Genomic DNA, 57,671 nt, shown 5'->3' with positions numbered 1-57,671 from the left:
CGCGGCCATCGGAAGACGCCGTAATATCGTAGAACACCAGTTCGTCCGCACCTTCTTGCGCATAGCGCTGCGCCAGAGGAACGATATCACCGATAATTTCATGGTTGCGGAATTGAACGCCTTTGACCACCTGCCCGTCACGAACGTCGAGACAGGAAATTATCCGTTTTGCCAGCATGCAATGGCCTCCGCTACGTTAAATTTTCCTTCCAGCAGGGCGCGACCCACGATGACGCCTTGCACACCGCTGCCGCGCAACGAGTCGATATCCGCCAGCGAACCGATGCCGCCGGAGGCTTGAAACGCCNCCTGCGGGTATTGCTGGCAGATCTCTCGATAAAGATCCACGTTAGATCCTTGCAGCGTGCCGTCGCGGGAAATATCGGTGCATAACACGTGACGCAGACCAAACGGCAGATAGCGCTCGACGGTCTGTTCCAGCGTGATCCCAGAATTTTCCTGCCAGCCGCTGATCGCCACATTTTTGACGCCGTCGGCATCAATACGCACGTCCAGCGCCAGCACCAAAGCCTCGGCGCCGTAGCGCGAGAACCACGATTGCACCAACGCAGGATCTTTGACGGCGGTGGAGCCGATGACGACGCGGCGGGCGCCGGCTTCCAACAGGGCTTCTACGTCCTGCTCGGTGCGGATGCCGCCGCCGACCTGTACCGGCACGGAGACGCCTGCCAATAGCGTTTTCAGCAGGGGAATCTGGCGAGCGGCGGGATCTTTCGCGCCGGTCAAATCAACCAGATGTAACACCTGCGCGCCTTGCTGCTGATAATCCTGCAGGCGAGGAAGCGGATCGCTGCCGTATTGGCGCTGCTGTCCATAATCGCCCTGATGCAAACGGACGACCTGCCCGTCGATCAAGTCTAAAGCGGGAATAATCATGATCGTTTACATCTCCAGAAAGTTTTTCAGCAACTGAGCGCCGGCGGCGCCGGAACGTTCCGGGTGGAACTGCACGCCATAGAAGTTCTCTTTTTGCACGGCTGCCGTAAAGGCGTCGCCGTATTGAGCCTGAGCGATGGTATCGGCGCAGACCGGCATTGCGTAGCTGTGCACGAAGTAGAAGTAAGCGTCTTCAGGGATATCGCGGAACAGGCGGTGGCCCGCCTGTGAGGTCAGTTGATTCCATCCCATGTGCGGCAGAGGCAGGCCTTTGTCTTCCATTTTCAGCACGGGCGCATCCACGATGCCCAGCGTGTCGATGCCACCGTTCTCATCGCTGGCGCTGCCAAGAAGCTGCATACCTAAACAGATGCCCAAAACGGGCTGGGTGCAGGCCTTAATCAGGTCGATCAGATCGCGTTCTTTCAACTGATTCATCGCGGCCTGTGCCGTACCGACGCCCGGCAGAAACAGCTTATCGGCATGCAGTACCACGTCCGACTCGCGGCTAATGACCGGATCATAGCCCAAACGTTTCACCGCATAGGCCACGGAGGACAAATTGGCACAGCCGGTATCCAGAATCACCACGTCCATTACAGTACTCCTTTCGAACTCGGCAGCGTATCGCCTTCGACACGAATAGCCTGACGCAGCGCGCGGCCGAAGGCTTTAAACAAGCTTTCGACGCGGTGGTGGTCATTGCGGCCTTTGGTCTTGAGGTGCAACGTGCAAGCCATCGCATAAGAAAGCGAACGGAAGAAGTGTTCGACCATTTCCGTGCTCAGATCGCCCACGCGCTGATAGTTGAATTCCGCTTTATATTCGAGGTGCGGGCGACCGGAGATATCCAGCGCACAGCGAGCCAGGCATTCGTCCATCGGCAGCACGAAACCGAAGCGGCCAATACCGCGTTTATCGCCAAGCGCCTTATTCAACGCTTCGCCCAGCGCCAACGCGGTGTCTTCTACCGTGTGGTGGTCGTCGATGTACAGATCGCCTTTGACTTCAACCTGCATGCGGAATCCGCCGTGAGTGGCAATTTGGTCCAGCATATGGTCGAAGAAGCCGACGCCAGTGCTGATTTTGCTCTCTCCCTCACGGTCAAGCCAGACGTTGACGTCGATGGCCGTTTCGCGCGTCACCCGGCTGACGTGCGCGTGACGGTCGCGGCGGGTCAATTGGGTGACGATATCAGCCCAGTTCAGCCCGTCTCGCTGATAGCGCAGACCGGTGATCCCCATGTTTTTCGCCAGTTCGATATCCGTTTCCCGATCGCCGATGACATAGCTGTTGCCGCTGTCCATCACGTTGTCTTTCAGGAAAGCGTCAACCAGCGCCGTTTTCGGTTTGCGGCAGTCACAGTTGTCGGACGGCAGGTGCGGGCAAATCAATACACGTTCGAAGGCAATCCCCTGAGAGGAGAAGATCTGCATCATCAGGTTATGCGGCGGATCGAAGTCTTCCTGCGGGAAGCTGGCGGTGCCCAAGCCATCCTGATTCGTGATCATCACCAGTTTAAAGCCAGCCTTTTGCAGCGCCAGCAGCGAGGGAATGACATTCGGCTCCAGCGCCAGTTTGTCCAGCCGGTCGACCTGATAATCCTCAGGGGGCTCGGCGATCAGTGTGCCGTCACGGTCGATAAAAAGGTATTTCAATCCCACAATCGTTCCTCAAGATTAAGCGGTGGTGATGCCGGAAAGCGCCTGCAGGGCCGCGATAACGCGTTCGCATTCGTAGCGGGTGCCGACGGTAATACGCAGGCAGCCGGCCAGCCCGGGCTGTTTATTTTGGTCGCGCAGAATAATGCCTTGATCCCACAGAGATTTAAACACCTGGGTCGTCGGGTCGAACTTCACCAGCAGGTAGTTGCTTTCGCTGGGAAAAACCGATTCCACGCAGTCGAGCGGCCGCAGCGCGTCGGCCAGCCAGCGACGGTTTTCCAGTATCCCGGCGACGTTTTTCTTCATTTTGGCGATACCCGCGTCGCTCAACGCCTGAGCGGCGATGTCCGCGACCGGCAAAGAGAGCGGGTAGGGGGCAATCACCTTCAACAGCAGCTGAATAACGTCTTCGTTCGCCAGTGTGAAGCCGCAGCGCAGCCCTGCCAGCGCGAATGCTTTGGACAACGTGCGCAGGATCACCAGATGAGGATAGTCTGCCAGCCAACTGACGGTAGACGCCTCCGGGCAGAATTCGATGTAGGCTTCATCGATAACGACCAGCGCCTTGTCCTGCGCCAGTGCCAGCAGGCGGCGCAGATCTTCCGGGTTGACCAGGTTGCCCGTTGGGTTGTTCGGGCTGCAAACGTAGATCACCTTGACGTTGTCGAGCTGACGTTCGATCGAGTCCATATCCAGCTGCCAGTCCGCGGTGCTCTGCGCCATGCGGCGTTCGACACCAAACGTTTCGGCGCTGACCGCGTACATGCCATAGGTCGGCGGGCAGAATAGAATGGCGTCTTTACCGGGTTCGCAGAAGGCGCGGATCAGCAGTTCGATGCCTTCATCCGCCCCGCGGCTAGCCAGCACTTGCTCCGGTCGGACGCCTGCATAGCCCGCGTAGCGTTCGATAACCTGCTTCGGCTGGCATTCCGGATAACGGTTCAGCGTCGGCAGCGTGAGCTGGTATTCCGGCTCCTGAGGATATTCGTTGGCGTTTAGCCAGACGTCGCCGCTGCCGCCCAGTCGGCGGGCCGACAGGTAGGGCGTCAACTGACGGACGTTTTCACGTGCCAGATTGTCGATGCTCATGCTTGCTCCTTTAGGGCGGCGACGCGCAGGGAGACGGCGTTTTTGTGGGCGGTCAGCTGTTCTGCCTGCGCCATCACCTCAATCGCGGGCGCCAGCGCGAGCAGGCCCTGCGGCGTTAATTGCTGAACGGTCATCCGTTTCTGGAAGTCCGCCAGTCCCAAACTGGAGTAAGTGGCGGTATAACCATAGGTCGGCAACACGTGGTTGGTGCCTGAGGCATAGTCGCCCGCCGATTCCGGCGACCAGTCGCCAAGGAAGACGGAACCGGCGCTGATGACATCGTCGACCAGATCGCGCGCATTGCGGGTCTGGATAATCAAGTGCTCCGGGCCGTACTGGTTGCTGATCTCAACGCACTGAGCCAGGTCGCGGGCGATGATCACGCGGCTGCTCGCCAGCGCCTGAGCGGCGATCTCGCGGCGCGGAAGCTGACTCAGCTGTTGTTCCACCGCCACGGTGACGGCCTGAGCCAGGTCGCGATCCGGCGTCAGTAGAATCACCTGCGAGTCCGGACCGTGCTCGGCCTGAGAGAGCAGGTCGGAAGCGATAAAGTCCGGCGTTGCGCCGCTGTCGGCGATCACCAGCACTTCGGAAGGACCGGCGGGCATATCAATTGCCGCGCCGTCCAGACGCTGACTGACCTGACGTTTGGCTTCGGTCACGTAGGCGTTGCCGGGGCCAAAGATCTTATCCATCTTCGGAATGCTTTCGGTGCCGAACGCCATGGCAGCGATGGCCTGCGCGCCGCCCAGTTGGAAGACTTCCTGCACGCCGCACAGCTGCGCCGCATACAGAATTTCATCGGCAATCGGCGGCGGCGAGCACAGGATGACGCGGTTGCAGCCCGCCAGCGTCGCCGGGGTCGCCAGCATCAGTACGGTAGACAGCAAGGGCGCCGAGCCGCCGGGGATATAAAGCCCCACGTTGGCGATAGGGCGGGTGAGTTGCTGACAGCGAACGCCTGGCTGAGTTTCGACGTCCACTGGCGGCAGCTGCTGCGCTTCGTGGAACGTTTTGATATTGCGTACGGCAATCGCCATCGCCTGCTTAATGTCATCGCCCAGACGATCGGCCGCTGCGTCAACGTCCTGCTGACTGATGCGCAGGTTGTCCACCTGCGTTTTGTCAAATCGGGCGCTAAAGTCGCGCAAAGCGCTGTCGCCTTCGACTTTCACGCGATCCAGAATGTCGCTGACGATGGCGGTGATCTGGCCGGAGGCGGAAATAGCCGGGCGTGTCAGCAGCTGTTGCCGCTCTGGTTCTGAACAGGTCTGCCAATCAATGAGTGTTTCGAAGCTGTTCGCCATGGTGATTACTCCATCATTTTCTCAATCGGCAGCACCAGAATAGAGCTGGCGCCCAGCGCTTTCAGATTTTCCATTGTTTCCCAGAACAGGGTTTCGCTGCTCACCATGTGCATGGCGACGCGGCTTTTCTCTCCGGCCAGCGGCAAAATGGTGGGACGTTCGGCGCCCGGCAGCAGCGAGATGATTTCGTCCAGACGTTCGCTGGGCGCGTGCAGCATGATGTATTTGGATTCGCGAGCCTGAATCACCCCTTGCATACGGGTCAGGAGTTTGTCGATCAACTCCTGTTTCTCTGCGGGCATTTCGCCATCGCGCTGGATCAGGCAGGCTTTGGAGCGGTAAATCACTTCGACTTCACGCAGACCGTTGGCTTCCAGCGTGGCCCCGGTCGAAACCAGGTCGCAGATGGCGTCGGCCAGTCCCGCGCGGGGCGCGACTTCAACGGAGCCATTCAGCAGGCAGGATTTGAAATTAATGTTTTGTTTATCGAGGTATTGCTTAAGGATGTGGGGGTATGAGGTGGCGATGCGTTTGTTTTGCAGGCATTGAGGACCGGTGTACTCCTCATCCAGCGGCATTGCCAGCGACAGGCGGCAACCGCCGAAATCCAACCGGCGCAGCGTAAAGTAACGCGGGTCTTCGCCCTGAGCGCGACGGTCGAGTAACTCTTCCTCCAGCACGTTTTCGCCGATGATGCCCAGATCGACGACGCCGTCCATGACCAGCCCCGGGATATCGTCATCGCGAACGCGCAGGATATCGATGGGCATATTTTCAGCGAAAGCGATGAGACGCTGCTGCTGCAAATTGATTTTAATACCGCAGCGGGCCAGTAACTCGCGAGATTCGTCGCTCAAACGGCCTGATTTCTGCATCGCGATGCGTAAACGTGTTTTATCCAGCATATAAACCTCAATTTTCCTGTCTGATGTGCCTGTTGATGCAGGCTTCTTTTTTAAAAACGGGGGCCATAAAAAAACCCTCGGAAGATGATCTTCCGAGGGCTCTCTTTAACGTTCTGCGCCACTGGAAGATCTAACCGTCTTCCAGCACCAATCGCCTGAAAGACTAGTCAGGGTGATGGTGATGATGGTGGTTGAACAGAACGCTTAACATAATATAGTCCACTAATGTCGATGATTTAATTCTCGTGTTGGACTTAACCTAAACCAAGTCGTATCGATTGTGCAACCGTTTTTTACCTCTCCGTGGGCATTTGGTGTTGCTATGGTTAATTGAGCGTGGATAGTAGGTGGAAACAAGCCGGTCAGGGCGGGAGCGTGAAATGAAAAAAGTGTCGATTATCGGGTTAGGGTGGCTGGGCATGCCGCTGGCATTGGCGTTAATGGGGCGCGGCTATCAGGTGGCCGGAAGCAAAACCACGGATGACGGGGTAGAGGCGGCACGCAACGTAGGGATTGAATGTTATCGCCTGCGTCTGACGCCGGCGCCTGAGTGCGAAGCCCGTGAACTGGAAGCGCTGCTGAAAACGGATGCGCTGATTGTGACGTTGCCGCCGAGTAAAGTGTCCCAAGAGGGGGCTGGCTATCTGGAGGCGGTTCAGGCGGTCGTCAACAGCGCGCTGGCCCACGGCGTTCCCCGTATTGTGTTTACCAGTACGACGTCGGTCTACGGACGGACGCAAGGCATCGTCAAGGAGAGCAGCCCGCTGCAGCCTGATACCGCGACGGCGCTAAGCATCGTTGAGCTGGAAAAGTGGTTGCACGCGCTGCCGAATACGGAGGTGGATATTGTGCGCCTCGCCGGGCTGGTGGGCGCGGAACGCCATCCGGGACGTTTTCTGGCCGGGCGACACGACGTGCCGAATGGCAGTCACGGCGTCAATCTGGTTCATCAGGAGGATGTGGTCGCGGCCATTCTCCTGCTGTTGCAGCTGCCGCACGGCGGACATCTCTACAACCTGTGCGCGCCGCTGCATCCCTCCCGGGACGTTTTCTATACCGCACAGGCGCAGCGCCTGCATCTGGACCCGCCCCGATTTTTGGCGGGCGATCCGGCGGCGGCACGCCTCGTCGATGGGCAGCTTATCTGTCGCGAACTGGGATTCGAGTACTTGCATCCAGACCCGATGACGATCCCGCTCAACTGACAGACCCTCTCTAGCCGTTATTTTTGCGGTACAGGCGTCGGGGATGACCGATTTTGCCGTACAGCATCTGCACATCGAGAAAATGATTCTCCAGACTGTGCTCCAGATAACGGCGGGCGGTGGTCTTACTCAGTCCCGTTCGGGCGACCACCTCGTCGACTGAAAACAGCGTGTCCGGGGCGTCATGGAAGATCTGCTGGATCAAATTCAGGGTGTTTTCCTCGATGCCTTTCACTGTCGATCCGGTGGGGGCGGCGCTTGACTGGAGCTGATACAGGACGTCGACATTCCGCTGATCGACGTATTTGTAGGTGTACTGTGCCTTCACGAACTGGATAAAGCGCTCCAGCGATGATCGCAGCCGCGGGTAGGAAACCGGCTTGATGATGTAATCGAACGCGCCGCAGCGGATCGCCTGTGCGCAGGTGTCCATATCGCTCGCGGCTGTGATGAAAATGACCGAGCAGTTCATTCCTTTCATGAGTTCGCTTTCAATCAACGAGATGCCTTCGCCATCCGGCAAATAGTTATCCAGCAGCATTAAACGGGGACGATGCTGCTGGAGTAATCGCCGCGCTTCCTGCAGCGTAGAGGCGATACCGACGATGCGTAGGTTGAAATTCTTTTCAATAAACTCGGCATGGATGTCGGCCAGTCGTTTTTCATCTTCGACGATGAGGACCTCGAAGTTTTCGACCGATTTGTCCGTCGACGACGTGGGTTTCTCAATTGACATGATGCTCTGTGTTCCTGTTGGTCTCTGTCTGGTGAGTCTCGGTAAGATGCCGGGGAATAAAAACGGAAAAAATAGTGCCCTGCGGCGAGTTGGCGGAAACCTCAATCACCCCCTGGGCCTGATTGACATAGTTTGCGACCAGATGAAGCCCCAGCCCGTGATCGCCTGCGGTCTTGCTGGTGACGCCCATGTCAAAAATGCGGTCGGCTATCTCCGGGGCGATGCCGGTGCCTTTGTCGGCGATTTCAATCACCAGCTCCCGCTCATTATCATGAATATAGACTTCAATCGGTTCGTGCGGCCGCGGGCTGGCCAGCGTGGCTTCCATCGCGTTATCCAGCAGATTGCCGATGATCGACATTAGCTCCGTCTCACGCAGCGCGTCGGGGATAGCCTTCAGCTGACAGCGAGGGTCGAAGAGCATCTGCAGGCCTTTCTCGCGCGCGCTGGCGTATTTTCCCAGCAGTAATCCACACAGGGCGGGAGCGCTGAACCGCACGGAGATAAAGTCCAGCGTGGCCTGCGCGCCCTGCGATTGGGCTTCGATATAGCGAATCGCCTCATCGTAGCGCTCCAGGTGCAGCAGCCCGGCCAGCGTCGCCGTCCAGTTCAACTGCTCATGGCGTAATATCCGCAGGCTGTTGGCGTAGCGTTTTACCTGGCTGAGCTGCAGGCTCAGCGTGTGGAGGTCGTTTTTATCGCGAAAGCTGATGACCCAACCCTGTAGCTCATCTTCCAGCATGATCCGCACGCGGCTGGCGATAACGGTCACATGATTAAAGCGGCAAATTTCGTCGTGGGTATCGCTGGTCCACATCTCATCGCTGGAAAAGAAGGGGACGGACTTGATGACTTCGTCTATCGGTCTGCCACGTAGCGTCACGGCGGGATCGTTCAGCTCCAGCAGCGTTTTCGCCGAATGGTTGATGGCGGCGATATGCGACTGTTTGTCGATGGCGATGACGCCTTCGTCGATGGACTCGAGCAACGCCTGCTGCTGGCGGACCAGCAGTTTGATCTCCTGCGGCTCCAGCCCAAACATCTGTTTTTTGAGATTGCGAGAGAACCCCCATGAAAACAGGAACAGCGCGAAGAAAATCGCCACGATCCCCAGCAGAACGTGGCTGACATTACTGAGCGAAAGGCTGTCGATATGCGTTTTCAGATAGCCGACGGAAACGATGCCCACCACTTCGTCGCCATCCATAATCGGCGCTTTGCTTCGCAGGGAAATGCCGGTTCCGCCGTGGCGTAGGGTGATCGTCGTCTTACCCGCAAGCACCTCCGCATTATCCCCGCCCACCATCTGGCTGCCGACCAGCTGAGCGTCCGAGGAGTGAAAAAGATGCACGGCGCTGCGGTCGCCAATCACGATAAAGCTGGCGTCGCTGTTTTGTATCAACTTCTGTCCGAGAAGGTCAATGGCGGGGATATCGCGTTGCTTGACGCTGGTGATAAGCGTGGGGATCACGGCGATCTCTTTTGCCTGCACCTGCGCCCGACCGCCCAGTTCATTGTAGAGGCGTTGAGATGTCGCGCGGTAATAATAAAGGCTGCCCATGGCTAATAGCAGGGAGAAAAAAATCATCAGATAAATGAAGAGTCTGAGATGAAATGAAAGCCGAAATGCCATGTTGCGCTAACGCCGCCAAGTTTGTTTTGTCTGAAAGTTCAATCTAGCATGAAAGAAGTGAAAGGGGATAAGCAGTGCCCATTCTTGTGAGCGCCGACAGGTAAGTTATCCGCAGGATTAATATAGACAGGCAAATATGTAGACATTTGTGGGCAAATAAATTTGTTGTTGAACATTTTAATTACCTTTTTATAACATAATCAGGGGATATTTCCGTCAGTCATATCGAGATGAAAATTAACGGCATGATTATGAAAATTGTTTAATAATGTTAATTTGTTAACCTTTTGTTTTTTATCAAATTAATAATTAAAACTTTAAAAACCATAAGTGCCATTAAAACTCATTTTTCAATTTGAAGGTTATCACACAATAATTGTTTTTGACCTCCTAATATGGCTGGTAAAATAATATAAGGAGGAATGGGCATGAGTACGACAGATGATTCATATATCGCTGTAAAGGATAAGAGCTCTGTGAAGCGTTCGCTTAAAGAAAAATGGTGGTATGTACTAGATACATACAAAATCGGTATTATTCCTCTGCCGCTATTCCTTCTTATCGGTCTATTAATCGCGCTTGACTGTCTGGACGGCAAGCTGCCCAGCGATATTGTCGTCATGGTGGCGACGCTGGCCTTTTTCGGTTTTGCCTGCGGCGAATTCGGCAAGCGTTTGCCGATTATTGGAAAAATGGGGGCCGCGGCCATTTGCGCCACCTTTATTCCCTCCGCGCTGGTATATTATGGGCTGCTGCCGAAGGTCGTGGTTGACTCTACCACCCTGTTCTATAAGTCCACCAACATCCTTTATCTCTACATTTGCTGCATTATCGTCGGCAGCATCATGAGCATGAATCGGGAGACATTAATTCAGGGCTTCATCAGAATTTTCTTTCCCATGCTGTGTGGCGAAATTGTCGGGATGTTGGTCGGCGTCGGCGTCGGGGTCGCGTTGGGCCTTGATCCATTCCAGGTGTTCTTCTTCCTGGTGCTGCCCATCATGGCGGGCGGCGTGGGCGAGGGGGCGATACCGCTTTCCATCGGCTACGCGACCCTGCTGCATATGGACCAGGGCGTGGCGCTGGGAAGAATATTGCCCATCGTCATGCTGGGTGGCCTGACCGCTATCCTGCTGGCAGGGATGCTCAATCAGCTCGGCAAGCGTTATCCGCACCTGACCGGCGAAGGGGAACTCCTGCCGGGCAAATCGAACGATGACAAGAAGACGACAGCGTTGTCGGCCGAACTGAGTGGCAAAATCGATGTGACCGCGCTGGCCGCAGGCGCCTTACTGGCCATCATGCTCTATATGGTGGGCATGCTGGGCCATAAATACATTGGTCTGCCCGCGCCGGTTGGCATGCTGTTTGCAGCGGTGTTGGTGAAGTTGGCGCATGGCGTTTCGCCGCGGATTCGGGAAGGATCGCAGGTGGTTTATAAATTCTTCCAGACGTCTGTGACCTATCCCATTCTGTTTGCCGTCGGCGTCGCGATTACGCCATGGGAAGAGTTGGTGCACGCTTTCACCATCACGAACCTGATCGTTATCGTCACCACGGTGGTCACGTTGGTCGCGACCGGATTCTTTGTCGGTAAAAAAATCGGGATGTATCCCATCGATGTCGCGATTGTCTCGTGTTGCCAGAGTGGGCAGGGCGGAACCGGCGATGTGGCCATCCTGACCTCCGGCAATCGCATGGTGCTGATGCCCTTCGCCCAGATTGCGACCCGCATCGGCGGTGCCATTAATGTTTCCGTGGCGTTACTGGTCCTCGGGAACTTCCTGATTTAATTCAGTACGACAGTAAAGCAGTGAATCAGCATAGGTTATTTTTAATACGGGAATCATTATGAAACTTGCAAGCTACCGCCATAACGGAAAAGACAGCTACGGCATTTATACACCGGCTGGCTTTATTGACCTGCGCAGCAGACTGGGTCAGCGTTATCCGGATTTAAAAGCATTGCTGGCGGGAGACGGCTTGGCGGCGGCGAAAGCCCTGGTCGATGAAGCGCCGGATGTGGCGGAGTCGGAGGTCACCTTCTTACCGGTTATCGTTAATCCTGGGAAAATTTTGTGCGTCGGCATGAATTACGCGGCGAAACGCATAGAGTTTGATCAGGTCGACCCGGCGCCGACGCTGTTCGTTCGCTTTGCCGACTCTCAGACCGGACACATGACCGATGTGCTGAAACCCCAGTTCTCGGACGAGTTCGACTATGAAGGCGAGCTGGCGGTGGTCATCGGTCGCCGCGGTCAAAACATCGCGCGGGAAGACGCCTTATCGTTCGTCGCGGGATACAGCTGCTATATGGACGGCTCCGTACGAGACTGGCAGCACAGCTGGTTCACCGCCGGCAAAAACTGGCCGAAGACCGGCGCGTTCGGCCCTTATCTGACGACGAGCGATGAGATCCCCGACCCGCAGGTGCTGAATATTCACACCTATCTTAACGGCAGCCAGGTGCAGGACGATAACACCCGCAACATGGTGCACAAGGTGCCGGAGCTGATTGAGTACATCAGCACCTTTACCTCGCTGGCGCCGGGCGATGTCATCATCACCGGGTCTCCGGGCGGCGTGGGCAAAAAACGTCATCCGCCACTGTTTATGCGTCCCGGCGATCGCATCGAGGTCGACATCGAGCATCTCGGCAGGCTGAGCAATACCATTGCCGAGGCCAAAAGCCGCATCGATGACGCTCAGCCCTCGTCAGCCACGATCACCCATTGAATTCGGTCCCCGTTCGCGCGGGGATATTTTTAGCCGTTATGTTGAATAGCCGTCAGAAGCAGGATTACCGTTATGTATGACGATGCGTCTTTCTTTATCACCACACTCGATGTCAAAGACCATGCCGAGACGCTGGAGGAGATCCACTCGTTTCTGACACGTTGTCAGTTAGGCATGGACAATGACGTGAACACCTTTGTGATAGGGCGGCATGGCGGTCATCTGGTGGCCTGTGCGGGGCTGGCGTCGAACACCATCAAATGCGTAGCGGTAGATCCTGAGTTCAGAGACCTGAACCTGGGAGTGCGGATGGTCAACGAAGTCGTTCAGCTGGCCGCCGATCGCGGCATGTTCCATCTGTTTCTCTACACCAAGCCCGACAACATCGCCATTTTCCGCGGCTGCGGCTTTTACCCCATCGCCAGCTACGACGAGACGGCGGTGCTGATGGAAAATACGCCGATCGGCATTCAACAGTACTGTCAGAAGCTGTCGGCCTTGCGGCAGCCCGGCGAGCGCATCGGTTCTATCGTGATGAACGCCAACCCCTTTACGCTGGGCCACCGTTATCTGGCCGAACAGGCCGCCAGCGCCAGCGACTGGCTGCATATCTTCGTCGTTCGCGAAGACGTCTCTTTCTTTCCCTATAGCGAGCGGCTGGAAATGGTGCAGAAAGGGGTTGAACATATCCCCAACCTGACGGTACATCCCGGCTCGGATTACATGATTTCCAAAGCTACCTTTCCCGGCTATTTCCTGAAGGAAGAGAAACTCATCACCCAGGCCCACGCGGCCATCGACCTGATTATTTTCCGCAAATACATTGCCCCCGCGCTTGGGATCAACCAGCGTTTCGTCGGGACAGAACCCTTCTGTCCGGTGACGTATCAATACAATCAGGATATGCACTACTGGCTGGAGCAGGACGGCAGGGTGAAGGCGCCTGCGCTCAAGGTGATTGAAATCGAGCGCACCTGCGAACACTCAGGCCGGGCTATCTCCGCCTCGGAAGTTCGAAAACTCTTGAAGCTGCGCCAGCTCGATCCCATTCGGGACATGGTGCCGCCGACCACGTTGCAGCATTTACAGCGTTACTGCGAGCCTCAGTACGCGTAATTCACTTTTCATGTATCAGGCAGGAAATAAAGATGAAGATTGTCAAGGAAGCCTTGGCGGGCACCTTTGAGTCCAGCGATTTGCTGGTCAAAGTCGCCCCTGCTGAAGGTCAGTTAACCGTCGTGATCAACAGTGAAGTCATCAAGCAGTTCGGAGATCAAATCAAAAAAGTCGTCGATGAAACCCTGACGTCGTTGGGCGTGAAAGACGGCACCATCATCGTGGAAGACAAAGGCGCGCTGGATTGCGTAATCCGCGCCCGGGTACAGAGCGCCGTCCTGCGCGGAGCGGATGCCCAGCAGATTGATTGGGAGAAACTCTAATGTCGACATTACGCCGCAGTATGCTATTTCTCCCCGGTTCCAGCGCCGCCATGCTCTCCAACGCATTCATCTATAAACCCGACTCCATCATGTTCGACCTCGAAGATGCCGTATCTCTGCGAGAAAAAGACACGGCGCGTCTGCTGGTGTTCCACGCGTTGCAACACCCGATGTATCAGGACATTGAAACCGTGGTGCGCATCAACCAACTGAGCACGCCGTTCGGTTTGTTGGATCTGGAAGCCGCGGTTCGCGGGGGCGCAGATGTGATTCGTTTGCCGAAAACCGACTCCACCGACGACGTCGACGAGCTGGAACAGCATCTGGTGCGCATTGAAAAAGCGTGTGGTCGAGAAGTGGGATCGACGCGCATCATGGCGGCCATCGAATCCGCCGTCGGCGTGATCAATGCGGTATCTATCGCGCGGTCCTCCCAGCGCATGATCGGCATCGCGCTCGCGGCCTTCGACTATGTGATGGATATGCAGACGGAACGCGGCGACGGCACCGAGCTGTTCTATGCTCGCTGTGCCGTGCTGCACGCCGCTCGTGCGGCCGGTATCGACGCGTTCGACGTGGTGTACTCCAACGTGAACGATGAAGAGGGCTTCCTGCGTGAGGTCGAGCTGATCCGCAAACTGGGCTTCAACGGGAAATCGCTGATTAACCCGCGTCAGATTGAATTGCTGCACAACGCTTACGCGCCGACACAGGATGAGGTGGACTACGCCCAACTGGTGATCAAGACGGCGGAAGAGGGCGAACGCGCTGGACTGGGCGTCATCTCGCTCAACGGCAAGATGATTGACGCGCCGATTATCGACCATGCCCGCCGGGTAGTGGAACGCGCCCAGGCATCCGGTGTGCGTAAGTAAACGTCGGCCTTTTTTCAGCAATGACAGGATTTGATCATGAGCAACATTATTGAAGCGCTGCGTCAGCAGTTTCCAGATAAAAACGCGTTACAGCCGTTCGTCGACGCCAACCATAACACCCCGTGGCTGAACGACTTGACTCAGAAGCATGAGCGTAAGCTGTGCGCCGATTTGCAAGAAGCCGTCGTCAAAAGCGGTTTGAAAGACGGTATGACTATCTCCTTCCATCACCATTTCCGTGAAGGGGATAAGGTAATCAACAAGGTGATGGATACGCTGGCGGAGATGGGATTCAAAGACCTGACGCTGGCCTCCAGCTCGTTGATGAGCTGCAACGCGCCGTTGGTCAAACACATCCGCAACGGCGTCATTAGCCAAATTTACACCTCGGGCATGCGCGGTAAGCTGGCAGACGCCGTGTCGCACGGCTTGATGAAAGAGCCGGTGCAGATCCACTCTCACGGCGGCCGGGTGCATCTGCTGCAAAGCGGCGAGCTGAAGATAGACATCGCCTTTCTGGGCGTGCCGTGCAGCGATGAGTTCGGCAACGCCAACGGGACGGACGGTAAATCCCGCTGCGGCTCGCTGGGCTATGCGATGGTGGATGCGGAGTTCGCCCGCAACGTCGTGCTGCTGACCGAAAGTCTGGTGCCGTTCCCCAATATGCCCGCCAGCATCGTGCAGGATCAGGTGGACTACATCGTGCAGGTCGAAGAGGTCGGCGATCCGGCGAAAATCAGCGTGGGGGCCGCGCGCGTGACCAGCAACCCTCGTGAACTGCTGATCGCCCGTTCCGCCGCGGATGTGATTGAACATTCCGGCTATTTCAAACCCGGTTTCTCTATCCAGACCGGCTCCGGCGCGGCCTCCACCGCCTGCACCCGCTTCCTCGAAGACCGGATGCAGAAGCAGAACATCGTGGCGCGCTTTGCTCTCGGCGGTATCACCGGCAGCATTGTCGACCTGCATGAAAAAGGGCTGATCGAGAAACTGCTGGATACGCAATGCTTCGATGCCAACGCGGCGGCCTCGCTGGCGACCAATCCCAACCATGTTGAAATCTCGACCAACGTTTACGCTAACCCGACCTCCAAGGCGGCGTGTTGCGATCAGCTGGATGTCGTGATCCTGAGCGCGCTTGAAATCGATCTGGACTTCAACGTCAACGTCATCACCGGCTCCGACGGCGTAATGCGCGGCGCTTCCGGCGGACACTGCGACGTGGCGACGGCGGCCAACCTGACGATTATCGTCGCGCCGTTGATCCGTAGCCGTATTCCGACGGTTGTGCGTCATGTCACCACCTGCGTGACGCCGGGCGAAAGTATTGACGTCCTGGTGACCGATCATGGGATTGCGGTGAATCCGGCGCGGCCCGAAGTGGCAGAACGACTCACAGCCGCCGGACTGACCGTAATGCCGATCGAAGCGCTGTACGAGCGTGCGGTCGCGCTGGTGGGCGAGCCGAAACCGATCGCATTTCACGACCGCATTGTCGGGGTGATCCGCTATCGCGACGGTAGCGTCATCGACGTCGTGCGTCAGGTGAAAGAGGACGATGAGTAACGTGACGGCGACGTCGCCCGCAACGGTTTCGCTGGAACGCCTGCTGGCGGCGAAAGAGCGAAGAGCCGCCCGGCAGCAGGCGCTGCTGGCAAAGCATCATGCCCCGTTGGTGTCGCTGACGCTGGTGACGCCTGGGCCAGTCAAGGACTCGCCGCTGTATCGCCGCGCGATGGAAGAGGCCGTGGCGGCGTTTGCTGCCTTAAGCCGTGAACAGGGCTGGCAGGTGGCGGAACATCAGCTGCACTGGCAGGAGACGGGGGCGGAAGGATTCTGGGTGGTGGATGGCGATGCGCTGGCGATTAAGCGTGCCGCCGTAGCCCTCGAAGACACGCATCCGCTCGGGCGGCTGTGGGACTTCGACGTCTTCTGCCCGGCGTCCGGGCCGCTCAACCGCGCGGGTCTCGATCGCGCCGGTCGCCGCTGTTTGTTGTGCGATGAGCCAGCCCATGTCTGCGCGCGTTCGCGGCGGCATCCGTTGCCCGACGTCATCGCCCGGATCGAGGAGAGGCTAAATGCCTATTTTGCCGCTGGCTGACGCTCCGTTGGCGCAGACTGACGTTTCCTCGGCTGGCGCTCGCGTCGCGCTGCCTGTACCGGATATCGACCGGTGGGTCGTACAAGCGCTGACGGTGGAGGTCATGCTGACGCCGAAACCGGGTCTGGTGGACCGGGCGAACAACGGCGCGCACCACGACATGGACGTTCCGCTGTTTGAGAAAAGCATCGGCGCGATCACGCCTTGGCTGCGTCGCTTCATCGACGTGGGCTATGCCCATGCGGACGTGTCGCCTAAGCAGTTGTTAATGCAGGTTCGTCCTGTCGGCATGGCTTGCGAGCAGGCCATGCTCGCGGCGACGCACGGTGTCAACACGCACAAAGGCGGGATCTTTGCCTGCGGACTGCTGTGCAGCGCCGCGGGCTGGCTGGCTGCGAACGGTGTGGCGCTGACGCAGCGAAGTTTATGCCAAACCGTGGCGAACATGTGTCGCGATCTGGTGCGTGACGAGCTGTCGCTTTCCCATCGAGCGGCGACGGCCGGAGAACGGTTGTTCCAGCGCTATGGCCTGACCGGCGCTCGGGGAGAGGCCGCCAGCGGCTTTGAAACGGTGACCCGGCTGGCACTGCCAGCCTATCGACAGGCGCTTGGCGAATACGATCAGGAAATGGCGCTGTTGCACACGCTGGTGGTGCTGATGGCGCACAATCCGGATACCAACGTCGTATCACGCGGCGGAATGGCGGGACTAGCGTTCGTTCAGCGCTACGCGGCCGATTTATTGGCGCAGGGCGTCACCCTTTCCCGTTTGCAGGCAATGGACCGCGCCTTGACCGAACGTCATCTCAGCCCCGGCGGCACGGCCGATCTTCTGGCGCTGACCTGGTTGTTACATCACTATCCCGCCGAATAAATCTGTTAATAAACCCCTATAATGTCAATCCAACGTAAAGTTGGGGACGCAACGGACGATATCCTACGTATAACTCTAAGCTGAGACTTATTGGGACTGATTTGTCTCGGTAATGATTTAACTCTGGGATGGACAAAATGGACGAAACCAAAAAAGAACAATTTCTGAAGAGAAATAAACTGGCGATTTGCGCGACGCTACGCGAGCTGCAGAAAAATAATACGGCTCTGATGGTGAACCACTCTCGAGGTCATTTCATCAGCAATATTCTGGACGTTCAGCCGGACGACAATACCTTTATCTTCGACCTTGGCGGCACGTCGCAAGGGAGTGACGTCCTGGACCCGGAGATGTATTTCGTCGCCGAACCGGCGGGCGCGAAGGTGGAATTCAATGCGAACGGGGTATCCAGAATCGATTACGAGGGATTCCCGGCATTCCGCGCCAACATTCCCGCCGACCTCTATCGCATCCAGCGCCGCAACTATTTTCGTATTACGTCTCCGGCCTGGCCGCCGATGTTCTGCCGCGGCAGTCTGCCGGATGAGCGTCGTTTCCAATTCACGATCAAAGATCTTTCGCTGGGCGGGGTGTGCCTGCTGAGCGAACAGGAAGACGTCGCTGAACAGCTGGGGCAGGGTGAGATTCTGGAAAACGTCACGCTGGAGCTGGGCACCTATGGAGAATTCAGCATCGACGTACAATTCATCAGCCATGCGGTCAGTCGTATTGTCGGCGCCAAAGGCGAAGTGAAAAAGGTACAGCGGCTCAGCTTCAAGTTCCCGTGCCTGACGCCCGGGCAGGAGCGGAGCCTGCAACAGGTGATCACCGCGCTGGAACTGGAACAGCACGAAAAAAGAAAACGTGTCCTGTGATTTTTTGCGACTGGCGAGCCATTATCGAGATGTTTTCGGTGACTTAATTTAAATAACTCCTGCGGCGGCGCAAAGTCTTGTCTCTTGCCCCCCTCTCCGGCAGAATACGCGCCCTGAAATAACCGACGTTAATAGCGTCGGNTATTTTTTTGAGACTTTCTTTTCTTAATGAAGGGGCCGGACCTCGTGCCGGAACGATATCAGACCAGGCTGCCACGAAGGCAGAAAGAGGAATATGTGAAATGGGGCAATCTGTTGTAGCAGTACCGGTGCCCGCCGGTTTACGCTGTGTGAGCAGCGACTATGGCGCCGTAGCGGCGTCGACTTTCTTCGATCGTGCGTCAGCATCCATTGACGGCGGCAACCTGTCTTCATCTATGTCAAATCACACCGTTTCTCACCGCCTTCCTATGTCCAATAGATACGCGACATCCCTGACCCGTACGTCTATTGCCGGCAACGGAGGGATGCGTCATGTCGCATAATGCAGCGGTTTCCAGCCAACGAGTACAACTAAGAAAAACACTGACGCTCTGGCAAGTTGTGATGATGGGGCTCGCCTATTTGCAGCCCATGACCATTTTTGACACCTTCGGCATTGTTTCCGGCCTGACGGATGGCCACGTGGCGACCGCCTACGCCTTTGCCCTGACCGGCATTCTGTTCACGGCGGTAAGCTACGGAAAACTGGTGCGTCGATTCCCGTCCGCGGGCTCGGCCTATACCTACGCGCAGAAAGCGATAAGTCCGCACATTGGTTTCATGGTGGGATGGTCATCGTTGCTGGACTACCTGTTCATGCCTATGATCAACATCCTGCTCGCCAAAATTTATCTGGAAGCGATCTTCCCCGGCGTGCCGTCTTGGATCTTCGTGGCGGCGCTGGTGGGGTTAATGACGCTCTTCAACCTGCGCGGCATCAACATCGTCGCGAACCTCAACTCGGTGATCGTGGTCGTCCAGGTGGCGATTATGGCGGTCTTCCTGACACTGGTGATCCACGGGATTTCCGGCGGCGAAGGCGCGGGCACGCTGGTGAGCAGCAAACCGTTCTGGTCCGAGAACGCACAGGTCGTGCCGATGATTACCGGGGCAACGATACTCTGCTTCTCCTTCCTCGGCTTTGACGGCATCAGCTCCCTGTCGGAAGAGACGCCGGACGCGGGCCGTGTGATCCCGAAAGCCATTTTCCTGACGGCGCTGATCGGCGGCATTATCTTCATCGTGGTCTCCTATTTCTTGCAGTTGTTCTTCCCGGACATCTCTCGTTTCCACGATCCGGATGCGTCTCAGCCGGAAATCATGCTCTACGTCGCGGGCAAACTGTTCCAGTCTGTGGTGCTGGTATTCTCCTGCGTCACCGTATTGGCGTCCGGGATGGCGGCCCACGCGGGCGTTTCCCGCTTGATGTATGTTATGGGCCGCGACGGCGTTTTCCCGGAGCGTTTCTTCGGCTACATCCACCCGGAATGGCGGACGCCCGCTCTGAACGTGCTGCTGGTGGGCGTCATTGCGCTGTCGGCGGTATGTTTTGATCTGGTGACGGCCACGGCGTTGATCAACTTCGGCGCGCTGGTGGCGTTTACCTTCGTCAACCTGTCCGTCATTTCCCAGTTCTACATTCGTGAAGGCCGCAACAAGACGCTAAAAGACAACATCCATTATCTGCTGTTGCCGGTCTTGGGCGCGCTGGCTGTCGGCGCGCTGTGGTTGAATCTCGAAGAGACGTCGATGACGTTGGGACTGGTCTGGGCTGCGATTGGCCTGCTGTATCTGGCGATGGTGACCCGCCGCTTTAAACAGCCGGTTCCGCAGTGCAGTGAAGACATTGGCTAATTCTGCCACGTGAGCCTGACGTTAAAACGGCCGCCGAGGGAGTGATCCCCGGCGGCTGTTTTTTATTGCTTGCTCTGCCGCGCGGGCGGAACGTTTTGCGTCGGCGACGAACTGAAAGCCGCGGCGACGGCGCAACGCTCTAGTTCTGTCCTCCGTCGAGGGTTCAGTGACCTGCTTGCCGCGTAGCCCAGATGCCGCCCGCCAGCGCCGCGGCCGTTAGCACCAGCGCGAACAGTGTGGCCCCCGACGCCAATCCCACCGTATCCACCAGGTAGCCCGCCGCCACCGGTAGCAAGCCGGCCGGGATGTAGCCACCGATGTTGAGGACGGCGTTGGCTTGCGCGCGATGGCTGTCCGGGACATGCAGGCCGATCAGGGTTAAGCCGCCCAGTTGGCCCAACCCCTGACCGGCGCCAGCGAGCAGCGCGGACGCGACCAACGCCAGCACCAGTGAGGCATGTATGGCCAGCGCCAACCCAACCATCGACAGCACCGTCGCCGCAGCGCTGGCGGCGAAGATGCGTGGTATCGGCCACCGGCGCACGGCGAACTGCACGCCGGTGGCGGTCAGGAACATTGCACAGGCCATTCCACCGGCCAGCAGTGGACTACGCTCGTCGAGCAGAAGCGACAGCAACGAAGGCCCCAGCGACAATACGAAAGACGTGGCGGTGATGCCGGGGCCGAAGGTGGCGATGCCGCAGGCGACCTGACGACGATTGGCCTCCGGCACCGCGGGCAGGCGAATCCGTGCGGGGCCGGAGGCGACCGGACGCCGCAGCGGCAGCCACCCTACGATGCCCAGCGCACAAAGCAGTACCAGCATTTCAACGCCGAAAATCGGCAGCACCGGCTGCGCCAGAGTTTGTGCAAGTCCCCCGGCCAGCAATGGCCCCAGCCCGGCGCCCAGCACCATCGCCACCGAAGCCAGGAGCGCCGCCAATCGCTTGTGTTCGGCACCCCCTACATCGACCACCGCCGCCATGCCCGCCGAGACAATCACGCCCACGGCGATACCCGTCAAGAGCCGGCCTATCGCCAGCATCACAATAGAGCTGGCCGAAGCGAATAGCAGACACGCCACCAAGGCCGCCAACAGTCCGGGTATGAGGACGAGTTTGCGTCCGTAGCGATCGGAGAGCTGGCCGGCGACAAGCAGCGTCCCCAGCAAACCCGCAATGTAGAGCGCGAAGATGACCGTCAGCATGCCCGATGAGAAGCCGAGCTGCTGCTGCCAATGCAAATACAGCGGCGTCGGCGAGTTGGACAGCATGAGCACGGCCGTCACGACACCTCCGGCGGCCCAGAGGGCGGTTGGCACAGGTGCGGATTTCATTGGGAATCCCCTTCGCCTTGCCGCTCATGCGTGCAATGCGCCAGGGTATTGGCAACCCGTGGCGGGGCGTCGATGTCACTCGCGCCATAGCGCAAGCAGCTTGGCAAATAGTGCTTGTTCATGCGCAAGGCGCGGCCTTCGAACGGGCGGGTCAGCTCGCTTATAGCTCGTCCGTTCCGGCCATCTTTACGAGAGACCTTGGGGGTTAACTCGGTGGACACCTCGCTGCCCCGTGGCTTGCCTTTGAGGACATCCGCACGGTGTCCGTAGGCCCGGCCATGTTCGGCAACACTAGCCGGCCAATCCATCAACAGCGGCGGGCGGTTGTCCCCGTGGAAAGCAAAAGGCAGGTTGGCGCGCTCATGCGATGACTGCCGGTGCTGTTCGGCCTGTCCGTTGATCGTTTCATCGGGATCGTGACCGTACAGGTCATGTGCAGCAATGCTCGGCGCCTGCCACGACGCGGCAATACGCGCGGCATTGATACGAGACGTCGAAAGAGCGGGGNGGGCGACGATCATCAGAGGGACAGACACAAGGATCTCCTATACGAGTTTTTTCGTACTTAACGGTATAACTATAGTTCGATAAAACTCGTACAGCAACATGATTTGGTACTGACAAGGTTTGCTACTGACAGGGATTGACTGACTCGAATCGTGCTTGGAAACACCGTTGCGACTGGGTCCGCTACAGGACGGCGCCATGGCTCCGCGCGATGCTCGATATCGCTGCCACTCACGGCTTCGGCGTGGCGCATTGTCGTGAGGAGGTCGGATGGTAATCTCACCGCTCGACGGCGACTATTGACGGACCCTAATTCGGTGCAGTTTCAGGCCGATGTCTCCATCACCGAATCACCGGCCGCGGTGCGGAACTCGCCCGCAGCCGCCCGCTTGATGTGGTTCAACGGTGGTTGAAGTGTGCTGCAGGGAGGCGTGATAAGCGCCGCTTAGTGCTGTCGGACCTCATCATGGGGCGCGATCCGAGCGGTCTTTTCGACGTCAAGGTCGCCGATCACACAGGGGAACGTCGGAGCGAAGCATTGCCGTCATCGCGGTTGTCCCTCGAATGGATCACCGAAGCTCCCAGTCTGAGCGAGGGAACAAACCTGTTCGATAAATCATGTGCAATTGCTACAATCAGCCCATGAGCACTGTCAATAAAACCGAATCGGTTGCGGCAGGCGGCGAACCCGCCAATCTGCCTGACCCGTTGCCAGAACCGGATATCGCGGACCTGCGCCTCGAAACCATCCTCGGCGCTCTGGCCGACCCCCTACGCCTGACCATCGTGCGCAAGCTGATGCTGGAGGCGCAGGCATACGATCATCCATGCGGCTGGTTCGGGTTCGACCGCCCCAAGTCGTCTTTGACTCATCACTTCAAGGCGTTGCGCGAAGCGGGGGTCATCCGCCAGCGGCAGTATGGGCTGGAGCGGCGGAGTCGGCTGCGCAGCGAGGACCTTGAAGCTCGCTTTCCGGGACTGCTTGCACTCGTTGCCCACTGGCAGCCGTCATCAGAAAAGAAGCCACGGTAGCACCTCGCGAGGCGCGTCGGCGGCGATATGCTGCTTCCGGTGACTGAACGTTGACCATAGCGAAAACGCAGCCTACGGGCTGCGCTTTGGTTTCGGGAGGTGGGGGGCGGCAAGGCGTGGCAATGCGACGTCTCCCGCGACATCGCCGCCCTTATCCTTGCCATCCAGCTTCTGGCTTGTAAAGCAGGCGAGGGCGGACTACGGCCGGCAACTCGCCTGAACGGCGAGCTTATAAAATCTGTTTCGACGCCTATGACGGTAGCCAAGACTGGACCGTGAACACTTGCACCGCTGGAAGTGCGAAGGCGTGGTGCGTTGAGCCTTCCGCCTGTTGAATTAGCCCGCCCCAAATTTCGCTGGCGGGCGGGTTATCTCATTTAGGCGGTATCCCGCGGCGGCAACGTCGGCTTTATCCGCGTCAGTCCCGCGTTATCCCACTACCTGCTGCGCATAGGCAAACAGCGACTTGAGCAGCTGTGACTTTTTCTCATCATCCTGATGCAGCTGATACAGCTCTTGCAGATTATTCAGATAGGTCTCCAGACGTTCCGGGGTAAAGACCTCTTTGCGGTGCTGCAGCCAGCGCTGCTGCTCGCGGTCATCCAGCGTGGCGGGGTAATTGCGGGCGCGATAGCGGAAAAGCAGTTCTGCAATGCGGCCGTCGGCGAATTTCAGGTCGAGCGCGGGCAGGTTTTGCGGCGACGTTTCCTGAATAATGGTCATGGCCGCCCGGTCAGCGTCACTGAAAAAGCCGTCGTACAGCTGAAGATCCACATCATCGGCGACGGCGAAGGCGGGCGCCTCGGCATACAGTGCCACCGCTTTTTCCCGCACCAGCGGGTGTTGACGCAGACGTTGCAGGTTACCGAGACAGTGCTGTCGGTCAATCCCCAGCCGCGCCGCATCTTCCGGTCGCAGCGTGCTGGCGGGCGCGAGCACGGGACACTTGTTAATCTGCACCAGTTTAAGCGGGACGGGAGACTGACCTGCTTCCAGCTGGTCGCGCTTGGTGTATAGCCGCGTGCGCAGTTCATCCGGCTCCAGCTCCAGCAGCGGCGAGATATCGCCCGCCAAGTCGCACATGATCACCGCATTACGATTTTCCGGGTGCCAGGCAAGCGGAACAATCCAGCTGGTATTGCCACGCGCCGCGCCGAACATGCCTGAAACGTGCATCAGCGGTTTCATATTCGGGATATCAATTAGCGCGTTAACCTTATTCTTGTTACGCAGCTGGAACAGATAGTCGAAGAGTTTGGGCTGCGCGGTTTTCAGCCGTTTGGCCATGGCGATCGTAGCAAAAACGTCGGACATCGCGTCATGGGCGTGCGTGTGTTCGACGCCGTTCGCCTGGGTCAGGTGTTCAAGTCGGAAACTGGGCAGGCCGTCGTCATTTTCCGGCCAGACGATCCCTTCCGGCCGCAGCGCGTAACAGGCGCGCAGCGCATCAAGCAGATCCCAGCGTGAGTTGCCGTTTTTCCAGCTGTAGGCGTAGGGATCGTAGAAGTTACGGTAGAAAATGTTGCGGCTGACTTCATCATCAAAACGAATGTTGTTGTAGCCCAGAATACAGGTGCCGGGCACGCTGAAAGCATCGTGGATCTGACGCGCGAATTCCGCCTCGCATACGCCTTTGCTCTTGGCAACCTGTGGCGTGATGCCGGTGATGAGCACCGCTTCCGGTTCCGGCAGATAGTCGTCCGTCGGCTGACAGTAAATAACCAGCGGTTCACCGATGATATTGAAGTCCATATCGGTGCGTACGCCAGCAAACTGCGCGGGTCTATCCCGGGCCGGATGCTTGCCGAAGGTCTCATAGTCGTGGATGAAAAAGGTCGGAGTGCTGGATTTGTTAGACACGCGGTTTCTCTGTCGATGGCAAGGACTCGCCGGATACGCATGCATCGGGCGCGTCGGGTGCGGATGAGGAGGTTTCGCTTGCGACGCCGGTAAGCGAAACGTGACATGGCGGCAATGGTAAACCATATCGTCGTCCGGCAGAAGCCGGCGGGGGGTAATCGGTGTCGTCAGGGGGGAAATGTCCCGGTCTGACCGCCGGGACGCACGGCGTCAGAGGTTAGTCATCCTCAATGATGAGATAAGCGGCGTTGACCGGGCCGTGTACCCCGATCACTTTGCTTAGCTCGATGTCGGCCGTAGAGCTGGGACCGCCGATCAGATTGATGCAGGACGGCATGCGTTCTCCGGACTGCGCCTTCTGATGCAGACGCTCCGCCAACTGAGCGACGCGGGGCAGGAGCGTACTTTTGCGCACCACGAAAATCGAGGAAGTGGGCAGCAGGCTCAGTGAACGGGGGCGTTCGGGGGCGGAAAACAGAACGACGCCGCCGGACTCTGTCAGCCCGTATTCGGCGAACACGACGCCGACGTCGGCCTGCTCAGCGGCGTGAATATTCACCTCGCCCTGTGACGCATCCCNCACCTGCGCCGAAAAAGCCTCCTGCAACGCGGAGGTGATCCCCAACGTCTGTAAGCGAGCATCTCCGCTCACCATCACGGCGGTCCGGTTTCCATGCCGATCGTCGTTGTTTTCATGATCCTGAAGAGAGTGCTGGCAGAGTTCGCGCACGGCTGCCGGGGCGTCTTGCTCGCGGGTCAGTCGGCAGGTGACCTTGAGGGTCTCTTGCGCCAGTTTGACGAAGGCGTCGCAGCGCTGCTGAAGAGTGAGATCCGCCAGCCGCGTCTTCTCATAGCGGCAAACCGGGGGCGGTACGGCGGCGGGCTGATGGCGCACCGGACGCCCCAACTGTTGGGCTATCTGGGCCAGGAACGTGTCGCGATTGGCATTTCCCATCACTGCTTCTCCTCTTTATTCGCCTGATGTTGCTTGAACCAGCTGCGAAAGCTCTCGCCGTCGCCCTGCGGCAGATCGCGTGCTTCCGTCCACTTGCCGATGGCGCCGATATTTAAGGGCGCTTTGCCGTTTTTGATAAACCAGTTGACGGCGTGAGCGCCGCTCACCATCCCGACTTTCCACAGTGTTGGGTGACTGTTGGCATAGGTAAACATGCGCGTCGCCACCTGTTCGGCTTTGGGAGGAAGGCCCGCCTCGACCATCTTGCGGCGATGCTTAAGGATCAGCTGCGCCAGTGGGATTTTGACCGGGCACACGCTGTTACAGGCGTAACACAGCGAGCAGGCGTAAGGCAGATCTTTAAAGTCGGCGTAGCCGCCCAGCAGCGGAGACAGTACGGCGCCGACCGGGCCGGGATAGATGGAACCATAGCCGTGACCGCCGATATGACGATAAGCAGGACAGGTATTCATACAGGCGCCGCAGCGGATGCAGTGCAAGATGTCGCGGAATTCCGAACCGAGCACGGCCGACCGTCCATTATCGACGATCACCAGATGAAAATCCTCTGGGCCATCGACGTTGCCGGTTTCCCTTGGCCCCGTCAGCCAGGTGTTGTAGCCGGTTAGCTGAGCGCCGACCGCGCTGCGAGCCAGTAGCGTAATCAGGACGTCCACTTCCTCGAACGTCGGCGCGAGACGCTCCATGCCCATGACGGCGATGTGCGTTTTCGGCAGGGTGGTGCACAGCCGCGCGTTGCCCTCGTTACTGACCAGACATACCGACCCGGTTTCGGCGACGGCAAAATTACATCCGGTGATGCCGATATCCGCGCTAAAAAACTGCGGACGCATCTGTTCGCGAATAAACAGCGTCATCGCCTCCGGGGTTTCCGACCCGGTGTAGCCGAGCGTGTCATGCAGAATTTTGCGGATTTGATGACGATCACGATGAATAGCGGGAACCACCACATGGGACGGGGCATCGTGGGCGAGCTGCAAAATGTATTCGCCCAGATCGGTTTCGATGACGCTCAATCCGGCGCTCTGAAGCGCGGCATTGAGGCCGATCTCCTCGGTGACCATCGACTTGGATTTGACGATCTTTTTTGCCCGCTTCTGTTTCGCGACGGTCAGGATATAGTCCGTCGCTTGCGCTTTGGTGGAGGCAAAATAGACGTGTCCGCCGTTTTTCGTCACATTCTCGGAGAGCTGATACAGGTAGGCGTCCAGGTTTTCGAGCACGTGCCGCCGAATCTGTTCGCCACGGCTGCGCCACGCTTCCCAGTGTCCGAGGTCGTCGACCATGATTTGTCGGTTGGCGCCGATGCGCTCTTGAGCCATCGCCACCGCTTTGCGCATGACGGCATCGTCAATCTGTTCGCGGATCCGTTCATGAAACGGGACGTCGCTGGTTTTGAGATACATGTGGGCTCCTTAGTGGCTCATCAGCACGTCGGCGATGTGCATGACTTTCACGGATTTGCCTTCGCGATGGAGGCGACCGCCAATGTTGATCAGGCAACTGACGTCGGCGCCGATAAGGTAATCGGGGTTAGCTTCCATCATGTGACTGACCTTTTCTTTCACCATTTCACCGGATATTTCCGCCATTTTGACGGAGAACGTGCCGCCAAAACCGCAGCAGGTTTCGGATAAAGGAAACGGGACGATGTCCAACCCATTGACGTGCTCTAGTAACGTCATCGGCTCGCGCTGAACGCCCAGTTTGCGAAACAAACTGCAGGAGGGATGATAAACCGCCTTGCCGGGCAAGGTTGCGCCCACATCCACGACGTTGAGGGTATTGACGATGAAAGAGGTCAGATCATAGATTCTGTCGGCGACGTGAGCCGCGCGTTTGGCCCACTCAGGTTCATCCTTCAAATAATCGGGATAGCTTTTGATGGCGTAGGTACAGGAGCCAGCCGGGGAAATAATCGGGTCGTCATTGTCTTCCAGCGCGGCGATCAGGTTTTTCATCCCCGGAATGGCATCGGCGGTATATCCGGCGTTTAACGCCGGTTGGCCGCAGCAGCCCTGTTTTTGAGGAAAGTGGACGGTACATCCCAGTTTTTCGAGCAGTAATACCGAGTTTTGCGCCATTTTTGCTTTCAGCGCGTCACCAATACAGGTGACGAAAAAGTTCACATTCACTTGCTTGCCTCTCTGTGATTCCTTTGCATGAAAAAATCATGCGCCCGTGAGCGGGAAAATAGTGTGATAGGCGTTGTTATTTATTTCCGGATAACGGCACTGAACATGTCGAATTAATCCATTTTCGATGATTTATAGCGCCTGATAATATTTCTCGAGATAAATTATTGATTGCCGGAAAGATAGAGAAAGGATTGCGGCGTGGACCCTAAATAATGTTTAGAAGACGCGGAAGTATAATGACACCTCATTTTTTGTTTCGGTTTGTTACCGCCTTTCCGTGCGGGCGTAATAATGAATTGCGATGGACCACGCCTCTTTTTAAAATAATCGTTCACCGAACAATTTGACGCCGACGGCCCATGACGGCGTTGTGATGAGCGCGGGAATGGCATGAAAGCGCGAAGTCGGTAAAGGCTATGCGAGGCGAGGAGAAGCGCAGGGAGGCATGCCGCCGCAGGCGCGCTAAGACGCCGTGAGCCACCTTGTCAAAATTGTATGAAGAGTGGGCGGTCAGGCGCTATGCCACGCCGTCATGCGGCAAGCGGAGGGGAAAGCGGATGAAAGAAAGTGAAAACAATGATAAAACAAGCTCATCTGTAATCGCCGTTGGCATCCGGCAGGGACTGCACTCCGTCCATACCGACTTGTCGATGAGAACTGCTAACCTGTATGTTTAGCACGGGCGGTTTCCGCATCTTGAATCTTAATATGAGTTAAGTAAGGGTAGAAAATGGATAAGGGTAACAACAAACCGTGTTTCCAGGACGTATTGGCGTTTGTGCGTACATTCCGTCGTAAAAACAAGCTGCAGCGTGAAATCGCCGATAACGAAAAGAAAATTCGTGATAACCAGAAACGTGTGCTGCTGCTGGACAACCTGAGCGAATACATCAAGCCGGGTATGTCGATTGATGATATTCAGAACATCATCGCTAACATGCGCAGCGACTATGAAGACCGTGTTGATGAGTACATCATCAAAAACGCGGATCTGTCGAAAGAACGCCGTGAACTGTCACGCAAAATTAAAGAAATGGGCGAAATTAAATCGGCCGCTGAGACCAAATAACCCGTTTCATCACGTATCCAAGGGATCGCTTCGGCGATCCTTTTTTTTGTCTGCTCGCGATACACCCCTAAGGCGCGCACTTCGGCTTGCTCGCTCCGCGTAAGAGATAGTGGCTAGCGGCACAGAGGTTGCGTCATCATAGTCCGTCGCCACTGCAGGCGATGAGACAAACACGATCAAAGCGTCTCTGTCGGCTTCTCATACGGAAAAACACACCCACGCTAACTCCGATGGAGGGAAGGGGGCGCGAAGCGACCTTAGCGTGGTGATAGGCGCTTGACCCTTTGGCTTGAGCGGTTGTGAGAGGCTGATCGCGATGAAATAGGCGCTTGCCTCCTGTTTCTCCACGCATTCCCCTGACTGCCTGACTGCCTGACTGCCTGACTGCCTGACTGCCTGACTGCCTGACTGCCTGACTGCCTGACTGCCTGACTGCCTGACTGCCTGACTGCCTGACTACGTTTCTCACTCAACCGCCGTTGCATGAAATGACATTTATCTTTGCGCGACGCCCCGCGCTTCAATCACCGGCCGCTGTGCTTCCAGCACAATGAAAAATAGACTGGATGGAGGGATGAAAACGCCGTCCGACCGGCGGCGAAACGGTCAGGGAGTGCCGCTTTACTATGTCGCTGAATGTCATGGCGCTTGCGCTGGTAAGCGGAATTTTACCGCTGTTGTGGTTGCCGCAAATCCCGCCCCCCGCCGTCTTGTTAGGAGGGCTGACGGCGCTGATCCCGGCCTACCGTTACCTTCCCAAGCGTTTGCGGGCCTTGGGCTTAGCGGTATTCGCGCTGGTCTGGGGATGCTACAACGCTGGGCAGGCCGTCGACCAGACGGCGGACCTGACCTCGCGGCAGGTAACGGCTGAGGTGGACATCACCAGCGTGCGCCTTAGTGCGTTGCCGGAAGCCGCCCCGGTGGTGCGTCTGATTCGGGTCAATGAACGCTGGCTGTTTCCTCCGGTCTCGGTCCGGTTGAACCCGGCAACGGCGATGAACACGTGGTGCGGCGGGCAACGCTGGCAACTGAGGCTACAACTGCGACCCGTGCACAGTCGGCTGAACGAAGGCGGATTCGACAGCCAGCGTTGGTCGTTGGCCCGCCGACAAACGCTGACGGGAAGCGTACAAAGCGCGGCGGTGCTGGATGCGCGCTGCGGGGTTCGGCAGGGCATCGTGACGGCGGTGGAGCGTCAGACTGAACACCTGCCGTGGCGCTCCATCCTGTTAGCGTTGACGCTGGGGGAAATGGCCACCGTGGATGACGATACCCAGGCCCTTCTGCGCCAGACGGGCACGATGCATCTGATGGCGATCTCCGGATTGCATATCTCGCTGGCGGCGCTGTTCGGCTGGGGGATCGCGCGGGGCGCCCAATGCTTGTTTCCGGTACATCGTATCGGCTATCGCTTTCCGTTGATCGTCGGACTATTTGCCGCCCTGAGCTATGTCTGGTTGGCGGGGGGGAATCCGCCGGCGGTCAGGGCCGGTCTGGCGTTATGCGTGTGGACGCTGTTGCGGTTGACGGGTGTAAGCTGTACGCCGTGGCAGGTGTGGCTTGGGTGCGGGGCCCTGATTCTAACCGCCGATCCGCTAAGCGTGTTATCGGACAGCTTTTGGTTATCGAGTCTCGCGGTGGCGGCGCTGATTTTTTGGTATCAGTGGGCGCCGCTGCCTCGTGTTTTCCTGCGGCCTAAACGCTGGGTTTGGCTCCGTTGGCTGCATTTACAGGCGGGCATGACGTTATTACTCCTGCCGTTACAGGTCGCGTTGTTTCACGGCGTCAGCCTGACGTCTCTGCCAGCAAATTTATGGGCCGTGCCGCTGGTGTCCTTTGTGACTACGCCGCTGGTTTTGATTGCGCTGTTGCTGTCTTTCAGCCCGACATCAAGCGCGGTGTTTTGGTGGTTGGCCGACCGCTCGCTGACGGGCGTGTTCGCGCCGCTGGCGGCGCTGCCTTCCGGATGGTGGTCATTAGGGGAGCAGGCGTTGCCGTGGAGTCTCTCGGGATGGCTGGCGGTGGCGATCTGGCGTTTTGCCTGGTGGCGCTATGCGCCGCTTAGCGTGATCAGCCTGTTGCTGATCCTGCTCCTCCGACCGAAAGCGCCAGCGCCGTTGTGGCGAGTGGATATGCTGGATGTCGGTCACGGGCTTGCCGTCGTGATTGAACGAAACGGCAAAGCCGTGTTGTACGATACGGGCGCGAGCTGGGCGGGCGGAAATATGGCGAGCCGAGAAATCGTGCCTTATCTCAGGTGGCGGGGGGTGGCACTGGAGCGGATTATCGTGAGCCACGCTCATCAGGACCACCGCGGCGGACTGGTGGAACTGGAGCGACAGTTTCCCGCCGTTCAGGTGTTTAGCCCGATGGCGAGATCAGGACACCAGCCGTGCCTGCAAGGACAGCGATGGCAGTGGCAGGGATTGCGTTTCAGCGTGCTATGGCCGCCGCGGATGACGCTTAATGCGGGAAACAATGACTCCTGCGTCGTCGCGGTCGACGACGGTCGGTTTCGGGTTCTGCTCACCGGCGATGTGGAGGCGAAAACGGAGGCGATACTACTGCGCACCCAGCGGCTGGCGCTGGCGGCTGATATTTTTCAGGTGCCGCATCACGGCAGCGCGACGTCCTCGTCTGCGCCCTTCATTCGTGCGGTGGGGGCGCAATGGTCGGCGTCATCCAACTCCCGCTATAACCCGTGGCGACTGCCGTCGGTCAAAGTTCGGCGGCGCTATCGCCAGATGGCGCACCCTTGGCACGACACGGCGACGTCGGGTCAATTCAGCGTCCGCTTTTACGCCCAGCACTGGCAGGTTTTGGGCTTCCGGGAAGCGATATCCCCACGTTGGTATCACCAGCGTTTTGGCGTTAATCCTGAAGCGTCATGACGGCGTCCGGCTATCGACGACGCATTCGCATTGTCGGGGGGCTAATCGAACCGGGAAAATGCACTGCGGTTGATAGCGGTGGATTACGCTGGGCTGCGGCAATGTTATTGACTGGGCGCTGGGTGGTCTGACTGAGCGAGCGGCAAAGGGATTAACCGACCTGATGTGCGATCGTTTCATCATAATTCTTCTCGACCACCAAGACGGTGCGACATCAGCAATGCGCGAGGCGCTGAGGTATCTGGCAGCCTCACCTATAAACTCGCCTACGTGGGGAGTGTGGCGGTATTGATGACCGTCTCTTCGCTCATCATATAGGTTAGGACGGAATGATCGTGGTTGATTTCAATCACTCGGTAGCCCAGATAATTTTTCCCCCAGTTTCCGCCCACATGCCCGTCAAAAATATAGGGAATGTGATGGCGGGTCAGCACTTCATCACGGTTGTGGTCATGCCCGTTGAATACCGCTTTGACATTGGGATATGCCGATAAAATCGAGGCGATTGTCTCGCACTGAACCGAGGATTTTGCCGCGCCGACCGGGTTGATGTGCATGAAAAGATAGATGCCGTCTCGATCTTTCTGCTGATCTAATTTCTCATTAAGCCACGACAGATCGGGGCAACGGTAGGTTCCTGTCAGATCTGAAGTATCCATGAACAGGAAAGCGTCGTTTCGCCACACCCGACTATGGTTGAACGGCTGATGAAATTGCGCCACCCAGGCTTCTTCGGTCACGCGATCGTGGTTCCCGCGCGTCACGAAGTACGGCATGTCCAAGCGGTCGAGATGCGCTCTGGCCGGACCAAGAAAACGCGGTTCGTTGTGAATTAAGTCTCCATTGAACACCAGAAAGTCGACCGGGTTTTCGGCATTGAACACATTCACTTCTTTCACCAGATGAGTGAAGTTGTGATCGTACGCGGTATTTTCCTGTCCGTAATGCCCGTCCGATGCGACCACAATGCGTGTCTTTATTTTTGCCGAACGCAGGACTTGTTCAGAATGACATCCGCTTAACATCACTCCGGCGGAAAGAAATAAAAAACGCCGTCTGGTTAACATATTTTCTCCCAAATATTATTAGCGTAAAAATAAAGTCGGCATTACGCGTACTCCTGGGGCGTCATATATTTATGGCGCGCGGTGCCGTCATTAAAAGCACCTTACAAATCTTATATTTCTGCCATATTGCAACGTGTTGTCGTTTGGGAGGGAAATAACACGGGCGGTTTCTCGGGGCCGCGCGAAAGGGCCTCACGGCGTGCGTCTATAAGGCGCGAAAGCCCTCAGGCCTCGAGGGGAATTTGTCGAAGCAGGATAAAGACTCGCCGCATCACAGTGCGAGTGCATTCTCGGTTTCATTTCCGCATATCGCTATGATTCCCCTTTAGTCTTTCTCACGGGGCCATGAATGGGTAATATAGGCGGCTATTTCTATAGGCTCAGGTTTATTGCATGATTAATGATCAAGATCTTTCCACGTGGCAGACATTCCGTCGCCTATGGCCGATGATCACGCCGTTCAAGACGGGGTTGTTTGTCGCAGGCGTCGCGCTGGTGATGAATGCCGCCAGCGATACGTTGATGTTGTCGCTGCTCAAGCCTTTGTTGGATGACGGGTTCGGCAAGGCTGACCGCAACGTGCTGGTGTGGATGCCGTTGGCCATTATCGGGCTGATGGTGATGCGTGGGATCTCCAGCTACATCTCCAGCTATTGCGTGGCATGGGTCTCCGGCAAGGTCGTGATGAACATGCGTCGCCGGTTATTTAGCCACATCATGGGCATGCCGGTTTCGTTCTTCGACCAGCAGTCCACAGGGACGTTGCTGTCGCGAATCACCTACGACACCGAACAGGTCGCGGCGTCCTCATCGGACGCGCTGGTGACCGTCATTCGTGAGGGCGCCTCCATCATCGGTCTGTTCATACTGATGTTTTGGTACAGCTGGCAGCTCTCGCTGATCTTGATTGTGATCGCGCCCATCGTCTCCTACAGCATTCGTCTGGTGTCCAAACGCTTCCGTAACATCAGTAAAAACATGCAAAACACGATGGGGCAGGTGACGACCAGCGCGGAGCAGATGCTCAAAGGGCATAAGGAAGTCCTGATTTTCGGCGGACAGAAAGTGGAAGCGGAGCGCTTTGATTCGGTGAGCAACCGCATGCGCCAGCAGAACATGAAGATGGTCTCTGCCTCCTCCATTTCCGATCCGGTCGTACAGTTTATTGCCTCGCTGGCGCTGGCCTTTGTGCTGTATGCCGCCAGCTTCCCCTCCGTGATGGAAACGCTGACCGCCGGGACCATCACGGTCGTCTTCTCCGCGATGTTCACCCTGATGCGTCCGCTGAAGTCGCTGACTAACGTGAATGCGCAGTTCCAGCGCGGTATGGCCGCCTGCCAGACCTTGTTCACTATTCTGGATATGGAACAGGAAACGGACAAAGGCAAACGGGTGATTGAGCGCGCTAAAGGCGACCTGGAATTCCGCCATGTCGATTTCGCCTATCCGGGCAAAGAGACGCTGGCGTTGAACGATATCAGCCTGCATGTGCCGCCGGGTAAAACCGTCGCGCTGGTAGGCCGTTCCGGCTCCGGTAAGTCCACTATCGCCAATCTCATCACGCGTTTTTACGATATCCAGTCGGGCGAAATCATTTTGGACGGTCACGATCTGCGTGACTACACGCTGTCTTCGCTGCGTAATCAGGTCGCGCTGGTGTCCCAGAATGTGCACCTGTTCAACGACACCATCGCGAACAATATCGCGTATGCCTACGACAAGTCGTTTAGCCGCGAAGATATCGAACGCGCGGCGACCATGGCGCATGCGATGGACTTCATCAGTAAGATGGAGAACGGTTTGGATACCGTGATCGGTGAAAACGGCGTGCTGTTGTCCGGCGGACAGCGTCAGCGTATCGCGATAGCGCGTGCGCTGCTGCGCGACTGTCCGATTCTGATTCTGGACGAGGCCACCTCGGCGCTGGATACCGAATCCGAACGTGCCATTCAGTCGGCCCTGGACGAGTTGCAGAAAGATCGTACCGCGCTGGTTATCGCTCNCCGTCTCTCCACAATTGAAAACGCCGACGAGATTCTGGTGGTGGAAGACGGCCGCATCATTGAACGCGGCAATCATCACGATTTGATTGTCCGTGACGGCGCGTATGCACAGTTGCACAAGATGCAGTTTGGCTCATGATTGACCGCATCTGGTCAGGTCGCTCGCCGCTCTACTGGCTGTTGATCCCGCTATCGCTGCTCTATGGCGTAATCAGCGGGTTTATCCGCCTGAGCTATCGCTGGGGGTGGCGTCATGCGTGGCGCGCGCCCTTGCCGGTAGCGGTGGTGGGAAACCTGACGGCGGGAGGCAATGGGAAAACGCCGGTCGTCATCTGGCTGGTCGAACAGTTACAGCGGCGGGGTTACCGGGNGGGTGTGGTATCGCGCGGCTACGGCGGAAAGGCGGATCGCTACCCTCTGGTGATCTCGCCAAGCGTGACCACCACGCAGGCGGGCGATGAGCCCGTCCTGATTTTTCAACGCACCGGCGCGCCCGTTGCCGTTGCACCCAAACGTCGCGAGGCCGTTGAGGCGCTGTTGGCCGCCTCTCCGCTGGATATTGTGATTACCGACGACGGTCTGCAACACTATGCGTTGGCGCGGGACTACGAAGTGGTGGTCATCGATGGCGTTCGCCGTTTCGGCAACGGCTGGTGGCTGCCCGCAGGACCGATGCGCGAGCGGGCGTCCCGGCTGGCATCCGTTGATGCGATTATCGTTAATGGCGGCGATGCTCAGGCCGGCGAGATCGCGATGCAGCTGTCCGCAGACGATGCCGTTAATCTGGCGACTGGCGAACGACGCCCGGTCGCCGAGCTGCCGCCGCTGGTGGCGATGGCAGGGATTGGGCATCCGCCGAGATTCTTTGCCACACTGAGACAGAAGGGCGCGACCGTGCAACATGAAGTCGCTTTCGCAGACCATCAGTCCTATTCGCCTGCCCAGCTCGCATCGCTCCCCGGCGGCGAACACCAACCGCTGATCATGACCGAAAAAGACGCGGTCAAGTGCCGTGCCTTCGCACAGAAAAACTGGTGGTATTTGCCGGTGACCGCCGAGCTAGCCGCCGCGCCCGCCGAAGCCGTATTATCACGGCTCGAACAGCTGATTGCGCAGTATCGACAGGGCAACCCGAACACCCGCTAAGGCGCGTTGCCTCTTATTGACAAAGAGCTTCTTGATGGAGGAAGCACGATGGATCATCGTTTACTTGAAATAGTGGCTTGTCCGGTCTGTAACGGACGGTTGGTCTTTGATAAGGAAAAACAGGAACTGATCTGCAAGATTGAAGGTCTGGCCTATCCCGTGCGCGACGGCATCCCCGTCCTGCTGGATCACGAGGCCCGCCATCTGACTGCCGACGAGACCGCAAAATGACGTTTACCGTAATAATTCCGGCCCGCTTTGCCTCCAGCCGTTTACCGGGCAAGCCGCTGGCGGACATCAACGGTAAACCGATGGTGATCCACGTGATGGAACGTGCGCAGGAGTCGGGCGCAGAGCGTGTGATCGTCGCCACCGACCATCCCGACGTCGAGCAGGTCGTTCGTCAGGCGGGCGGAGAAGTCTGTCTGACCCGTCCCGAGCACAATTCGGGGACGGAGCGACTGGCGGAAGTGATTGAACGCTACCGTCTTCCAGATGACGAGATCATCGTGAACATTCAGGGCGACGAACCGATGATCCCCCCGGTCATCGTACGTCAGGTCGCTGAAAACCTGGCGGGAAGCCGGGCAGGGATGGCGACGTTAGCTGTGCCGATTGTCGGCAGCGAAGATGTCTTCAACCCGAACGCGGTAAAAGTGGTGAGAGATGCGGAAGGGTATGCGCTGTACTTTTCCCGCGCGCCGATCCCGTGGGACCGTGAGCGTTTCGCCCAGTCCAAGGATAACGTCGGCGATCATTTCCTGCGTCACATCGGCATCTATGCCTACCGGGCTGGATTTGTGCGCCGTTACGTCAGCTGGGCGCCGAGCGAACTGGAAAAAATCGAACTGCTGGAGCAGCTGCGCGTGCTGTGGTACGGCGAAAAAATCCACGTTGACGTGGCGAAAGCGATTCCGAGCGTCGGCGTCGATACGCCGGAAGATCTGGAGCGCGTGCGTTTGGCGATGGCAGGCGGCTGAACGTTCCCGCTTTATCGTTTGTTACGACCACAGGCGGATATGATAGCCGCCTGTTTTTACTGACATCCGGGACAAAACGCCCTGAATCCCGGATTCAGGATCGGGCCGACTAGGTCCGGTATCGAACGTTATCAGAGGGAAGCGCCGTCTGACTGGGTAAGGCGGCGAATGATGCGTTCAAGATTGCCTGAGGATGTCACGACACCGCGCTGCGCGTGTTGGGGAACCTCAAAAAGAGTCATCAACCCCCCCCAATGGAAGGAGTAATACATGGAAATGAGTAACACTATTCGCTCAGCGCTGGCGCTGAGCCTGCTGGCAGGCGCGGTTGCGCCGACGACGGCCGCCACCTTTTACTTGTCGCCGACCGGCAACGATAACGGCAGCGGCACCCTCACCGCGCCCTGGAAAACGTTTGGGCGGGCGCAGCAAACCCTCATGCCCGGAGACCGGCTGTGGATACGCGGCGGTAAATACAGTTTTACCGCGGGGGTTAACCAGTGCGCCAGTCGTACCGATGTCGTCAACGCGGTGACGCTGAACAAAAGCGGGACGGCGGGCAAACCGATTCAGTACTGGGCCTACTCCGGCGAAACGCCGGTGTTCGACTTCAGCAAAATGAAAGATGACTGCCGCATCAAAGGGTTCAACGTGGTGGCAAACTGGATCTCACTGAAGGGGCTGGAGATTGTCGGTGTCCCGCAGCACAACAATCTCAATCATGAATCCTGGGGCGTGTGGATTAAGGGCAGCAACAACACGTTCGAGCAGTTAAACATCCATCACATCATGGGAACCGGACTGTTCTTGCAGAACGGCGCCAACAATAAGGTGATTAACTGCGACTCCCACCACAACTACGACCCGCTGACGTCAAACGGCGCAGGGCAGAGCGGTGACGGCTTTGGCGTACATGTCGCCGCCAACCAACCGGGAAACCTTCTGCGCGGCTGTCGGGCATGGTCGAATTCGGATGACGGTTTCGACTTTATCAACGCCTATTCACCTGTCTTGGTTGAAAACTCCTGGGCGTGGCTGCACGGCTACCTGCCCGGCACGACCACGTCGCTGGCCGCGGGCAACGGCAACGGTTTCAAAATTGGCGGATACGGCGCACGCTACGTCGCTAACGCGCCCAAGCACACCGTGCGTCAGAGCGTCGCGTTCATGAATAAAAGCGCAGGTTTTTATACCAACCATCACCCGGTCGCGAATAACTTCTTCAATAATACCGGCTACAAAAACAAACCTAACTTCAACCTGCTGGGTATCAACGCCAGCGGTGGAGAAGTCGGCTTGGGCGTGGCGCGAAACAATATCTCGTATGGCGGTGTCGCGCTCACGCATACCCAAGGCGCGGATATGCGCTACAACTCGTGGAATCAGTCAAAAGTGCTGTCCGATGGGGAGTTTGAGAGCGTCGCCGTAACCGGCTGGGATGCAAAACGGAAAGCGGACGGCAGTCTGCCTGACCTGAAAAGTCTGCATTTGTCCGCCGGTAGTTGGCTCATCGACAAGGGCGGTAATCTCAATCTGCCTTACAAAGGCGCCGCGCCGGACCTCGGTGCGTTCGAACGTCAATAACCCCTGCCTCACCTTGCGCAGAACCTTTTGCTATTCTTTAGGTTCTGCGCCCATCATGGGCTGATTCGGCTTTGTTTGATCTATATTGAGGAAAAACGCCCCCCTCAGCGGCATGATACGATCGACAAGCCTCCCCTCCAGTCAAGGTCTCATGTTTATGGAATTGCTTAAAGCCGAGTTGAGTGCGGTATTAGGGGAACCTCTTAGCCGCCTCGAACGAATCAGTGAACAACCTTATGCACATCTGTACGCCATGTATGACAAGGAAGGTCACGCGATTCCGCTGCTGGTCAAAAGCTACGTGTGTCAGGGCGTCGCTCAGCAGGAGGCTTATAAACTGTCTATGTTGGCGCGTGAGGGCGACGTGCGGGTGCCTACCGTCTATGGGATGGTCATGAGTCAGCATCCGTCGCATAAAGAGCTGTTGCTCCTGGAGCGGCTGCGCGGCGTACCGGTCGAAACCCCGACCCGGACGCCACAGCGCTGGGAGTCGCTTATGGACCAGATCGTGGATAGCGTTCTGGCCTGGCATCGTATTGACAGCCACGGTTGCGTCGGGTCGGTCGACAGCATTCAGGAAAACAGCTGGCCCAAGTGGTACGCTCAGCGGCTGGAGGTATTGTGGTCCACGCTGATGCTGGTACAAACGCCGCTGCTAACGCGCGAAGATCGCGCGTTACTGTTCCGCTCCCGCCAGGCGCTGCCTGCGCTGTTCCGAGACTTCAACGATCCTTGCGTGCTGGTACACGGCAATCTGTCACTGCGAAGCATGTTGAAGGATAGCCGCAGCGACCAGCTGCTGGCGATGATCAATCCGGGCATGATGTTGTGGGCGCCGCGTGAATATGAACTGTTCCGGCTGTGCGACGAGGGGATGGCTGAACAACTGCTGTACCATTATCTGCGCCGTGCGCCGGTGTCTGAAACTTTCGTCTCCCGGCGCTGGCTTTATGTCGTGTGGGCAGCCGTGTCTCGCTATATTCATACCGGTCGGTTAGACCGCGAGGTGTTCGACCGGGCGTCGCGCGAGCTGCTGCCCTGGTTGAACTAGTCTGTCGTCGCCTGCGTTCCTCTTATCTTCTGCCACAGGCCACCCAACGTTTCATACCACGCCCGCTCGCTGTGCGAGAGATACAGCGCTGACGGGAACAGCTTTTCCCACGGATTCAACGGCGAGGTGATCGCCAATTGATTTGCCGGAGCGGGGATGGGGTGCAGCCCCTGGCCCTCGAAAAAGCGCATGGCGCGCGGCAGATGGTTGGCGGAGGTCACCAGCAGGAAAGGTTGTTTTCCCACCCATCGCGCCGTACCGGCCGCTTCCTCCGAGGTATCTCGCGCCGTGCCTNCCTGCAGGATATCTTCCGCCGGTACGCCCAGGCTCTCCGCCACTCGCGCGGCCGTGCTGGCGCTGGTGACCGGATTGCCTTTTGCCGCCGCGCCGGTGAAGATCAATTTGGCGCCGGGGTTGGCATGGTACAGACGAATCCCCTCGGTCACGCGCGCCAGGCTATTGCCGACCAGATTTGAACTGGGCGCCCATTCGGGATTGAAGGTATAGCCGCCGCCGAGGACGACGATAAAGCCGACCCGCTGTTGGCCGGGCTGCCAGGTGGGATAGCTGGACTCCAGCGGGAGCAACAGCCGATCCGCCACCGGCTGCAGGCTGATTAAGGTCAGCATCAGCCAGCTCACGGTCAGGACGACGCGCCCGGTCTTCTGGCGACGAGTGAACCACAGCAGCAGAAGCGCGATGCCCATCAATAACAGCAAAAGCGGCAGCGGCTGTAGCAGGCTGCCAACATACTTTTTGAGGTCAAACAGCATAAAATAGCATCCAGGTTGAGTGAAAAAGCGCCATCCAGGCGGAGAACGTGGTCTCAGGCGATTCATTCTATGTCAGCCTGTGCCAAAATGTCAGATTAGGAGCGAGTCGGCGCATTGCGGATGCGCCGTCATCAATTGCGTGGAACCCGTGGAATGCAGGATCGTAACTTTAACGATATCGCTGAAAAATTTGCCCGGAATATCTACGGCACCACCAAAGGGAAATTGCGTCAGGCCGTGCTGTGGCAGGATCTGGAAACCTTGCTGGCCCGTCTTCCGCAACGACCCTTGGTCATTGTGGATGCAGGCGGTGGTGAAGGTCATATGGCCTGCCGCCTGGCCGCTTTAGGACACCAGGTCTTGTTGTGCGATGTGTCCGATGAGATGATTCGGCGGGCGCAGGCTGCCGCCGAGGCGCAAGGCCTCACGGATCGTCTGCGCGTCGTACAGTGCGCAGCACAGGATATCGCCTCATATATGGATCGGCCCGCCGATCTGGTATTGTTTCACGCGGTGTTGGAGTGGGTGGCTGAACCCCAGCCGGTATTAAGCACGCTGACGGACTGTCTGGCGCCGGGTGGAGCGTTATCGCTGATGTTTTATAATCATCATGCCTTTTTGATGCGCAACATGGTGCTGGGAAACTTCGGCTATGTCGAAGTGGGCATGCCGAAACGCAAGCGGCGTTCTCTGTCCCCTGACCATCCGTTAAATCCGGAAGAGGTCTACCAATGGTTGTCCGCATTAGGCCTGACTATCAGCGGCAAAACCGGGATACGGGTATTTCACGATTATTTGCGGGACAAGCAAAAACAGATTGACGAGTTTGACACTCTGCTGGCGCTCGAGCAGCGCTATTGCCGGCAGGAGCCTTTTGTCAGCCTGGGGCGTTACATCCACGTTATGGCGCATAAGCCCCTTTTAAAGGATGCATTATGAGTGATTTTTCCCAGACCGTACCCGAACTGGTCGCCTGGGCTAGAAAAAACGATTTTTCGATTTCGCTGCCGACGGAAAGGCTGGCGTTTTTGCTGTCGATTGCCACGCTCAACGGCGAACGCATGGACGGCGAGATGAGTGAAGGCGAACTGGTGGACGCGTTCCGTCATGTTAGCCAGGGATTCGAACAAACTCACGAAACCATTGCCCAACGTGCCAACAACGCAATCAACGATCTGGTGCGACAGCGCCTGTTGAACCGGTTCACCAGCGAGCTGGCGGACGGCAATGCCATTTACCGACTGACGCCGCTTGGCATCGGGATCACGGACTACTATATACGTCAGCGCGAATTCTCCGCGCTGCGTCTCTCTATGCAGCTCTCCATCGTCGCCCAGGAACTGGGCCGGGCCGCAGAAGCGGCGGAAGAGGGCGGAGACGAATTTCACTGGCACCGCAATGTCTTCGCGCCGCTGAAATATTCGGTGGCGGAAATCTTCGACAGCATCGATCTGACCCAGCGCATCATGGACGAACAGCAGCAGGGGGTGAAAGAGAATATCGCCGGGCTGCTGACGCAGGACTGGCGCGCGGCCATCAGCAACTGTGAACAGTTGCTGACCGAAACCTCCGATACCCTGCGCGAGCTGCAAGATACGCTGGAAGCCGCGGGCGACAAACTGCAGGCCAATCTGTTGCGCATTCAGGACGCGACGCTCGGCAACGACACGCTGGGATTCGTCGATAACCTAGTATTCGACCTGCAGGGTAAGCTGGACCGCATCATTAGTTGGGGACAGCAGACCATCGACCTGTGGATCGGCTACGACCGCCACGTGCATAAATTTATTCGTACCGCCATCGATATGGATAAAAACCGCGTCTTCTCACAGCGGTTGCGGCAGTCGGTGCAGACCTATTTCGACCAGCCGTGGGCATTGACCTACGCCAACGCCGACAGGCTGTTGGATATGCGTGACGAAGAGCTGGCGCTGCGCAGCGATGAGGTCACTGGGGAACTGCCGCCGGAGCTGGAATATGAAGAGTTCAGCGAGATGCGTGAGCAGGTTGCCGCTCTGGTGGAGCAAGCGTTGGAAAAATACAAGCAGCAGCGCATTCCGCTGTCTCTGAGCGAGGTGATGCGCGACTATCTGGCGCAATATCCTCGCTCCCGGCAATTTGACGTTGCCAGAATTGTGGTCGNCCAGGCCGTGCGTCTGGGCGTAGCCGAAGCCGATTTTACCGGATTGCCCGCGCAATGGCAGGCAATCAATGATTACGGAGCCAAGGTACAGGCCCATGTCATCGACAAATATTGAACCAATTATCACGGCCAAACTGATGGCCGCGCTGTCCAACGCGCAGTTTCCGGCGTTGGACAGCCAACTGCGCGCTGGACGCCATATTGGCGTCGAAGAGCTGGAAAACCATGCCCTGCTGATGGACTTTCAGGAGGAGCTGGAGTTCTTCTACAGCCGCTACAACGTAGAACTGATTCGTGCGCCGGAGGGCTTTTTCTATCTGCGTCCGCGTTCGACGACGCTGATCCCGCGCTCCGTCCTGTCGGAACTGGATATGATGGTGGGAAAAATCCTCTGCTATCTCTATCTCAGTCCTGAACGTCTCGCGCATGAGGGCATTTTCAGCCAGCAGGATCTCTACGACGAGCTGATGAGCCTGGCGGATGAAAACAAACTGCTGAAGCTGGTCAATCAGCGCTCCACCGGTTCGGATCTGGACCGCCAGAAACTGCAGGAAAAAGTGCGCACCTCGCTGAACCGTCTGCGTCGACTGGGTATGATCTACTTCATGGGCAGCGACAACAGCAAATTCCGCATTACCGAGGCGGTGTTCCGCTTCGGCGCCGATGTGCGCAGCGGCGACGACCCGCGTGAAGCGCAGCTGCGCATGATCCGCGATGGCGAAGCCATGCCGGNGGAAAGCAGCCTGTCGCTCGAAGACAGCGACGACGGAGAGTCAAGCGGCGATAACCAGAGTGTTGAGGATGAACAGGAATGATTGAACGCGGTAAATTTCGCTCACTGACGCTGGTTAACTGGAACGGTTTCTTCGCCCGTACCTTCGACCTGGATGAACTGGTCACCACGCTGTCGGGCGGTAACGGCGCCGGGAAGTCCACCACGATGGCGGCCTTCGTCACCGCGCTGATCCCCGACCTGACCCTGCTGCACTTTCGTAACACCACCGAGGCCGGGGCGACCTCCGGCTCTCGCGATAAAGGCTTGCACGGAAAGCTGCGCGCCGGGGTGTGCTATTCCATTCTCGACGTGGTGAACTCCCGTCACCAGCGCGTGCTAGTGGGGGTGCGCCTGCAGCAGGTCGCCGGTCGCGATCGCAAGGTGGACATCAAACCCTTCACCATTCAGGGGCTGCCGACCTCCGTCGCCCCGACAGAAATTCTGACCCAGACCGTGGGCGAACGTCAGGCGCGCGTGCTGCCGTTGCCGGAGCTGAAAGAGCGTCTCGAAGAGATCGACGGGGTGCAGTTCAAGCAGTTCAACTCCATCACCGACTACCACTCGCTGATGTTCGATTTGGGGATTGTGCCGCGGCGGCTGCGCTCTGCGTCCGACCGCAGCAAATTCTATCGTCTGATCGAAGCGTCGTTGTATGGCGGTATTTCCAGCGCCATCACCCGCTCGCTGCGCGACTACCTTCTGCCGGAAAACAGCGGGGTGCGTAAGGCGTTTCAGGATATGGAAGCCGCGCTGCGTGAAAACCGCATGACGCTTGAAGCGATCCGCGTCACCCAGTCTGACCGCGATTTGTTCAAACACCTGATTTCTGAAGCCACCTCCTACGTGGCGGCGGACTACATGCGGCACGCCAATGAGCGACGCATTCATCTGGACGACGCGTTGACGCTGCGCCGTGACCTGTTCGGCAGCCGCAAGCAGCTGGCGACCGAGCAGTACCGCCATGTGGAAATGTCGCGCGAGCTTCAAGAGCACAGCGGCGCGGAAAGCGATCTCGAAACTGACTATCAGTCTGCCAGCGACCATTTGAGTCTGGTGCAGACGGCGATGCGTCAGCAGGAAAAAATTGAGCGCTACAGCGGCGATCTGGAAGAGCTGAGTGACAAGCTCGAAGAACAGAACGAAATCGTGGCGGAAGCGCACGATCAGCAAGAAGAGAATCAGGAGCGCGCCGACGCGGCGGAGCAGGAAGTCGACGAGCTGAAAAGCCAGCTGGCGGACTACCAGCAGGCGCTGGACGCGCAGCAAACGCGCGCCATTCAGTATCAACAGGCGCAGCAGGCCTTGGAGCGCGCCCGGGCGCTTTGTCAGCAGCCGGATCTCACGCCGGAAAACGCCGATGACTGGCTGGACACGTTCCACGCCCGCGAGCAGGAAGCCACCGAACTGCTGCTGATGCTAGAGCAGAAATTGAGCGTGGCGGATGCGGCGCACAGCCAATACGAACAGGCCTATCAGCTGGTGACCCGCGTCGCGGGCGCGGTCAGCCGCAGCGAAGCCTGGCAGGTTGCGAAAGATGTCTTGCGCGACAGCGCCTCCCAGCGTTATCAGGCCGACCGCGTACAGCCGCTGCGGATGCGGTTGTCCGAACTTGAACAGCGTCTGCGCGAGCAGCAGGATGCTGAACGTCTGCTGCAGGACTTTGCCAAGCGCAACGGTCAGGAGTATCAGCCGGAAGAGCTTGAAGGCGTGCAGCAGGCGTTAGACGCCCAGATCGAAGAGTTGGCCGGACTGGTGGCGGAAGCCGGCGAACGCCGTATGGCGTTGCGTCAGGAGCTGGATCAGATCCAGCAGCGTATCCAGCAGCTGACGGCCCGCGCGCCGGTATGGCTGGCGGCGCAGGAAACATTGTCCCAGCTCAGTGAACAGAGCGGGGAAGATTTCGAGGACAGTCGTCAGGTCACGGAATGCATGCAGCAACTGCTGGAGCGTGAGCGCGAAACCACCGTCGAGCGCGACGAAGTGGCGGCCCGCAAGCGCGAAGTCGAGGCGCAGATCGAACGGCTCAGCCAGCCGGGCGGTTCGGAAGATCAGCGCTTGAACGCGCTGGCGGAGCGTTTTGGCGGGGTACTATTGTCGGAGATCTACGACGATGTCACGCTGGACGACGCGCCGTACTTCTCCGCGCTCTACGGACCGTCTCGTCACGCGATTGTGGTGGCGGACCTGTCGCTGGTGCGCGAACAGCTCTCCGGTCTGGAAGATTGCCCGGAAGATCTCTACCTGATCGAGGGCGATCCGCAGTCGTTCGATGACAGCGTGTTCGAAGTGGAAGAGCTGGAGAAAGCGGTCGTTGTGAAGATCGCCGACCGTCAGTGGCGTTATTCGCGCTTCCCGTCCGTGCCGTTGTTTGGCCGCGCCGCGCGCGAACAGCGTCTGGAAAGCCTGCGCAGCGAACGCGACGCGCTCTCCGAGCAGTACGCCACGCTGTCGTTCGACGTCCAGAAAACGCAGCGCCTGCATCAGGCGTTCAGCCGCTTTATCGGCGCGCATCTGGCCGTGGCGTTCGATGACGATCCGGAAGAGGACATCCGCCAGCTCAACAGCCGTCGCGGCGAGCTGGAGCGGGCCATCAGCAATTTCGATAATGAAAATCAGCAGCAGCGCCAACAATATGAGCAGGCGAAAGAGAATACGGCGCTGCTGAACCGCCTGATCCCGCGTATCAGCCTGTTGTGTGACGACGCGTTGGCCGATCGCGTGGACGAAATCCGCGAGGAGCTTGACGAGGCGGAGGACGCCGCGCGTTTCATTCAGCAACACGGCGCGACGTTGGCGCAGCTGGAGCCGCTGGTCAGCGTCTTGCAGAACGACCCGCAGCAGCACGAACAGTTGCAGGCGGACTACGCGCAGGCGCAGAGCGCGCAGCGTCTGGCCAAACAGCAGGCTTTCGCGCTGACCGAAGTGGTGCAGCGCCGCGCACACTTCAGCTATACCGATTCCGCGAGCATGCTGAATGCCGACGCCGATCTCAACGACAAGCTGCGTCAGCGGCTGGAGCAGGCCGAAACCGAGCGCACCCGCGCCCGTGAACAGCTGCGTCAGCATCAGGCTCAGCTGACGCAGTACAGCCAGCTACAGGCGTCGCTGAAAAGCGCCTATGACGCCAAGCGCGACATGCTGAAAGAGCTGACGCAGGAACTGACGGAGATCGGCGTGCGCGCGGATGCCGAGTCCGAAGCCCGCGCCCGTCAGCGTCGCGACGAACTGCATGCGGCGTTGAGCAACAACCGTGCGCGCCGTAACCAGCTGGAAAAACAGCTGACCTTCTGCGAAGCCGAAATGGATACCCTGCAGAAGAAACTGCGGAAGCTGGAGCGCGACTACCATGTGATGCGTGAACAGGTCGTCACCGCCAAGTCGGGCTGGTGCTCCGTCATGCGTCTGGTGCGCGACAACGGCATGGAGCGTCGGCTGCATCGCCGCGAACTGGCATACATGAGCGGTGACGAGCTTCGTTCTATGTCGGATAAGGCGCTGGGCGCGCTGCGTCAGGCGGTGGCGGACAACGAACATCTGCGCGATGTGCTGCGCCTGTCCGAAGATCCCAAACGGCCAGAACGCAAAATCCAGTTCTACATCGCGGTCTATCAGCATCTGCGCGAGCGTATCCGTCAGGACATCATTCGTACCGATGACCCGGTGGAAGCCATCGAACAGATGGAGATCGAGCTTAACCGTCTGACGGAAGAGCTGACGTCGCGCGAGAAAACGCTGGCGATCAGTTCCCGCAGCGTAGCCAACATCATTCGCAAAACCATTCAGCGCGAGCAGAACCGTATTCGCATGCTGAACCAGGGGCTGCAGGCGGTGGCGTTCGGTCAGGTCAACAGCGTCCGCTTGAATGTGAACGTGCGTGAAACGCATACCACGCTTCTGAACGTGCTGTCGGAACAGCAGGAGATGCATCAGGATCTGTTTAGCAGCAACCGTCTGACCTTCTCGGAAGCGTTGGCGAAACTCTATCAGCGCCTGAATCCGGAAATCGATATGGGCCAGCGCGCGCCGCAGACCATCGGCGAGGAGCTGCTGGACTACCGCAACTATCTGGAGATGGAAGTGGAAGTCAATCGCGGCACCGACGGCTGGCTGCGTGCGGAGAGCGGGGCGCTGTCGACCGGGGAAGCTATCGGGACCGGGATGTCCATTCTGGTCATGGTGGTGCAGAGCTGGGAAGAGGAGTCTAAGCGGCTGCGCGGCAAGGATATATCGCCTTGTCGTCTGCTGTTCCTCGATGAAGCGGCGCGTCTGGATGCCAAGTCCATCGCCACGCTATTCGAGCTGTGTGAGCGGCTGGAAATGCAGCTGATCATCGCAGCGCCGGAGAACATCAGCCCAGAGAAAGGCACCACCTACAAGCTGGTCCGTAAGGTCTACCAGAACCACGAGCACGTGCATGTGGTGGGTCTGCGCGGTTTCGCCAGCGAGACCGAAGAGAGTGTGGCAACGCCGACGTCGTAGCGCCGCGCATACATAGAGGCGATCTCCGCTGAGGCGGGGATCGCCTGTTATTTTCTTTTCATCTTATGTGTCTTGTTGTGGCTCCATTTCCATTCGGGTGAAACGCCGTCTGCGCCTTCCAACCTCCAACTCCAACTCCAACTCCAACCGCCAAGCGCCAACTTCCAACTTCCAACTTCCAACTTCCAACTTCCAACTTCCAACTTCCAACTTCCAACTTCCAACTTCCAACTTCCAACTTCCAACTTCCAACTTCCGTGATCATTGCGGAGTTACCTCTAACGTCCTCCATTCGTGGCTAGTGACGTTGTCACTTATTTTTATTCATCACCCCGCCGAGTGGTGACGACTGCAGAGCAAAAACAGGAGATCACGCATCCTGATTTCGTCAGGTAGCACGCTTCGTCTAATCTCCCGGATGGATGACGCTGGCGCCGGGTTTTTTGACCACTTTTTGTCAGTTTTATGCCACGATTCAAAGAAACCCTAAATGATACAGGTTAAGGTCATTGCACAGAAAACTGGTGGCCTCCGGGTATGTACGCATTTAATTTGGTGTTACTGCTGTTGCAGCAAATGTGTGTGTTTTTAGTCATCGCCTGGTTGATGAGTAAAACTCGTCTGTTTATCCCTTTAATTCAAATCACGGTGCGGTTACCGCACAAGCTGCTGTGTTACGTCACCTTCTCCATGTTCTGCATTATGGGAACCTATCTGGGTCTGCATATTGACGATTCGATCGCCAACACGCGCGCTATCGGCGCCGTTATGGGCGGCTTGCTGGGCGGGCCGGNAGTCGGCGGACTGGTTGGCCTGACCGGCGGTCTGCATCGTTACGCCATGGGCGGGATGACGGCGTTCAGCTGCATGATTTCCACCATTACCGAAGGACTGCTGGGCGGACTGGTGCATAGCGTGTTGATCCGGCGCGGGCGCAGCGACAGCCTGTTTAGCCCATTCACAGCGGGGGCGATAACGTTGGTCGCCGAGCTGACGCAGATGGCGATTATTCTGCTGCTTGCCCGCCCGTTTCAGGAAGCGTTACAGCTGGTTCAAAACATCGCCGCGCCTATGATGGTGACCAACACGGTCGGCGCGGCGATGTTTATGCGTATCCTGCTGGATAAGCGCGCGATGTTTGAAAAATACACCTCGGCATTTTCCGCCACGGCGTTGCGGGTGGCGGCCTCGACCGAGGGAATATTGCGGCAGGGCTTCAACGAAGAGAACAGCACCAAGGTGGCGCAGGTGCTGTTTCAGGAGCTGGATATCGGCGCGGTGGCGATCACCGACCGTGAGAAACTGCTGGCGTTTACCGGCATCGGCGNCGACCACCATTTGCCGGGCAAGCCCATCTCGTCCGACTATACCTGGCGCGCGCTGGAAACCGGCGAGGTCGTGTACGCGGATGGCAATGAAACGCCGTACCGCTGCTCGCTCCATCCGCAGTGCAAACTCGGCTCAACGCTGGTGATTCCATTGCGCGGCGAGAACCAGTGCGTCATCGGGACGATTAAGCTCTATGAAGCCAAGCATCGCCTGTTCAGCTCCATCAATCGGACGTTAGGCGAGGGGATCGCGCAGTTGCTGTCGGCGCAAATTCTCGCCGGCAAGTATGAGGACCAGAAGGTGCTGTTGGCCCAGTCAGAGATCAAACTGCTGCATGCGCAGGTGAATCCGCATTTTCTGTTTAACGCGCTCAATACGCTGATGGCCGTCATCCGCCACGACAGCGACAAAGCCGGTCAGCTGGTGCAGTATCTGTCGACCTTCTTTCGCAAAAATCTTAAGCGCTCGACGGAAATCGTCACGCTGGCTGATGAGCTGGATCACGTTAACGCCTATCTGCAAATTGAAAAGGCGCGATTTCAGTCGCGGCTGAACGTCCAGTTGAAAGTCCCGGATGAACTGTCGATGCAGAGGCTGCCCGCGTTTACGCTGCAACCCATTGTCGAAAATGCCATCAAGCACGGCACCTCACAGCTGCTGGGCGTGGGCCAAATCACGATTCAGGCCAGCCAGGAGGGGGGATATCTGATTCTGGCGATAGAAGATAATGCCGGTCTTTATCAGCCCAGCCAGAGCAGTACCGGACTGGGCATGAGTTTGGTGGATAAGCGCCTGCGCGCGCGTTTTGGCGACAGTTATGGTCTGACCGTCACCTGTGAGCCGGATTGGTTTACCCGTATCATCCTGCGGCTGCCTTTGGAGGAGCGTCTATGTTGAGAGTGTTGATTGTCGACGATGAACCGCTGGCGAGGGAAAACCTGCGTGTGTTACTGCAAGAGGAGAGCGATATCGAGATTGTCGGCGAATGCGCCAACGCCGTGGAAGCCATCGGCGCCGTTCATGCCCTGCGCCCCGACGTCATGTTTCTCGACATTCAAATGCCGCGCATCAGCGGTCTGGAGATGGTGGGGATGCTGGAAAATCAATACCGGCCATACACGGTATTTCTGACCGCATTTGATGAATACGCGGTCAAGGCATTCGAAGAACATGCGTTTGATTATCTGCTCAAACCCATCGAATCCCCGCGGTTGCAGAAAACCCTGACGCGTTTGCGGCAGGAACGACAGGAGCAGGATATTTCCGTGCTTTCTGATCAACAGCCGCCGCTTAAATTCATTCCCTGCAACGGTCGCGGCCGTATCTATCTGCTGCAGATGGAAGATGTGGCCTACGTCAGCAGCCGCATGAGCGGGGTTTTTGTCGCCAGCCATGGCGGCCGGGAAGGGTTCACCGACCTGACGCTGCGGACGCTGGAAAACCGCACGCCGCTGCTGCGCTGTCATCGTCAATATCTGGTCAATATGGCCCATCTGAGTGAAATCCGTCTGGAGGACAACGGGCAGGCGGAGCTACTGCTGCGCGACGGTCAAACCGTGCCGGTCAGCCGCCGCTATCTCAAAAACCTGAAGGAAACGCTGGGGCTGTGAGCCGCGCGGCGTTGCCCGTGAAGCGGGTCATTGCGGTCGCAGGGCCTCAAAGGCCTGGCGGATATTCTGTTCCGGTAGTTGCACGCCGATAAAAATCAGCGTGCTGCGCCGCGTCTCCTCGGGAAGCCATTCGCGATCCCAATCGGCGTTGTACAGGCGTTGCACGCCCTGAAACAGTAGGCAACGAGGCTGATCCTCAATCCACAGCATGCCTTTGTAGCGCAGCAGGTTATCGGTAAAACCGACCAGCAAGCCCTCCATGACTTTGGACACGGCATCCAGCGCGACCGGGTAGTCGAGCGTCACGACGATGGAGGCGATGTCATCCGGCTTGCCGGGGGCAAAACGGTACACCGGCTTGGCGGCGACCACGCGCTCGTCGAGCAGGAAACCGCGGGTGTTGAACAGGTGCGACAGATTGATATCACCCTGCGTGACCGGGTAGATTGGCGCGCGGGCGTTAATTCTGCCAAGGCGCTCGGTCAGCGCCGTGTGGTCGCCCGCCAGGTCGGTTTTGGTTAACAGCAGTCGGTCGGCATAGCCTACTTGCGATTGCGCCAGCGGAAAGCGATCCAGCTGTTCATCGGCGTGCACGGCGTCCACCAGCGTGATGACGCCGTCCAGCAAATAGCGCTCACACAGTATTTCATGCGAGAAAAAAGTTTGCAGGATCGGGCCTGGGTCGGCCATGCCGGTGCATTCGATCATCAGCCTGTCGAAGGCAATGTCGCCCTTGTCCCGACCGTCGAGCAGATCGCGCAGCGCATCTTCCAGTTCGTTGGAGCGCGTACAGCAGATGCAGCCGTTGGTCAGCGTTTTGATTTGCGTAGCGCGGTCGCCGATGAGCTGGTCATCGAAGGCGACATCGCCAAACTCGTTTTCAATTACGGCGATGCTTAAGCCGTGGGGGGCATTGAGGATATGGCGCAGCAGGGTGGTTTTGCCCGCGCCGAGGAAACCGGTTAACACCGTGACGGGAATGGGGGTCATCATGATTCTCCTCTGGGTCAGCAGCAGCGCATGCCGCCTTTACCGTCGCCGCCGTAGCGCGCCTGTTGACGCTCACGGAAAAATTCTTCGTAGGTCATGACCGGGCTGTCAGGATGGTTGGTCTGCATATGCGTGACATAGGTTTCATAGTCAGGGATCCCAATCAGCATACGAGCGGCCTGTCCAAGATACTTTGACGCCTTGCCGAGTTGATCAAACATCGTGTTTTCCTAAGGGTTCAGCCCCGCCAAGGCGGGGCTGTGCTGATCATCATCAATGTCCCGAAGAGGTTTTGACGCCGCCTTCAGGGACGGGAACGTACGGCGTTTCCTTGTCCGTCCGCTGATCCGTTTTTCTTGCATTCAGCCAGGTGCGAATACCGTAGAAGATAATACTGTAGACCACCACCAGGAAGAGAATACTCAGACCTGCGTTGGTGTAGTTGTTGATCACGATGTGATTCATATTCGCGACCTCCTGCGCGGTCAGTTCGCCGCCCGCCAGAATCCGTGCCTTATACTCCCGCGCCATGAACAGGAAACCTTCCATCTGCGGGTTGGTGCTAAACAGTTTCATACCCAGCGCCCAGGTGGTGCATATCAGCAGCCAGGTGGCAGGCACCAGCGGAACCCAAATGTATTGCGTGCGCTTCATTTTCACCAAGACGACGGCGGCGAGTACCAGCGCGACCGCAGCCAGCATCTGGTTGGAAATGCCGAACAGCGGCCATAGGCTCTTCACTCCGCCGAGCGGATCCACGACGCCCTGATAGAGCAGGTAGCCCCACAGCCCCACACAACCGGCCGTGCCGACGATGCCGGCGGGCAGCGAGTTGGTTTTCTTCAGGAAGGGGATGAAGTTGCCCAGCAGGTCTTGCAGCATGAAGCGGCCAGAGCGCGTGCCGGCATCCAACGCGGTAAGAATAAACAGCGCCTCAAACAGAATGCCGAAGTGATACCAGAAGCCCATATCCGCGGCGGGAATAATCTGGTGGAACACCAGCGCGATCCCCACGGCCAGCGTCGGCGCGCCGCCTGCGCGGTTCAGAACGGAGGGTTCGCCTATGTCTTTGGCGGTCTGCAGAATCTCTTCCGGTGAAATCACGAAGCCCCAGCTGCTGACGGTCGCCGCCGCCTGCGTGGTGACTTCTTTCAGCTGCGACAAGACCAGCGGGGCGTTTTCCGTCCCCAGTTGGTGCAGGTTCGGCATGACGATGCCAAGACCCGACGGCGGGGTGTTCATCGCGAAGTAGAGGCCCGGCTCAATAATGGAAGCGGCCACCAGCGCCATGATGGCGACGAAGGACTCCATCAGCATGGCGCCGTAGCCGATGAAACGCGCATCCGTTTCGCAGGCCAGCAGCTTCGGCGTGGTGCCGGAGGCGATCAGCGCATGAAAGCCGGAGACCGCGCCGCAGGCGATGGTGATAAACAGGAAGGGGAACAACGCGCCTTTCCACAGCGGGCCGGTGCCGTCGACGTATTGAGTGATGGCGGGCATTTTCAGGTCCGGGTTCAGGATCACGATACCGACCGCCAGACCGACGATGACCCCGATCTTCAAGAACGTCGCCAGATAGTCGCGCGGCGCCAGAATCAGCCAGACCGGCAGGAGTGCGGAGACGAACGCATAACCGATCAGCGTGAAGGTGATAGTGGTGTCTTTGAAGGTGAGCGCCGGCCCCCAGAACGGGTCATGAGCAATGATGCCGCCGAACCAAATGGACGCGACCAGCAGCACAATACCGATGACGGAAACCTCGCCCACACGGCCCGGACGAAGGAAGCGCATGTAGATGCCCATGAACAAGGCGATCGGCACCGTCGAGCAGACGGTGAAGACGCCCCACGGACTTTCCGCCAGCGCTTTCACCACAATCAACGCCAGCACCGCCAGAATGATGATCATGATCAGGAAACAGCCGAACAGGGCGATGGTGCCCGGCACGCGGCCCATTTCTTCCTTAATCATCTCACCTAGCGACGCGCCGTTGCGGCGAGAGGAGATAAACAGCACCATGAAATCTTGCACGGCACCGGCCAGTACGACGCCGGCCAGCAGCCAAAGCGTACCGGGAAGGTAGCCCATCTGCGCCGCCAGAACCGGTCCTACTAGCGGTCCGGCGCCCGCAATGGCCGCGAAGTGATGTCCGAACAGCACGTAGCGGTTGGTGGGCACGTAGTTGAGACCATCATTATTGATGACGGCGGGCGTCGCGCGCGTCGGGTCCAATTTCATGACTTTCTGGGCGATGTACAGGCTGTAATAGCGATACGCCACCAGATAGACGGAGACGGACGCGACCACAATCCACAGCGCGCTGACGTTTTCTCCCCGGCGCAGCGCGACGACCGCGAGGCAAAACGCGCCGATGATGCCGATGACCACCCAGGGAATATGTTTGAGTAACGTATTATTTTTCATACAAAACCTGCTTGTCAGACGAACCAGTAAAACAGCGAAACGGGCTGCTTTAATAAGGCTGTATGGGTTTTAGGGGTTAGAGATAAAGCCAGTGTTGATACTGGCGGCTATCGTGGCGAATTTTGCGGTTGGTCGGTGGGATAATTGCGTAAGCGGTGGGATAGCACCCCTAAGCGGTCATGGGCGCGCGCCAGTGGTATTCATGAGGTTATTTCGCACTGAAATGTGTGACGGTGATCTCATCAAAGGCCGTAAAACACAGAAGCAGGCCACGGAACGAGAGACAGATTCCGCGACAAAATATCAAAAGTGTTACCGATATCAATTTATCGTCCTTCAGGACCAGTCGAAGACATTCGTCAATTCGGTCAGTGCTTCGCGTACCCACTGTATCGGCCGGTCGCGCAGTGCCGGTTGGCGGCACCCTATCTCTATTGCATAGCTCGGCATCGCCAGCGGACAAGGTACGCAGCGCAGCGTCGGCACCATTCCGGCGATGGCCCTTGCCGCGTGCGCTGGGATGGTCGTAACCAGATCGCTGTCTTTTAGTAGCCAAGGAATGGCGGCGAAGTGGGTGGTCGATGCCCCGACGGTACGGCTGAGCCCGAGCTCCGTCAGCTTTTCATCCATCAGACCAATATAACCGCCGTGTGAGACCAGCAGGTGCGGACGGCGAATAAACGCCTCCAGCGTGAGCGACGGCGGAGGCGCGTCCGGCGTTGAAGCGATCAGGCAGGCGTAGCCCCCGGTGGCCAAATGACTTTTGGACAGTGAGCGATAGGTGAATCCCCCGGCCGTCAGCGCCAGATCCAGCTCGTGTCGCAGCAGCATATCGGCGGCGATCTGGCTGTGGGTCTGCCGGAACACAACGCGCAGGCCGGGGGACTGCTGATGCAATGTCTGCAGCAACGGCTGCCCCAGCGCCAACTCGAAATCATCAGACAAACCCACGATGACCGTTCGGCCAGCATAAGACGCCGTTTCGTTGTTTAACAACAGCAGCGTTTCACGGCATTTGTTCAAGGCATCGCTGACCAGCGGCTGGAGTTCGCTGGCTCTGGGCGTGGGCGACAATCCGCGCCCGTTGCGGATAAACAGCGGATCGTGATACAGCGTTTTGAGTCGTTTTAAGGCGGCGCTTACGGCGGACTGAGTTAACCCGAGTCTGACGCCCGCGCGGCTGGCGCTGCCTTCTTCATATAACGCCTCGAAGGTTTTCAGTAAATTGAGATCCAGCGCTCCGATATTAATCTCATTCATAGTATTCAGCGATAAAAGGGGGTTTTATTCATTCTAGCGCAGTGCCACTCTGAAGCCCATGCCGCCTCATCGGCGAGGCGGCAATCCACCATTGATGACAGGGGAACAGAGTATGGCGAAATCCGTCGTGGCGGCACTGCAACTAGGGTCTTCTCCCGCTGGGAAGGCGGCGACGTTAGCAGATATTTTGGCGTATGAGGACGAGATTGCGCGCAGCGGTTGTGCGCTCGTCGTCATGCCGGAGGCGCTTTTGGGGGGATATCCTAAAGGGGAAATTTTCGGTACCTATTTGGGCTATCGTCTGCCGGAAGGGCGCGAGGCCTATGCGCGCTACTACCACAACGCTATCGATCTTAACGGCGAAGAGTGCGAGGCGCTGGCGGGGTTATCCGCCCGCACTGGCGCGTCGCTGGTGGTCGGAGCCATCGAACGTGACGGCAATACGCTCTACTGCACCGCGCTGTTCTTCACGCCTGAGGGCGGGTTGGTCGGCAAGCATCGCAAACTGATGCCGACCGGTACTGAGCGGTTGATCTGGGGGCAGGGAGACGGCTCGACGCTGACCGTCGTCAACACGCAGGCCGGGAAGGTCGGCGCGGCGATTTGTTGGGAAAACCATATGCCCGCGCTGCGCATGGCGATGTATGGCAAGGGCGTGGAGATTTGGTGCGCGCCGACCGTGGACGAACGTGAAAACTGGCAGGCGTCCATGCGGCACATCGCTCACGAAGGGCGCTGCTTTGTCATCACCGCCTGTCAGATCCAGGCGTCGCCCGCCGAGTTGGGGATCAGCGTGACGGCCTGGGACGATAACCGTCCGTTGATCAACGGCGGCAGCCTGATCGTCGACCCGATGGGCAACGTGTTGGCGGGGCCGTTCACGGGGAAGGTGGGGCTGCTGACGGCGGAGATCGACACCGATGACCTGGTCAAAGCCCGCTACGATATGGACATCACCGGCCACTATGCTCGCCCAGACGTGTTTACCCTGACGGTGGATGAAACGCCCCGCGCGGCGGTGCGATATATGAATGCGGCGGGGGATGGGGCGAACGAGCTGAAGAAATAATGCAGTGTGGGAGGTGTTTTCGTTAGAAGAAAAGCCTGAATATAAATTCAGGCTTTTTATCTCGGTGTCGCGGTGAGGGAGGGATTCACAGCGGCGCTGCGCGCCTTGCCCTTCGGGTGGCCTGACGGCCATGCAAAACGGCGATGCCGTTTTGTCGAACCCTGACGAGGGTTCTCACCCTCCCTCTAGGGGATTTCTGAATACAAAAAAGCCTGAATGTGAGTTCAGGCTTTCTCTGTAAATATGGCGGTGAGGGAGGGATTCACGGCGGCGCTGCGCGCCTTGCCCTGTGGGTGGCCTGACGGCCATGCAAAACGGCGATGCCGTTTTGTCGAACCCTGGCGAGGGTTCTCACCCTCCCTCAAGGGGATCTCTGAATACAAAAAAGCCTGAACTTTCGCTCAGGCTTTCTTATGGAATATGGCGGTGAGGGAGGGATTCACTGCGGCGCTGCGCGCCTTGCCCTTCGGGTGGCCTGACGGCCATGCAAAACGGCGCTGCCGTTTTGTCGAACCCTGACGAGGGTTCTCACCCTCCCTCAAGGGGATCTCTGCATAAAAAAAAGCCCAAACGTAAGTTCGGGCTTTCTCTGTAAATATGGCGGTGAGGGAGGGATTCACTGCGGCGCTGCGCGCCTTGCCCTTCGGGTGGCCTGACGGCCATGCAAAACGGCGCTGCCGTTTTGTCGAACCCTGACGAAGGTTCTCACCCTCCCTCTAGGGGATTTCTGCATAAAAAAAGCCCAAACGTAAGTTCGGGCTTTCTCTGTAAATATGGCGGTGAGGGAGGGATTCACTGCGGCGCTGCGCGCCTTGCCCTTCGGGTGGCCTGACGGCCATGCAAAACGGCGCTGCCGTTTTGTCGAACCCTGACGAGGGTTCTCACCCTCCCTCAAGGGGATCTCTGCATAAAAAAAGCCCAAACGTAAGTTCGGGCTTTCTCTGTAAATATGGCGGTGAGGGAGGGATTCAATGCGGCGCTGCGCGCCTTGCCCTTCGGGTGGCCTG

48 protein-coding genes, 4 other RNA genes and 1 other annotated feature (1 of these 53 running past the window's edge) are annotated in these 57,671 nt (G+C 58.0%); of the genes, 27 read left to right on the top strand and 25 right to left on the bottom strand.

Annotation, left to right across the window (positions count from 1 at the left end; genetic code table 11):
* The 7 genes from hisF to hisG form a co-directional block, all read right to left on the bottom strand.
* Nucleotides 1-178: the start of an imidazole glycerol phosphate synthase subunit HisF gene (hisF, locus tag SB13_RS11195; protein ID WP_026740438.1), read on the bottom strand. The gene continues 599 nt to the left of window position 1, outside the view; only the first 178 of its 777 coding nucleotides appear in the window; it begins with the start codon at nucleotides 176-178; the stop codon falls past the left edge of the window.
* On the bottom strand, nucleotides 160-897 hold the full coding sequence (gene hisA, locus SB13_RS11190) for a 1-(5-phosphoribosyl)-5-[(5-phosphoribosylamino)methylideneamino]imidazole-4-carboxamide isomerase (protein ID WP_026740437.1): 738 nt from the start codon (nucleotides 895-897) through the stop codon (nucleotides 160-162). Before hisA ends, hisF begins: the two co-directional genes overlap by 19 nt.
* 6 nt (nucleotides 898-903) lie before the next feature.
* Complete coding sequence (gene hisH / locus SB13_RS11185) at nucleotides 904-1,494, bottom strand: imidazole glycerol phosphate synthase subunit HisH (RefSeq protein WP_026740436.1); 591 nt, start codon at nucleotides 1,492-1,494, stop codon at nucleotides 904-906.
* Nucleotides 1,494-2,561, bottom strand: a complete 1,068-nt coding sequence (gene hisB / locus SB13_RS11180; RefSeq protein WP_026740435.1) for a bifunctional histidinol-phosphatase/imidazoleglycerol-phosphate dehydratase HisB — start codon at nucleotides 2,559-2,561, stop codon at nucleotides 1,494-1,496. Before hisB ends, hisH begins: the two co-directional genes overlap by 1 nt.
* Before the next feature lie 15 nt (nucleotides 2,562-2,576).
* On the bottom strand, nucleotides 2,577-3,650 hold the full coding sequence (gene hisC / locus SB13_RS11175; protein ID WP_026740434.1) for a histidinol-phosphate transaminase: 1,074 nt from the start codon (nucleotides 3,648-3,650) through the stop codon (nucleotides 2,577-2,579).
* Nucleotides 3,647-4,957 carry a histidinol dehydrogenase gene (gene hisD, locus SB13_RS11170; protein WP_026740433.1) on the bottom strand — a complete coding sequence of 437 codons (1,311 nt, stop codon included), beginning with the start codon at nucleotides 4,955-4,957 and terminating at the stop codon, nucleotides 3,647-3,649. Before hisD ends, hisC begins: the two co-directional genes overlap by 4 nt.
* Nucleotides 4,958-4,962: 5 nt before the next feature.
* Nucleotides 4,963-5,862, bottom strand: coding sequence for an ATP phosphoribosyltransferase (hisG, locus tag SB13_RS11165; protein WP_026740432.1), 900 nt, complete (start codon nucleotides 5,860-5,862; stop codon nucleotides 4,963-4,965).
* A gap of 65 nt (nucleotides 5,863-5,927) precedes the next feature.
* Nucleotides 5,928-6,050, bottom strand: a sequence feature (His leader region).
* 192 nt (nucleotides 6,051-6,242) lie between these two features.
* Between hisG and SB13_RS11160 the strand changes: the two genes are divergently transcribed.
* Nucleotides 6,243-7,067 carry an SDR family oxidoreductase gene (locus SB13_RS11160; protein ID WP_026740431.1) on the top strand — a complete coding sequence of 275 codons (825 nt, stop codon included), beginning with the start codon at nucleotides 6,243-6,245 and terminating at the stop codon, nucleotides 7,065-7,067.
* A 10-nt stretch (nucleotides 7,068-7,077) separates the two neighbouring features.
* On the opposite strand, the gene SB13_RS11155 is transcribed toward SB13_RS11160, so the two are convergent.
* Both SB13_RS11155 and SB13_RS11150 read right to left on the bottom strand, forming a co-directional pair.
* Nucleotides 7,078-7,803: a response regulator gene (locus SB13_RS11155; protein WP_026740430.1), complete on the bottom strand. Its 726-nt coding sequence runs from the start codon at nucleotides 7,801-7,803 to the stop codon at nucleotides 7,078-7,080.
* A complete protein-coding gene (locus SB13_RS11150; RefSeq protein WP_026740429.1) occupies nucleotides 7,793-9,436 on the bottom strand; it encodes an ATP-binding protein in 1,644 nt (547 codons plus the stop codon). Before SB13_RS11150 ends, SB13_RS11155 begins: the two co-directional genes overlap by 11 nt.
* A gap of 428 nt (nucleotides 9,437-9,864) precedes the next feature.
* On the opposite strand from SB13_RS11150, the gene SB13_RS11145 reads away from it, so the two are divergent.
* The 10 genes from SB13_RS11145 (at nucleotide 9,865) to SB13_RS11100 (ending at nucleotide 20,172) form a co-directional block, all read left to right on the top strand.
* Nucleotides 9,865-11,229: a 2-hydroxycarboxylate transporter family protein gene (locus SB13_RS11145; protein ID WP_026740428.1), complete on the top strand. Its 1,365-nt coding sequence runs from the start codon at nucleotides 9,865-9,867 to the stop codon at nucleotides 11,227-11,229.
* A gap of 58 nt (nucleotides 11,230-11,287) precedes the next feature.
* Entirely contained in the window at nucleotides 11,288-12,172 is an 885-nt protein-coding gene (locus SB13_RS11140; protein WP_051616527.1) for a fumarylacetoacetate hydrolase family protein, read from the top strand.
* A gap of 72 nt (nucleotides 12,173-12,244) precedes the next feature.
* Complete coding sequence (gene citC, locus SB13_RS11135; protein ID WP_026740427.1) at nucleotides 12,245-13,288, top strand: [citrate (pro-3S)-lyase] ligase; 1,044 nt, start codon at nucleotides 12,245-12,247, stop codon at nucleotides 13,286-13,288.
* Nucleotides 13,289-13,320: 32 nt separating this feature from the next.
* Nucleotides 13,321-13,611: a citrate lyase acyl carrier protein gene (citD, locus tag SB13_RS11130; protein WP_026740426.1), complete on the top strand. Its 291-nt coding sequence runs from the start codon at nucleotides 13,321-13,323 to the stop codon at nucleotides 13,609-13,611.
* Entirely contained in the window at nucleotides 13,611-14,486 is an 876-nt protein-coding gene (gene citE, locus SB13_RS11125; RefSeq protein WP_026740425.1) for a citrate (pro-3S)-lyase subunit beta, read from the top strand. Before citD ends, citE begins: the two co-directional genes overlap by 1 nt.
* A gap of 36 nt (nucleotides 14,487-14,522) precedes the next feature.
* On the top strand, nucleotides 14,523-16,052 hold the full coding sequence (gene citF / locus SB13_RS11120; protein WP_026740424.1) for a citrate lyase subunit alpha: 1,530 nt from the start codon (nucleotides 14,523-14,525) through the stop codon (nucleotides 16,050-16,052).
* The gene (gene citX, locus SB13_RS11115; RefSeq protein WP_026740423.1) at nucleotides 16,045-16,587 is read left to right on the top strand and encodes a citrate lyase holo-[acyl-carrier protein] synthase; all 543 of its coding nucleotides are present in this window, start codon (nucleotides 16,045-16,047) and stop codon (nucleotides 16,585-16,587) included. The genes citF and citX overlap by 8 nt, the downstream gene beginning before the upstream one ends.
* Nucleotides 16,565-17,461 (top strand): triphosphoribosyl-dephospho-CoA synthase CitG, encoded by an 897-nt coding sequence (gene citG, locus SB13_RS11110; RefSeq protein ID WP_026740422.1) that lies wholly within the window; start codon nucleotides 16,565-16,567, stop codon nucleotides 17,459-17,461. The genes citX and citG overlap by 23 nt, the downstream gene beginning before the upstream one ends.
* A gap of 137 nt (nucleotides 17,462-17,598) precedes the next feature.
* A complete protein-coding gene (locus SB13_RS11105) occupies nucleotides 17,599-18,336 on the top strand; it encodes a flagellar brake protein (protein WP_026740421.1) in 738 nt (245 codons plus the stop codon).
* 474 nt (nucleotides 18,337-18,810) lie between these two features.
* Nucleotides 18,811-20,172, top strand: a complete 1,362-nt coding sequence (locus tag SB13_RS11100) for an APC family permease (RefSeq protein ID WP_026740420.1) — start codon at nucleotides 18,811-18,813, stop codon at nucleotides 20,170-20,172.
* Between the two features lie 163 nt (nucleotides 20,173-20,335).
* On the opposite strand, the gene SB13_RS11095 is transcribed toward SB13_RS11100, so the two are convergent.
* Nucleotides 20,336-21,508, bottom strand: a complete 1,173-nt coding sequence (locus SB13_RS11095; RefSeq protein WP_051616528.1) for an MFS transporter — start codon at nucleotides 21,506-21,508, stop codon at nucleotides 20,336-20,338.
* Entirely contained in the window at nucleotides 21,505-22,029 is a 525-nt protein-coding gene (locus SB13_RS17055; RefSeq protein WP_051619102.1) for an NAD(P)H-dependent oxidoreductase, read from the bottom strand. Before SB13_RS17055 ends, SB13_RS11095 begins: the two co-directional genes overlap by 4 nt.
* A gap of 604 nt (nucleotides 22,030-22,633) precedes the next feature.
* On the opposite strand from SB13_RS17055, the gene SB13_RS11085 reads away from it, so the two are divergent.
* Complete coding sequence (locus SB13_RS11085) at nucleotides 22,634-23,047, top strand: ArsR/SmtB family transcription factor (protein WP_200872303.1); 414 nt, start codon at nucleotides 22,634-22,636, stop codon at nucleotides 23,045-23,047.
* Nucleotides 23,048-23,476: 429 nt separating this feature from the next.
* On the opposite strand, the gene sbcB is transcribed toward SB13_RS11085, so the two are convergent.
* The 4 genes from sbcB to SB13_RS11065 form a co-directional block, all read right to left on the bottom strand.
* On the bottom strand, nucleotides 23,477-24,952 hold the full coding sequence (sbcB, locus tag SB13_RS11080) for an exodeoxyribonuclease I (RefSeq protein WP_081821856.1): 1,476 nt from the start codon (nucleotides 24,950-24,952) through the stop codon (nucleotides 23,477-23,479).
* Nucleotides 24,953-25,124: 172 nt separating this feature from the next.
* On the bottom strand, nucleotides 25,125-25,862 hold the full coding sequence (locus SB13_RS11075; protein WP_026740417.1) for a LutC/YkgG family protein: 738 nt from the start codon (nucleotides 25,860-25,862) through the stop codon (nucleotides 25,125-25,127).
* Nucleotides 25,862-27,289, bottom strand: coding sequence for a LutB/LldF family L-lactate oxidation iron-sulfur protein (locus SB13_RS11070; protein ID WP_026740416.1), 1,428 nt, complete (start codon nucleotides 27,287-27,289; stop codon nucleotides 25,862-25,864). Before SB13_RS11070 ends, SB13_RS11075 begins: the two co-directional genes overlap by 1 nt.
* Nucleotides 27,290-27,298: 9 nt before the next feature.
* On the bottom strand, nucleotides 27,299-28,018 hold the full coding sequence (locus SB13_RS11065; RefSeq protein WP_026740415.1) for a (Fe-S)-binding protein: 720 nt from the start codon (nucleotides 28,016-28,018) through the stop codon (nucleotides 27,299-27,301).
* A gap of 733 nt (nucleotides 28,019-28,751) precedes the next feature.
* Between SB13_RS11065 and SB13_RS11060 the strand changes: the two genes are divergently transcribed.
* Together SB13_RS11060 and SB13_RS11055 are read left to right on the top strand one after the other, a co-directional pair.
* The gene (locus SB13_RS11060; RefSeq protein ID WP_026740414.1) at nucleotides 28,752-29,090 is read left to right on the top strand and encodes a DUF496 family protein; all 339 of its coding nucleotides are present in this window, start codon (nucleotides 28,752-28,754) and stop codon (nucleotides 29,088-29,090) included.
* A 626-nt stretch (nucleotides 29,091-29,716) separates the two neighbouring features.
* The gene (locus tag SB13_RS11055) at nucleotides 29,717-31,981 is read left to right on the top strand and encodes a ComEC family protein (RefSeq protein ID WP_036151683.1); all 2,265 of its coding nucleotides are present in this window, start codon (nucleotides 29,717-29,719) and stop codon (nucleotides 31,979-31,981) included.
* 266 nt (nucleotides 31,982-32,247) lie between these two features.
* Here SB13_RS11055 and SB13_RS11050 read toward each other — a convergent pair whose 3' ends face one another.
* The gene (locus tag SB13_RS11050) at nucleotides 32,248-33,048 is read right to left on the bottom strand and encodes a metallophosphoesterase family protein (protein WP_081821853.1); all 801 of its coding nucleotides are present in this window, start codon (nucleotides 33,046-33,048) and stop codon (nucleotides 32,248-32,250) included.
* A 393-nt stretch (nucleotides 33,049-33,441) separates the two neighbouring features.
* On the opposite strand from SB13_RS11050, the gene msbA reads away from it, so the two are divergent.
* The 6 genes from msbA to SB13_RS11020 all read left to right on the top strand — a co-directional run bounded on the left by msbA (nucleotide 33,442) and on the right by SB13_RS11020 (nucleotide 39,812).
* Nucleotides 33,442-35,190: a lipid A ABC transporter ATP-binding protein/permease MsbA gene (gene msbA / locus SB13_RS11045; RefSeq protein WP_026740412.1), complete on the top strand. Its 1,749-nt coding sequence runs from the start codon at nucleotides 33,442-33,444 to the stop codon at nucleotides 35,188-35,190.
* A complete protein-coding gene (gene lpxK, locus SB13_RS11040) occupies nucleotides 35,187-36,197 on the top strand; it encodes a tetraacyldisaccharide 4'-kinase (RefSeq protein ID WP_026740411.1) in 1,011 nt (336 codons plus the stop codon). The genes msbA and lpxK overlap by 4 nt, the downstream gene beginning before the upstream one ends.
* A gap of 48 nt (nucleotides 36,198-36,245) precedes the next feature.
* Nucleotides 36,246-36,428, top strand: a complete 183-nt coding sequence (locus tag SB13_RS11035; RefSeq protein WP_026740410.1) for a Trm112 family protein — start codon at nucleotides 36,246-36,248, stop codon at nucleotides 36,426-36,428.
* Nucleotides 36,425-37,177, top strand: a complete 753-nt coding sequence (kdsB, locus tag SB13_RS11030; protein ID WP_026740409.1) for a 3-deoxy-manno-octulosonate cytidylyltransferase — start codon at nucleotides 36,425-36,427, stop codon at nucleotides 37,175-37,177. Before SB13_RS11035 ends, kdsB begins: the two co-directional genes overlap by 4 nt.
* A 270-nt stretch (nucleotides 37,178-37,447) precedes the next feature.
* Complete coding sequence (pelN, locus tag SB13_RS11025) at nucleotides 37,448-38,761, top strand: pectate lyase PelN (RefSeq protein WP_051616531.1); 1,314 nt, start codon at nucleotides 37,448-37,450, stop codon at nucleotides 38,759-38,761.
* A 157-nt stretch (nucleotides 38,762-38,918) separates the two neighbouring features.
* Nucleotides 38,919-39,812, top strand: coding sequence for a YcbJ family phosphotransferase (locus SB13_RS11020; protein ID WP_026740407.1), 894 nt, complete (start codon nucleotides 38,919-38,921; stop codon nucleotides 39,810-39,812).
* Here the strand turns inward: SB13_RS11020 and elyC are convergent.
* Complete coding sequence (gene elyC / locus SB13_RS11015; protein WP_026740406.1) at nucleotides 39,809-40,585, bottom strand: envelope biogenesis factor ElyC; 777 nt, start codon at nucleotides 40,583-40,585, stop codon at nucleotides 39,809-39,811. The genes SB13_RS11020 and elyC overlap by 4 nt on opposite strands.
* 153 nt (nucleotides 40,586-40,738) lie before the next feature.
* Here elyC and cmoM point away from each other — a divergent pair, with 153 nt between their 5' ends.
* From cmoM to btsR, 6 genes are all read left to right on the top strand, one after another.
* Nucleotides 40,739-41,524: a tRNA uridine 5-oxyacetic acid(34) methyltransferase CmoM gene (gene cmoM / locus SB13_RS11010; RefSeq protein ID WP_026740405.1), complete on the top strand. Its 786-nt coding sequence runs from the start codon at nucleotides 40,739-40,741 to the stop codon at nucleotides 41,522-41,524.
* Nucleotides 41,521-42,843, top strand: coding sequence for a chromosome partition protein MukF (gene mukF, locus SB13_RS11005; protein ID WP_026740404.1), 1,323 nt, complete (start codon nucleotides 41,521-41,523; stop codon nucleotides 42,841-42,843). The genes cmoM and mukF overlap by 4 nt, the downstream gene beginning before the upstream one ends.
* Nucleotides 42,824-43,543 carry a chromosome partition protein MukE gene (mukE, locus tag SB13_RS11000; protein ID WP_026740403.1) on the top strand — a complete coding sequence of 240 codons (720 nt, stop codon included), beginning with the start codon at nucleotides 42,824-42,826 and terminating at the stop codon, nucleotides 43,541-43,543. The genes mukF and mukE overlap by 20 nt, the downstream gene beginning before the upstream one ends.
* The gene (mukB, locus tag SB13_RS10995) at nucleotides 43,540-47,982 is read left to right on the top strand and encodes a chromosome partition protein MukB (protein WP_026740402.1); all 4,443 of its coding nucleotides are present in this window, start codon (nucleotides 43,540-43,542) and stop codon (nucleotides 47,980-47,982) included. Before mukE ends, mukB begins: the two co-directional genes overlap by 4 nt.
* Before the next feature lie 537 nt (nucleotides 47,983-48,519).
* Nucleotides 48,520-50,208, top strand: coding sequence for a sensor histidine kinase (locus tag SB13_RS10990; RefSeq protein ID WP_026740401.1), 1,689 nt, complete (start codon nucleotides 48,520-48,522; stop codon nucleotides 50,206-50,208).
* The gene (gene btsR, locus SB13_RS10985; RefSeq protein ID WP_026740400.1) at nucleotides 50,202-50,921 is read left to right on the top strand and encodes a two-component system response regulator BtsR; all 720 of its coding nucleotides are present in this window, start codon (nucleotides 50,202-50,204) and stop codon (nucleotides 50,919-50,921) included. The genes SB13_RS10990 and btsR overlap by 7 nt, the downstream gene beginning before the upstream one ends.
* A 27-nt stretch (nucleotides 50,922-50,948) precedes the next feature.
* Here btsR and yjiA read toward each other — a convergent pair whose 3' ends face one another.
* From yjiA to SB13_RS10965, 4 genes are all read right to left on the bottom strand, one after another.
* Nucleotides 50,949-51,911 carry a GTPase gene (yjiA, locus tag SB13_RS10980; protein WP_026740399.1) on the bottom strand — a complete coding sequence of 321 codons (963 nt, stop codon included), beginning with the start codon at nucleotides 51,909-51,911 and terminating at the stop codon, nucleotides 50,949-50,951.
* Between the two features lie 17 nt (nucleotides 51,912-51,928).
* Entirely contained in the window at nucleotides 51,929-52,132 is a 204-nt protein-coding gene (locus tag SB13_RS10975) for a YbdD/YjiX family protein (RefSeq protein WP_026740398.1), read from the bottom strand.
* A gap of 52 nt (nucleotides 52,133-52,184) precedes the next feature.
* Nucleotides 52,185-54,335: a carbon starvation CstA family protein gene (locus SB13_RS10970; protein ID WP_026740397.1), complete on the bottom strand. Its 2,151-nt coding sequence runs from the start codon at nucleotides 54,333-54,335 to the stop codon at nucleotides 52,185-52,187.
* 336 nt (nucleotides 54,336-54,671) lie between these two features.
* Nucleotides 54,672-55,595 carry a LysR family transcriptional regulator gene (locus tag SB13_RS10965; protein ID WP_026740396.1) on the bottom strand — a complete coding sequence of 308 codons (924 nt, stop codon included), beginning with the start codon at nucleotides 55,593-55,595 and terminating at the stop codon, nucleotides 54,672-54,674.
* A 112-nt stretch (nucleotides 55,596-55,707) separates the two neighbouring features.
* On the opposite strand from SB13_RS10965, the gene SB13_RS10960 reads away from it, so the two are divergent.
* Nucleotides 55,708-56,664, top strand: a complete 957-nt coding sequence (locus SB13_RS10960; RefSeq protein ID WP_051616532.1) for a carbon-nitrogen hydrolase family protein — start codon at nucleotides 55,708-55,710, stop codon at nucleotides 56,662-56,664.
* Between the two features lie 67 nt (nucleotides 56,665-56,731).
* Here SB13_RS10960 and SB13_RS17375 read toward each other — a convergent pair.
* From SB13_RS17375 to SB13_RS17360, 4 genes are all read right to left on the bottom strand, one after another.
* Nucleotides 56,732-56,862, bottom strand: a non-coding RNA gene (locus SB13_RS17375) — RtT sRNA.
* Nucleotides 56,863-57,085: 223 nt separating this feature from the next.
* Nucleotides 57,086-57,216: non-coding RNA, RtT sRNA (locus tag SB13_RS17370), on the bottom strand.
* 46 nt (nucleotides 57,217-57,262) lie between these two features.
* Nucleotides 57,263-57,393, bottom strand: a non-coding RNA gene (locus tag SB13_RS17365) — RtT sRNA.
* 45 nt (nucleotides 57,394-57,438) lie between these two features.
* Nucleotides 57,439-57,569, bottom strand: a non-coding RNA gene (locus tag SB13_RS17360) — RtT sRNA.
* Nucleotides 57,570-57,671: the final 102 nt, after the last annotated feature.

Source organism: Lonsdalea quercina subsp. quercina (assembly GCF_000688695.1).
Taxonomy (GTDB): Bacteria; Pseudomonadota; Gammaproteobacteria; order Enterobacterales; family Enterobacteriaceae; genus Lonsdalea; species Lonsdalea quercina_D.
The sequence above is the reverse complement of the archived record's forward strand: the minus strand, read 5'-3'. Positions and strand labels throughout refer to the sequence as shown.

Bases quoted from the DNA above. Each gene is read 5' to 3' on its own strand.
- citC (WP_026740427.1), top strand. From the start codon at position 12,245: ATGTATGACGATGCGTCTTTCTTTATCACCACACTCGATGTCAAAGAC.
- SB13_RS11060 (WP_026740414.1), top strand. From the start codon at position 28,752: ATGGATAAGGGTAACAACAAACCGTGTTTCCAGGACGTATTGGCGTTT.
- SB13_RS11155 (WP_026740430.1), bottom strand. From the start codon at position 7,803: ATGTCAATTGAGAAACCCACGTCGTCGACGGACAAATCGGTCGAAAAC.
- SB13_RS11055 (WP_036151683.1), top strand. From the start codon at position 29,717: ATGTCGCTGAATGTCATGGCGCTTGCGCTGGTAAGCGGAATTTTACCG.
- SB13_RS11035 (WP_026740410.1), top strand. From the start codon at position 36,246: ATGGATCATCGTTTACTTGAAATAGTGGCTTGTCCGGTCTGTAACGGA.
- SB13_RS11100 (WP_026740420.1), top strand. From the start codon at position 18,811: ATGTCGCATAATGCAGCGGTTTCCAGCCAACGAGTACAACTAAGAAAA.
- pelN (WP_051616531.1), top strand. From the start codon at position 37,448: ATGGAAATGAGTAACACTATTCGCTCAGCGCTGGCGCTGAGCCTGCTG.
- SB13_RS11085 (WP_200872303.1), top strand. From the start codon at position 22,634: ATGTGCAATTGCTACAATCAGCCCATGAGCACTGTCAATAAAACCGAA.
- SB13_RS10975 (WP_026740398.1), bottom strand. From the start codon at position 52,132: ATGTTTGATCAACTCGGCAAGGCGTCAAAGTATCTTGGACAGGCCGCT.
- hisC (WP_026740434.1), bottom strand. From the start codon at position 3,650: ATGAGCATCGACAATCTGGCACGTGAAAACGTCCGTCAGTTGACGCCC.
- sbcB (WP_081821856.1), bottom strand. From the start codon at position 24,952: ATGCATGCGTATCCGGCGAGTCCTTGCCATCGACAGAGAAACCGCGTG.
- SB13_RS10960 (WP_051616532.1), top strand. From the start codon at position 55,708: ATGGCGAAATCCGTCGTGGCGGCACTGCAACTAGGGTCTTCTCCCGCT.
- SB13_RS11095 (WP_051616528.1), bottom strand. From the start codon at position 21,508: ATGAAATCCGCACCTGTGCCAACCGCCCTCTGGGCCGCCGGAGGTGTC.
- SB13_RS11105 (WP_026740421.1), top strand. From the start codon at position 17,599: ATGGACGAAACCAAAAAAGAACAATTTCTGAAGAGAAATAAACTGGCG.
- yjiA (WP_026740399.1), bottom strand. From the start codon at position 51,911: ATGACCCCCATTCCCGTCACGGTGTTAACCGGTTTCCTCGGCGCGGGC.
- citD (WP_026740426.1), top strand. From the start codon at position 13,321: ATGAAGATTGTCAAGGAAGCCTTGGCGGGCACCTTTGAGTCCAGCGAT.
- kdsB (WP_026740409.1), top strand. From the start codon at position 36,425: ATGACGTTTACCGTAATAATTCCGGCCCGCTTTGCCTCCAGCCGTTTA.
- mukB (WP_026740402.1), top strand. From the start codon at position 43,540: ATGATTGAACGCGGTAAATTTCGCTCACTGACGCTGGTTAACTGGAAC.
- hisG (WP_026740432.1), bottom strand. From the start codon at position 5,862: ATGCTGGATAAAACACGTTTACGCATCGCGATGCAGAAATCAGGCCGT.
- SB13_RS11020 (WP_026740407.1), top strand. From the start codon at position 38,919: ATGGAATTGCTTAAAGCCGAGTTGAGTGCGGTATTAGGGGAACCTCTT.
- citF (WP_026740424.1), top strand. From the start codon at position 14,523: ATGAGCAACATTATTGAAGCGCTGCGTCAGCAGTTTCCAGATAAAAAC.
- citG (WP_026740422.1), top strand. From the start codon at position 16,565: ATGCCTATTTTGCCGCTGGCTGACGCTCCGTTGGCGCAGACTGACGTT.
- SB13_RS11145 (WP_026740428.1), top strand. From the start codon at position 9,865: ATGAGTACGACAGATGATTCATATATCGCTGTAAAGGATAAGAGCTCT.
- SB13_RS10970 (WP_026740397.1), bottom strand. From the start codon at position 54,335: ATGAAAAATAATACGTTACTCAAACATATTCCCTGGGTGGTCATCGGC.
- SB13_RS10965 (WP_026740396.1), bottom strand. From the start codon at position 55,595: ATGAATGAGATTAATATCGGAGCGCTGGATCTCAATTTACTGAAAACC.
- citE (WP_026740425.1), top strand. From the start codon at position 13,611: ATGTCGACATTACGCCGCAGTATGCTATTTCTCCCCGGTTCCAGCGCC.
- hisD (WP_026740433.1), bottom strand. From the start codon at position 4,957: ATGGCGAACAGCTTCGAAACACTCATTGATTGGCAGACCTGTTCAGAA.
- cmoM (WP_026740405.1), top strand. From the start codon at position 40,739: ATGCAGGATCGTAACTTTAACGATATCGCTGAAAAATTTGCCCGGAAT.
- SB13_RS11150 (WP_026740429.1), bottom strand. From the start codon at position 9,436: ATGGCATTTCGGCTTTCATTTCATCTCAGACTCTTCATTTATCTGATG.
- SB13_RS11070 (WP_026740416.1), bottom strand. From the start codon at position 27,289: ATGTATCTCAAAACCAGCGACGTCCCGTTTCATGAACGGATCCGCGAA.
- btsR (WP_026740400.1), top strand. From the start codon at position 50,202: ATGTTGAGAGTGTTGATTGTCGACGATGAACCGCTGGCGAGGGAAAAC.
- hisH (WP_026740436.1), bottom strand. From the start codon at position 1,494: ATGGACGTGGTGATTCTGGATACCGGCTGTGCCAATTTGTCCTCCGTG.
- SB13_RS11050 (WP_081821853.1), bottom strand. From the start codon at position 33,048: ATGTTAACCAGACGGCGTTTTTTATTTCTTTCCGCCGGAGTGATGTTA.
- SB13_RS11160 (WP_026740431.1), top strand. From the start codon at position 6,243: ATGAAAAAAGTGTCGATTATCGGGTTAGGGTGGCTGGGCATGCCGCTG.
- SB13_RS11140 (WP_051616527.1), top strand. From the start codon at position 11,288: ATGAAACTTGCAAGCTACCGCCATAACGGAAAAGACAGCTACGGCATT.
- citX (WP_026740423.1), top strand. From the start codon at position 16,045: ATGAGTAACGTGACGGCGACGTCGCCCGCAACGGTTTCGCTGGAACGC.